Here is a 49,760-nt window from a genome sequence, read left to right on the forward strand (position 1 = left end):
CCGTCGGCGACCAGTCGGGGGTTGTCGGCGTACCTGTGGCAGTTGGAGCAGCCGGCTGCGGCGGTGGCCAACGAGTACTTCGTGGCGGCGATCAATCGGGTCGGGGTGGAGGAGTACGGCGACAACGACTTCTACGGCACCAGTTACTTCGTGGATCCGCGGGGCCAGTTCGTGGGTGAACCGGCTTCGGACAAGGAGGAGGAGCTGCTGGTCCGCGATCTGGACCTGGGTCTGATCGAGGAGGTCCGGCACCAGTGGGCCTTCTACCGCGACCGCCGCCCCGACGCCTACGGACCCCTCGCCGAAGCCTGAGCCACGAGCGGAAGCCCGAGCCCCGAGCCCCGTCCCCCTGGAAGGGTAGGAGAGCCGAATGACCGAGCTGTACCGCCGCCACCGCGCCGTCACGCCCGCCTGGCTTGCCACGTACTACGAGGAGCCGATCGAGCTCACCCACGGCGAGGGCCGCCACGTCTGGGACTCCCAGGGCCGCCGCTACCTGGACTTCTTCGGCGGCATCCTCACCACGATGACCGCGCATGCCCTGCCCGAGGTCACCAAGGCCGTCGCCGAGCAGGCCGGACGCATCCTGCACACCTCCACGCTCTACCTCTCCAGCCCCATGGTCGAACTCGCCGAGCAGATCGCAGAGCTGTCCGGAATCCCCGACGCCAAGGTCTTCTTCACCACCTCCGGCACCGAGGCCAACGACACCGCCCTCCTCCTGGCCACCTCGTACCGCAGCTCCAACCAGGTACTGGCGATGCGCAACAGCTACCACGGGCGCTCGTTCACCACCGTCGGCATCACCGGCAACAGTTCCTGGTCCCCGACCAGCCTCTCCCCGCTGCAGACCCTCTACGTGCACGGCGGCGTCCGTACCCGCGGCCCGTTCGCGCACCTGTCCGACGCCGACTTCATCGCCGCCTGTACCGCCGACCTCGAGGACCTGCTCGGGCAGGCCGGCGGCCGGATCGCGGCGCTGATCGCCGAGCCGGTCCAGGGCGTCGGCGGCTTCACCAGCGGACCTGACGGACTGTTCGCCTCCTTCAAGCGGGTCCTCGACCGGCACGGCATCCTCTGGATCAGCGACGAGGTGCAGACCGGATGGGGCCGCACCGGCGACCACTTCTGGGGCTGGCAGGCCCACGCGGAGGCCGGGCCTCCCGACCTCCTCACCTTCGCCAAGGGCATCGGCAACGGCCTCTCCATGGGCGGCGTCGTCGCCCGCACCGAGGTCATGGATTGCCTGGGCGCCAACTCCATCTCCACCTTCGGCGGCAGCCCGATCACCACCGCGGGCGCCCTCGCCAACCTGCGCCACCTGCTCGACCACGACCTGCAGGGCAACGCCCGCCGGGTCGGCGCGCTACTCACCGAGCGGCTCCGCGCCGCCGACCTGCCCGTCGTCCGCGAGGTCCGCGGCCGCGGACTGATGATCGGCGTCGAACTGGTCGACCGGGCGGGCGAGCCCTCGGCCCCCGCCGCCACGGCCACCCTGGAGCACGCCCGCGCGCTGGGCGTGCTCATCGGCAAGGGTGGCCTGGCCGGGAACGTCCTGCGGATAGCCCCCCCGCTCTCGCTCACCACCGCCGAGGCCACCGAAGGAGCCGACCTGCTGGTCGAGGCGCTGCGCCGGGCCCAGGACGAACTCCCAGCCAGCACCCCAGCACCGTAAGGAACTCCAGCACCGTAAGGAGTAGTGCAGTGACCCTGCCCCGCACCGTCATCCGAGGTGGACTGGTCATCACCGCCGCCGAGGAGGTCCACGCCGACGTCCTCGTCGAGGGCGAGCGCATCGTCGCCCTGGCCGCCACCGGCAGCTCGGCAGCCCAGGCCTGGACCGCCGACACCGAGTACGACGCCACCGGACGCTACGTCATCCCCGGCGGCGTGGACGCCCACACGCACATGGAGCTGCCCTTCGGCGGCACCGCCGCCTCCGACACCTTCGAGACCGGCACCCGCGCCGCCGCCTGGGGCGGCACCACCACTATCGTCGACTTCGCGGTCCAGTCGGTGGGCCACTCGCTGCGGGACGGCCTGGACACCTGGCACGCCAAGGCCGAGGGCAACTGCGCCATCGACTACGGCCTGCACATGATCATGTCGGACGTCACCGAGGACACCCTCAAGGAAATGGACATCCTGGTGGAGGAGGGCGTGACCTCGTTCAAGCTGTTCATGGCCTACCCGGGTGTCTTCTACAGCGACGACGGCCGCATCCTGCGCGCGATGCAGCGCTCGGCGGGCAACGGCGGGCTGATCATGATGCACGCCGAGAACGGCATCGCCATCGACGTCCTCGTCGAGCAGGCTCTCGCGGCCGGCCGCACCGACCCGCGCTACCACGGCGAGGTCCGCCGTGACCTCCTCGAAGCCGAGGCCACCCACCGGGCCATCCAGCTCGCCCGGGTCGCCGGAGCGCCGCTCTACGTCGTCCACGTCTCCGCCGAGCAGGCCGTGGCCGAGCTCGCCCACGCCCGGGACCTCGGCCTCAACGTCTTCGGCGAGACGTGCCCGCAGTACCTCTACCTCTCCACCGACAACCTCGCCGAATACGGCGAGGACGGCTTCGAGGGCGCGAAGTACGTCTGCAGCACTCCGCTGCGACCGCGCGAGCACCAGGCCGCGCTGTGGCGGGCGCTGCGCACCAACGACCTGTCCGTGGTCTCCACCGACCACTGCCCGTTCTGCTTCACCGGGCAGAAGGAACTGGGCCGGGGCGACTTCTCCAAGATCCCCAACGGCCTGCCGGGCGTGGAGAACCGGATGGACCTGCTGCACCAGGCCGTCGTCGACGGTCACATCTCGCGCCGACGCTGGATCGAGCTCGCCTGCGCCACACCGGCCCGGATGTTCGGCCTGTATCCGCGCAAGGGCACCATCAGCCCGGGCGCGGACGCCGACATCGTGATCTTCGACCCGCACGAGCGCTACACCATGTCCGCCGCCACCCACCACATGAACGTCGACTACTCGGCGTACGAGGGCAGGCAGGTCACCGGTCGCGCCCGCACCGTCCTCTCGCGCGGCAGCGCGGTCATCGAGGAGGGCGAGTACCGGGGGCGGGCCGGCCACGGCACCTACCTGCCGCGCGGCACCAGCCAGTATCTGCACTAGCCGGTATCTGCACCAGCCGTCTGCACCTGGGCCGGTCCGGCCGAACCAGCACAACCCGCTCCGACCCTGAACCACCGAAAGGAACGCACGTGGACTTCGGCCTCGTCCTGCAGACCGATCCGCCCGCCCGGCTGCTCATCGACCGGATGAAGCGCGCCGAGGGCGCCGGATTCACTCACGGCTGGACCTTCGACTCCGTCGTCCTGTGGCAGGAGCCCTTCGTCATCCACAGCCGGATCCTGGCCGAGACCCAGCGCCTGACGGTCGGTCCGATGGTCACCAACCCGTCCACCCGCACCTGGGAGGTCACCGCCTCGCTCTTCGCGACCCTCAACGACATGTACGGGAACCGCACCGTCTGCGGCATCGGCCGCGGCGACTCCGCGATGCGCGTGGCCGGACGCAAGCCCGCCACCCTGGCCCGGCTGGGCGAGGCCATGCACGCCATCAAGGAGCTCGCCGAAGGCCGCGAGGTCGAGATCGACGGTACGGCCATGCGCCTGCCGTGGGTGCGCGAAGGGTCGCTGCCGGTCTGGATGGGCGCGTACGGGCCCAAGGCCCTGGAACTGACCGGCCGTCAGGCCGACGGCTTCATCCTGCAACTCGCCGACCCCTTCCTCACCGAGTCGATGGTCAAGGCCGTCCGCACCGCCGCCGAGCAGGCCGGACGCGACCCCGCCTCGATCACCATCTGCGTCGCCGCCCCCGCCTACGTCACCGACGGCAGCGCCGAGCAGCTCGCCCACGCCCGCGAGCAGTGCCGTTGGTTCGGCGGCATGGTCGGCAACCACGTCGCCGACCTCGTCGGCCGCTACGGCGCGCACTCCGACCTGGTGCCGGAGGCGCTGACCGACTACATCAAGGAACGCCAGGGCTACGACTACAGCCACCACGGCCGCGCCGGAAACCCTGACACCGCCTTCGTCCCCGACGAGATCGTCGACCGCTTCTGCCTGCTCGGTCCGGCCTCCGCCCACCGTGAGAAGCTGGAGCAGCTACGCGCCCTGGGCGTCGACCAGTTCGCCGTGTACGCGATGCACGACGCAGTCGAGGGCGTCATCGACGCCTACGGCAGCGACGTCATCCCCGTCCTCGGCTGACCCTAGTGGTGCTCCACTAGCCCGCTGCCGCCCGCCTCGCCGTCGGGGCGGCAGCGTCGCCCGATATTCATTTCCGTAAGCGGACCGTAATGAATTCTGGATACGGCTCCAGTTCCCCGCCCACCCGCAGGTGAGTGGTTTTCCTGGGAAACGCCTATTCAATTGAGGGAACACGGACCGGATCACTCGATACGGTCGCGAGGCCGTATCCCGCACGTAGACTCCTGCCGTCAGCGCCTGGAGTGGCCGCGCCCGTCGCGCTCCGCTCCCATAGCGGCGTCCTTCGACTGAGGACTCCACGTGTCCACATCCCAGAATCAAGGTCACCACCGTTCCCGGCATCCCTACCGGCGTCGTCGGCGTATATCCGTGCTGGGGATTTCAGTCGGCGCCATCGGTGTCCTGGTGGCGACCCTGAGCATCGCCCTCGCCGGCACGGCCGTCACGAAGGCCCCGAACGCCGCGGCAGCGGCTCCAGCGGCAGCCGCGAATCCCAACTGCACCCTGGTCGTCCCCGCGGACCCGCTGACCGCGCAGGGCCTCGCAACCCCCTACCAGTTGGTCGCGACCGATCCGGCGATGGGTGCGTGCAAGGAGGCGAACGCGAACCAGTCGGCCTTCGTCGAAGGAGCGATCCTGACCGCTGACGGCCAGTTGACGCTCTACGACCCGCTGGTCATCGACCAGGGCACGCAGCCGGCCGCACCGACCAAGGCGGCGCAGGTGCCCGCGGGCTCGACCGTCGGCCTGTGGTTCGGCTTCAACGGCACCAACCTGACCCTGCAGTCGGCGGCGGGCACCACCTCCCTGGCTCAGGGCAACTGCGTCAACGGCCTGCAGGGCTCGATCTTCGGCCAGTTCTCCTACTGCAACGCGCCCGCGTTCTTCCAGACCGCGAACACGGAAATCGCGAGCAACCAGTTGCAGATACCCGCGGTGGGTACCGCCACCGACGGGATGCCCTGCCCGACCACCCGTGACTTCTCGGTGGTCGACCAGGACCAGAGCGACAACGTGGTCACCCACTACCTGGCCACGGCGGGCGGACTGCTGGCCCAGAACAACGCGGCGAACAAGGCCGCGCTGACCGGTCTCACGGACCTGGCCAACGGCAGTGACAACCTGCTGCTGACCAAGTTCATCGACCCGGCCCTGGGCTGCACGCCGTTCACCAGGCCGGACCAGTCGAGCGACGGGCAGGCAAGCGCCGCCCTGCCGTTGGACGAGCTGTCGGCCGCGGCCAACCAGCAGGCCCCGATCGCGCTCGTCCCGCTGACCGACCCGATGACGCTCAACAACGCGGCGGCGGACACGGCCAAGACCAACCTGTACCGGGTCGGCGTCGACCAGGCGCAGCTCGGCGCCGACGCGGGTAGCGGGACCACGTACTGCAACAACCTGTTCAACAGCGCCACCGGGATCCAGCGGGTCTTCAAGGACCAGGCCATGTTCGCCAACGCTCCCTCGGTGGACGCGGCGATGGCCACGAACCTGTTCACCTTCCTGGCGATGCGGGCGCAGGCGAGCTTCACCAATCTCGGCTGCCAGGGCCTGCTGAACATGAACAACCCGATCACGCTGACCACCAACAACGGCGTGGTCACCGCGGCCACCTTCACTCCGGGAGGTGCGGCGCCTGCGGCCGCCGCCCCGAGCGCGACCACCGCCGCCGGCGCAGCCACGACGTCCACGGCCATGCCCACCCAGGCGGGCGCGACCGCGACTGCAACCCCCGCAGCCGGCACCGCCGCCTCGACCACTCCGGGCGCCGCCGGGGCGACCGGCACGGCCATGTCCCCGACCGCAGCCGCCAACACCCCGACGGCAGGTGCCCCCGCCCCGCCGGCGGTCGCTCCGACTCCGACGGCCACGGGTCGCCACAAACACCACTGACCACCCCAGAATCCCCGTCGGGAAAAGGTGCCCCGCGGTTAGTGGGGCACCTTTTCCTGCATTCTCACGGAATTTCCCGCCCCCTCTGCAGGTGAGTGACTGGGCTGAGAAATCCTCGCCCTGGAGCAGATATTCCCAGGAGAACGAAGCAGGGCACTGGGAATCGGTCGCGCAGCGAAATCCCGTGCCTAGACTCCTAGCGTCAGCGCCTGGAGCGGCTGTGCTTTTCCCGCCTCTCCGACAGCGGCGTCCTTCGACTGAGGACCCTATGTGTCAACGCCATCACGCCACAGCGATCACCGTTTCCTGAAGTCCGGTCGGCGTCGTCGACGGATATCCGTGCTCGGCATTTCCCTCGGCGGATTCGCCGCTATCGCGGCGGCCCTGAGCGTCGCCCTGGCCGGCACCACCAGTCCTCCGAACCGGTACGCCTCGTCGGACAGCTCCGCCTCGTCCGGTCGCACGGCGGCGGGGTGGAACTCCGACTGCACGCTCGTCGTGCCCGAGAACCCGCTCAGTGCCCAGGGTCTGGCCACGCCCTACCGACTGGTCGCCACCGGCCGTGACCGCGGCCAGTGCCACGAGGCTGACGCCCGCCAGGCGGCCTTCGTCCAGGCGACCGTGATCGACTCCACGACCGGGGCCCTCTCCGTCTACAACCCCCTGGTCGTCGACCAGGGCAGCAGGCCGGCCGTCGCACCCGTGGTTCCCAGGCTGCCGCGCCATGCCGTGGTCGGCATCTGGTTCGGCTTCAACGGGCACCTGCTCACCCTGCGCAGCGAGCGCGACAGCCTGCAGGCCGGACGGTGCGTCAGCGGCTCGTCCGCCAGCGCCTTCGGCGCCTTCGCCTACTGCAACGCTCCCGCCTTCTTCGCCACTGCCAACTGGGCCGAGCGCGCCGGATGGCTGACCGTGCCACGTCTCGGCATCGGCCTCGACGGGGCCCCGTGCCCCACCATCCGCGACTTCGGGTTCGTGGACGACAACCAGAGCAACGGAGTGACGACCAGTTACCTGGTCGACCGCCGGGGGCGCACCGCCCAGTGGACCACGAGCAACTCCTGGCACCTGGACCGGGTCGCCACGCTGGTGAACAGCGGGAACAACCCGTTGCTGGTCTCCTTCGTCGACAAGGCGCTGGGCTGCACTCCCTGGCGTGCCCGGGATCTGGCCGACCCCGGCCAGTGGGCGACCTCGCTGGCCCTCGACGAGCTGCAGGCGGCCCGCCGCCAGGCCGCACCCATCGCGCTCGTCCCGCTCAACGGCACCATGGTGCTGGTACGCAACGCGCCGAACCGCCTGAAGACCGACTTCTTCCGCGTCGGCGTCGACCAGCCGGTACTGACCTGGACCCGGTGGACCAACGGCGATGCGAACACCTACTGCGGGCTGCTGGCGAAGATCGGCGTCTGGCGGCTCAACCTCGACCGGTCGCTCTTCATCCACGCCACCTCTCCGGTCCGAGGAACCAACCTCGCCACCTTCCTCAGCAAGCGACTCGTGGTCTCCCTGGCCGATCTGCACTGCCGGCAGACCGTCCAGCCCGCAGTAAGCAGCTCCCCGACGTGGACGCCGACTCCCACCTCGAGCCCGACCCTCAACAAGAACGGGGACATGGCGCCGCAGCCGAGCACACTGCCCACGGGGATGGCGACGGTGAACAAGAAGGGTGACAGCCCGCCCCAACCCAGCACCGTGACACCCTGACCCCCGATCCCAGACCCCCGACCCCAGACCCCCGACCCGAGGGAGCAGGGCATGGCGGTGAACCTCAACCCGATGGAGGAGGGACAGGAGGCCGCGCGTGAGCTGGACACGGCTCTGCGGATGGTCGGCTTCCTGTTCCCCTCGCTCCGGGGCGACTTCCCGGTACACACCGGCGGGCACGTCCAGTTGGGCGGCCTGTCGGCTGCGGAAGCCCGACGTTTCGCCGCGTGGCTTCGAGGGCAGGCGAGGTGAGTGCGGTGACGGCGAGCCACGCGGTTCAGTCGTCGCTCGGGCCGACCGGGCGGCGGCAGGGCCAACTCTGTCGTGTACATGCTATGGTTGCAGCGTCTGGCCGGCTCGAGTCGCAACCTGCCGTCAGGAACGGTGCCCCGCCTCCTCCCCGGAAGGCGGGGCACCTCAGTCATGTCCGGGCACGTTACGTTCGGTCAGTCCAGGCACGCTCCACCAGGCCGGGGCCGGGGACACTCCGTCAGGCCGTCGCGTACGGGGCGAGCACCAGCCGGATGACCTGCTCCAGGCGCAGGTAGGCGTCGCCGAGAGTGCTGCGGCCGGTGACCCACGCGACCAGCTCGCTCTGCCATGCGGCGTCGATGATGTGCGGCACCACGGTCCTGGCCGCCGGTGGCACCTCGGGCATCACGGCGAGCAGCGAGGCCCGCCCCGCGTTCGCCATCGCGTCGACCGCCTCGCTCGCGAACGGATCCGTGGAGACGGTGACGGAGACCAGCAGGTGCGCCAGATGCGGCTGGCGTTGGAAAGCCCGCATGCCGCGGTGGACGAAGCGGACCACACGGTCCGTCCCACCGAGGGGTGCGGGCGAGCCTCGCAGCTCGGCGGCGAGGTCGTTCATCAGCATTCCGCGCCAGTCCGAGACGGCGGCGGCGAGCAGGTGGTCCTTGGAGGAGAAGTAGCGGTAGGTCGTCCCGAGGGCCACCCCTGAGCGTTCGCTCACCTGCTTCATCTGCACGCGTTCCACGCCGATCTCGGCGACCAGGTCGATCGCTGCGCTGATCAGGTGCTTGCGGCGTTCCAGCTGGCGGGGAGACATGGCCTCGACCGGCCGTGGGGACAGGTCTACCTTGGACACCCCGCCATGGTACCGGGAACCATGTTGCAGGAGTATGGCGCCTGATCAGATCGCGGGACCGGTGTGGACCTGCCGAAATGGTCCACACCGGTGAAACGAAGTTCTCGTTCCTACAGCGGTCGGGGGCGACCCCTCAGGAAAGCGTGATCTGGCCGTTGTTGACCGAAATGCTCTCGGCGGCGAGCGCGGCGGGAGCCGGGCCGCGCGCCACCGTCCCGTCCGCGATGTGGTACTGGCTGCCGTGGCAGGGGCAGTTGATCGTGCCGTTGGAGACGCTGCTCACGGTGCAGCCCGCATGCGTGCACACGGCGGTGAACGCCTTGAACTGGCCGGCGGTCGGCTGGGTCACCACGACCTTCTTGTCGGCGAACACCTTTCCACCGCCGACCGGGATGTCCGAGGCGGCCCCCAGCGCGGCGCCGCCGCCCCCGCCGGCACTCGCCGAGCTGCTGGGCGCGCTGGAGTCGCTGGGGGCGGCCGCGCCGGCGTTCGGCGCCGACTGGGTGGTCGCCGGGTCGGATGCGGCCGCAGTCGTGCTGCTGCCCCCGCCCGAGCTGCACGCGGTGATCACGGTGGCGACTCCGGCGAGCCCGGCGCCCGCGAGGACAGTACGGCGGGCGGGGTTCATCGGGGTTTCGTTGGCCATGGTTACTCCCGGCAGTGCTTGAGGGTGGACGGGCAGCCGTGCGCCGTGGGGCGCCCGTGGCTGCAGTGCCTGCTGTGGCTGCCGTCCGCTGTCGGGTGTGGATACGCACGGCCGCGCCGATCGGTTCAGCGCCGCAGCTCAGACGCCTCGGTTCGGCCATTTCCGCTCACCTGCGTCAGCGCCGCTTCTCGCGGATCAGTGCCTCCTGTACGACAGAAGCGACCAACCGGCCGTCGTGGGTGTAGAACTCACCGTGCGCCAGCCCGCGACCGTCCGAGGAGCTGGGACTGCGCTGCGCGAACAGCAGCCACTCGTCCGCGCGGAACGGCCGGTGGAACCACATCGCGTGGTCCAGCGAGGCCAGGTTGACGGTCGGCGGCCCCTTGCGTTCTGCCCTGGGCCGCTGCAGGTGCAGGGCCGCCGTCGAGGCGAGGGTGAGGTCCGACAGGTAGGCGAGCGCACACACGTGCAGGAGCGGGTCGTCGACGGGCAGCACCGAGGCGGACTTCAGCCACACGAACTGCTCCTCGACGCCCGCTTGCCGCCCCGGTAGCCCCTCCGAGCCGGGCGGGACCATCCGCATGTCCAGCGTCAGCCGGCCGGTGGACGCCCAGTAATTCCCGGCGCCGTCCTCTGCCGAGTCCGCGTAGGGGTCGGGGAGCAGTTCCGGGTCGGTCAGCACCGGCATCGCCCGCTGCCGGTCGGGGCCGTCCTCGGGCTTCTTGAACGAGGCGGACAGCGTGAACACGGCCTCGCCGCGCTGGATCGCGGTGACGCGCCTGGTGGTGTAGGAGTAGCCGTCGCGCAGCCGCTCCACCTCGTAGACCAGCGGGCGGCGCGGATCGCCGGGCCGCATGAAGTAGCTGTGCAGGGAGTGGACCACCCGCCCGGGCTCGACCGTGCGCCCCGCCGCGACCAGGGCCTGCGCCGCGACCTGACCACCGAAGGCACGCAGCGGCGCACCGGCGTGGCACCAGCCGCGGAACAGGTTGAGGTCGATGTCGTCCAGGCGCAGCAGGTCGACGAAGCCGGAGATGACGCGGGGCTGCTCGGCTGCCTGCCGCTCGACTGTCGTCTGCGGGGTCGCCTGCTGCGGGGTTGTCTCGGTCGCGTCCACCATCCCAACATCGTTTCAGATCACACCGGTCGGGCCGCTGTGACCTGCGTTACCTTGCGAAGTCACCGTTCAGCCGACGGAAGTCCCAGCTGGTCAGGCCCTCCGGGGCGAGGCGCAGCCAGGCGTGGCGGCCGTCGTGGAACATGACCTCGCCGAAGCCGTACTTCTCGGCGAAGAGCTTCTCCGCCACGTCGAGCCCCGGATCGAGCGGAGGTCCCGCGTAGGAAAGGCCGGTCCGGGGTGCCTCGCCGACCTGCTGGACCGTCCCGGTGAGCTCGACGCCGCGCAGCTCGCCGTACTCCTCGCCGGCGTCGACGACCACGGCGACGCGGGGGTCGTGGGCCAGCTCCGCCCAGCGGCGGCTGCGGGTGATCGAGTACAGCCAGAGCGCCGAGCCGTCCCAGACGAACCACAGCGGGGTGACGTGGGGGCGGCCGTCCTCCGCGACGCTGGCGACGCGGCAGGTCCGCTGGTCGCGCAGGAACGTGTCCCGTTCGTCGGGGGTCATCATGACGCGCCTGCCGTGGCGTTGCTCCCGCATTCCGACTCTTCCCTCCGCAGCGGCGAACCGGGACGATGGCCCGGGACGGATAAGTAGAACGTGTTCTCAAATAATGCGCCAGGGCTGCGACCGGAGGCACCGACCATGACCCAACCCAAGCGCCCGCACCTCCAGACGCTGCGCTACGAGACCCTGGGCTACGAGGAGCGCGACCACGTCGCCCTGGTCACCCTGGACCGACCGGAGGTCCACAACGCCTTCGACCTGCGGATGATGCGCGAACTCCAGTCACTGTGGCGCGAGTTGCGCGAGAACGACGAGGTCCGCGCGGTCATCCTCACCGGCGCGGGCGACCGCGCGTTCTGCACCGGCGTCGACCGCACCGCACTCGAGGACCCGCAACTGCCCATCGGCACCCGTGGCGGCACCCCGCTGCACTTCGACGATCCCGGCGACTGGATCAGCCCCAAGACTTCGGGCGACCTCTGGAAGCCCGTGATCGCGGCGGTCAACGGCATCGCCTGCGGCGGGGCGTTCTACCTGCTCGGCCAGGTCGAGTTCATCATCGCCGCCGACCACGCCAGCTTCTTCGACCCCCACACCAGCTTCGGCATGCCCTCCGTCTTCGAGTCCATGGCGATGCTCCAGCGGATGCCGCTCGGCGAGGTGATGCGGATGCAGCTCACCGGTGCCCACGAACGCCTCTCCGCACAGCGGGCCTACGAGATCGGGCTCGTTCAGGAGATCGTCCCGGCCGCCGATCTCCTGGAGACAGCCTGGCGGGTCGCCACGGCCATCGCGTCCCAGCCGCCGCTCGCCGTCCAGGCCACCCTGCGCGCCGTCTGGTACGCGCAGGAACTCGGCTACCGCCAGGCCCTCGACGTCGCCAAGACCCTGATCCAGGTCGGCAGCGACCCGGCGGCATTCGCCGATGGCCAGGCCGCCTTCAACTCCGGTGCGCGGACGCCATGGCGGCTGCGCTGACGAGCGGGAACGGCGACGGTCGTCTGCTGCCGGGACCGCACCACCTCGGCGCCGCACTCGAACTGCGCGGCTCCATCGACGCGGTCCCGACCGCCCCTCCCCAGGTCGTCAGCCGAGCGAGGCGAGGTGCGCCTTGAAACCCGCGCCGTAGGCCGTCGCCGTGCCGTCGTAGTTGCTGATCAAGGACGGCCCCGAGCTGCAGTCCCAGGTGTTCCAGGTCCATGCCAGATACGACGCGCCCTGGCCGTCGAGCCACGGCAGCAGCGAGTCCAGGTAGCCGTGGGCGCAGTCGTTCTCGCCCAACTCCCCTGTGACCAGGGGAACCTGGGCGAGCACGGGGGCGATCTGGCTGTTCCAGCAGGAGCTGTTGCTGCAGGTGTTGAAGTTGTAGGAGTGCCAGGAGGCGACCAGGTTGTGGTCCGGGTCGGTGGGCTCGTACGCCAGCCACTGGGTGAGGTCGTTGGAGTAGGCCAGACCGCCCAGCATCAGCACGTTGCTCGCCCCCGTCCCGCGCACCGCGTTGACCAGGGACTGCATTCCCGCCACCTGGTAGCCGATGCCCGGGCAGGTGCCGCCGTCGCGCCAGCAGGTCCATGCCTGAGTGGCGGTGCTGGTGGCGCGGTCCGGGTAGGGCTCGTTGAAGAGGTCGAAAACGGTGGAGTTGTCGCCCTTGAAGGTGTTGGCGACCGAGGTCCAGAACGGCACCGCCCCGGCGGCGTCCGGCATCGGCTTCTGGCAGGTCGCGGTGGCGCTGGAGCAGCCGGCCGAGTTGCCGGTGTAGACGCCGTCCGTCCAGTGCAGGTCGAGGATGACGACCAGTCCGTTCTGGTGCAGCAGGGTCACGTAGTTCTTGATGGCGTTGATGTAGTTCGCCCCGGCGTACGCGGCCTGGACCGTGGACTCGCCGAGCCAGCAGTCCTCGTTCAGCGGCACCCGCACAGCCTTCACATGCCAGTTGACCATCGCGGTCACCGACGTCTGGTCGACCGGGCCGTCGAACAGGCCGGTGCCCTGGACGCAGGCGAACTCCGCGCCGGAGCGGTTCACGCCGTGCAGGGTGACGGTCGCCCCGGCGGCGTTGACGAGCTTGTTGCCCGAGACGTGCAGCGCGGGGGCTGCGGTGGCGGGGCCGGTGGACGTCGCGGTGGGCGTGGGCGTCGGCGTCGGGGTGGGTGTCGGCGTGGGGGTGGGAGTCGGCGTGGGGCTGGGGGAGGGGCTGCCCTGCGGGCCGCAGGCGACACCGTTCACGGCAAAGGCCGTGGGCGCGGCGTTGGCGCCGGAGTAGCCGAAGTTGGCGTCGGTCGTGTACTGGCCGCCCGCGGCGATGCTGCTGCTCCAACTCGGCGCGGTGACGCTGACGTTCTTGCCGGACTGGGCCCAGGTGCCGTTCCAACCGCTCTGCAGCGTCTGGTTGCCTGACTCGGTGTAGGTCAGCGTCCAGCCGTTGATGGCGGAGTTGCCGCTGTCGGTGATGGTCACGGCAGCGGTGAAGCCGGAACCCCAGTCGCTGCTGACGGCGTAGGAGACGTTGCAGGACGTGCTGCTCGTCGCGGCGGCTGCGGTGGAGCCGGCCAGCGGCAGCAGCGCGGCGGTGAAGGCGGCGACGGTGGCCGCGACGCCGATGAACGTAGTGCGGGATCGCATGCGGAGCACCCTTTTCTTCGTGGTGGCGGGTGCTCGCACTGGTTGCCGGGCGACACCGTAGCGGAAGCCGAGGATTCTTGACAGGCCATCAGGCTCTCTTTTCTGCTCACTGACAAAACCCTTGACGCGCCCTCGGAATCGCTCGACCATCGGGAGCGCTCCCACTGGTTGCCGCCGTCGGCAGTGGCGTTGAGGACGCTTCGCGCTGCCCGATAGACGAGAGGGAGGAGGGCCGTTCACGCCCTGAATGGGAGCGCTCCCACTCGGGTTGCAGGGAACAAGTCAGTATTTACCCACCCGAAAGGATCCCTGAAGTGCCGCACCAGCTCAGCAACTCCAGAGCCTCCAGCACCGCCAGAGCCCCCAGGACCCCCGGCGTGCTCACCCGCTTCCGAACGGCCGCGGCTGCGACCGCTCTCGGCGCGGCCATGCTCGTGCCAGTCGCCGCGGCGCAGTCCGCCAGCGCCGCGATCACCCATGTGGCGAACCCCTACGTGGGCGCCACCCCGTTCCTGAACCCGGACTACGTCGCCGAGGTCAATGCCCAGGCATCCGCGGACGGGGGCACCACCGGGGCCACCGAGGCCAAGGTGGCGAGCAACCAGACGGCCATCTGGATGGACCACATCGGTGCGATCGCCGGGGACAGCACCCACCACGGGCTGCAGGCCCAGCTCGACGCTGCGGAGACTCAGGCGGCCGGCAGCTCCACGCCGGTGCTGTTCGAGGTCGTGATCTACGACCTCCCGGGACGCGACTGCGCCGCGCTCGCCTCCAACGGCGAGATCCCGGCCACCGCCGCAGGTCTCACCCAGTACGAGTCGCAGTACATCGACCCGATCGCGGCGCTGCTGGGCAACAGCAAGTACAGCAACCTGCGCATCTCCACCATCGTCGAACCGGACTCGCTCCCCAACGCAGTCACCAACCAGAGCAAGCCTGCCTGCGCCACCGCCACCCCGTACTACGAGACCGGTGTCGAGTACACGCTCAACAAGCTGCACGCAATCGGCAATGTCTACACCTACCTGGACATCGGCCACTCCGGCTGGCTCGGCTGGCCCAGCAACATGACTCCGGCCGCGCAGGAGTTCGCCAAGGTCGCCAAGGCCACCACCGCCGGCGTCGCCAGCGTCGACGGTTTCATCAGCGACACGGCGAACACCACCCCGACCGACGAGCCCTTCCTGCCCAACTCGACGCTCCAGGTCGGCGGCAATCCGCTGGACTCGGTGAACTTCTACCAGTACAACCCGTTCTTCGACGAGCACACCTACGACGAGGCGATGCACGCGGCGCTGGTCACCGCCGGCTTCCCGAGCAGCGTCGGCATGCTCATCGACACCTCCCGCAACGGCTGGGGCGGTTCCTCCCGGCCCACCGCGCTGAACTCCACCCCGACCACGGCTGCCGCCTACGTGGCCGCCAACAAGATCGACCAGCGGCCGTTCCGCGGTGACTGGTGCAACGTCAACGGCGCGGGCATCGGCTACCGTCCGACGGCCCAGCCGTACGGGGCGAGCGACCCGGTGATCGCCTACGTGTGGATCAAGCCCCCGGGCGAGTCGGACGGCGACTACCCGAGCGGCACGCACACCCACGGCGACCCGCACTGCGACCCCAACGGCACGCAGACCGACGGCAACGGCGGCACCTACCCGACCGACGCCATCCCCGGTTACGACATCCCGGCCGGAAACTGGTTCGCCGCCCAGTTCCAGCAGCTCGTCTCCAACGCCTACCCGGCGCTGGGCGCCTCGTCCGGCGACACCACCCCGCCGTCCGTGCCGACCGGTCTGAAGGTCACCGCGACGACGAGCAGCAGTGTGTCGCTGTCGTGGACGGCGTCGACCGACAACGTCGGGGTGACCGGGTACAACGTGTACCGGGGTTCGACCAAGGTCGCGACGGTGACCGGTACCTCCTACGCCGACACGGGGCTGGCGGCCTCGACCGCCTACAGCTACACGGTCACCGCGCAGGACGCGGCGGGCAACGTCTCCGCTGCCTCCACCGCCGTCACCGGGACCACCACCGCCTCGTCCGGCGACACCACCCCGCCGTCCGTGCCGACCGGCCTGACCGTCACCGGAACGACGAGCAGCAGTGTGTCGCTGTCGTGGACCGCGTCGACCGACAACGTCGGGGTGACCGGGTACAACGTGTACCGGGGCTCGACGAAGGTCGCGACGGTGACCGGTACCTCCTACACCGACACCGGGCTGGCGGCCTCGACCGCCTACAGCTACACCGTCACCGCGCAGGACGCGGCAGGCAACGTCTCCGCAGCCTCCACCGCCGTCACCGGGACCACCACCGCGGGCGGCTCCGGCGGTGCCGGCTGCACCGCCGCTTACAGCATCAGCAGCGACTGGGGCGCCGGCTTCAACGCCAACGTCACCGTCACCAACACCGGCAGCACCGCGACCAAGTCCTGGAAGGTCACCTGGACCTGGGCCGGAAACCAGGCCATCACCAACATGTGGAACGCGGTCTACACCCAGACAGGCACCGCCGTCACCGCGAACAACGCCGCCTACAACAACGTCATCGCTCCCGGAGGCAACACCAGCTTCGGCTTCGGGGCGAACTACTCCGGCACCAACACGGCTCCGACGCTGACCTGCACGGCCGGCTGACCAGCCGACCCACCCCCGGGCCGGTGCGGGAGTAGGACTTCCGCACCGGCCCCCTGGCGCACGGTCGAGGACGAGAACCTGACCTCCACCTGGAGCGGCCCCGTGCCCGGGGGCTCTACCGTCAACGGCGTCGGCTGCACCTGACGCCACCGCTGTCACGGCGTGATCACGGGGATGACCGAACGCCCGGGCGCGGATGTAGTGTGGGGCCCGCACAAGCTGCGGGAGGCAGTCACCCGCCTGGTCACTAGGGAATCGGCCCTGATGCAACTCGCGTACATCCCCAGCCCCTCGCAGGGCGTCTGGCACATCGGCCCGGTGCCGATCCGCGCGTACGCGCTGTGCATCATCGCGGGCATCGCCGCCGCCCTCTGGCTGACCCGGCGCCGCTGGGTCAAGCTGGGCGGCAATCCCGACGACGTCGTCGACATCACGCTGTGGGCGGTGCCCTTCGGCATCGTCGGCGGCCGCCTCTACCACGTGATCACCGACCCCGAGCTGTACTTCAAGGCCGGGGAACAGCCGATCCGGGCCCTCTACATCTGGGACGGCGGCCTCGGCATCTGGGGCGCGGTCGCGCTCGGCGGCGTCGGCGCCTGGATCGGCTGCCGGCGCCGGGGCGTGCCGCTCTCCGCCTTCGCCGACGCGCTGGCGCCGGGCCTGATCCTGGCTCAGGCGATCGGCCGCTGGGGCAACTACTTCAACCAGGAGCTGTACGGCGACGCCACCACGCTGCCCTGGGGCCTGAAGATCGACCAGGTGCTCCCGGACGGAACCATCGTCCACGGGATCTTCCAGCCGACCTTCCTGTACGAGTCGCTGTGGGACCTCGCCATCGTCGGCCTGCTCGTCTACGCGGACCGGCGCTGGAACTTCCACTCGGGTCGGCTCTTCGCCCTGTATGTCGCCGGATACACGGTGGGCCGCGCCTGGATCGAGTCGCTGCGCACCGACCACGCCAACCACATCCTGGGCCTGCGGCTGAACGACTGGACCTCGCTGATCTGCTTCCTGGCCGCTGTCGGCTTCCTGATCGCCACCCGCAACCGCCCGGAACCGGAGAACCGCCTCGGCCGCTCCCGGCTCGTCACCGAGCCCGAGATCGAGCCCGAGATCGACGGCGCGGCCGGGGCCGAGGTCGCGGAGGAGCCCGAGGGCGAGTCCCCGTCCGAGCCGGCGGACGACGACTCGCAGAAGCACAGCCCCAGCCTCTGACGACCAGCGGAAGTTCCGCAGGGCGGCTCACCTGCACGCTGTGAGGACCCGAGCGCCGCACCCTGCGGCCCATGGCCGTCGTGCCGCGCGGGCGCGGGCCTGACGCCGGGTGGTCAGGCGCCGCAGGCGCAACCACTCGGGTCACAGCAGGCGTCGCCGGCTGCGGTGGCGCTCTTGCCGAGCTGGTCCGTGTCGGCCTTGACGACATAGCCCTCCCAGGGCTCCCGGCCGGGACCGTGCACCCAGACCTTGTCCTGGAGGGCGTAGCAGCAGGAGGTGTCGTTCTCCTCGAAGGTGGCAAGCCCGGCGGCCCTGAGGCGGTCGGTCGCCGCGGTGACCTGCTCGGTGGACCCGACCTCGACTCCGAGGTGGTCGAGGCGGGTGTCCTCGCCGGCGGCGCCCTCGATGAGGACGAGCTTGAGCGGGGGCTCGGCGACGGCGAAGTTCGCGTAGCCGGGCCGGAGCTTGGTCGGCTCGCTGCCGAGCAGCCCAGCCGACGATCTCGCACCACCTCAAGGTCCTGCGTGAAGCCGGGCTGGTGGGGTCCGAACGCCGGGGGACCTGGGTCTACTACTGGGTCCTGCCGCCGGCCCTCGCCAAGCTCTCCAGCCTGCTCCAGGCACCGGACACCGCTGCGATCACCGGCCCGGCCGTCGCCACTGCCATCGCTGGAGGCAGCAGATGACCGGCATGGCCCCGCTGAGCCGCCGGGCGGCAGCAGAGGCGGTCGGGACGGCCGTGCTGGTCGCGGTCGTGGTCGGCTCCGGTATCCAGGCGACCCGGCCCTGATCAGCGAACTGGTCCCGGAAGGCAGAGCCTGAGGACGTGCGGGCGACGTGAGGACACGTCGTGCCGGGCGATGGCGGACCGGGCCGGGGCCGCGCATGCTCGTGTGTAGGGGACAAAAGCCCAGCCAGGGCTAACGACCCGCGTTGCCGACACGCCCAAGTAGCTCCGCTGCCAGGGCGTCCCGGCGCCTTGCAATCGAAGGCACCGGACGGCGTGCGCCGACCCGAGCCCTATCGCTCCCCAGGTCGTAACGCCGAGCTCACTGGAGGCCGCGAATGCCCTGCCCGCCCGGGGTTGACCGATCGGTCGGCCGACTGCGCCTGCAGGTCCTGGGCGCCCTTCTGATCAGCGCCCTCGTGGGGGCGTGCTCGTCGTCGCCGGCGCGGACCGCCTCTTCGCCGTCCTCCCCGGTTGCTTCGGCGTCGGCCTCGCCCCAACCGAGCGGCGCGACCCGCTCGGCTGTCCCGCCGCACACCACCTCGGCGGCGGCGCCGTCCTCCGCCAGGCCCGTAGTCCCCCCGCCCCCCAGCCCCACGCCCAGCCGCATCGCAGCGCTGACCCAGGCGCAGCTCGCCGGGCAGCGGATCATCTACTCCTACCCGGGCCTGAATCCGCCGGCCGCCCTGCTCCAGCGCATCCGTGCGGGTGAAGCGGCCGGCGTCATCTTCTTTGGGCAGAACGTGTCCAGCGAAGCTCAAATCGGCTCGGTGATCGCAGAACTGCGCCAGGCCCAGGCGGCGAGCCCGGTCCACGTGCCGCTGCTGCTGATGACCGATCAGGAGGGCGGCCTGGTCAGGCGGCTGCCGGGCGCGCCGGTCCTCTCGGAGAAGCTGGTCGGGGCGACCGGCGACCCGGCGGTGGCCGCCTCGGCCGGCGCGGGCGCCGCGCAGAACCTGACCGGCGTCGGCATGAACGTCAACCTCGCACCGGTTCTGGACGTGTTCCACAGCGCGGGCGACTTCGCCGATCAGGCCCAGCGCTCCTTCAGCGACGTCCCCTCCGTGGTCGCCTCCATGGGCCGGGCGTTCATCACGTCCCAGCAGCAGGGCGGCGTCGCCGCCACAGCCAAGCACTTCCCCGGGCTGGGAGCGGCGGCGACCGCCCAGAACACGGACCTGGGCCCGGTCACGCTGGACCAGTCGCTGTCCAGCCTGCGCACCGTGGACGAGGCCCCCTACCCCGCAGCCATCGCCGCCGGAGTGAAGCTGATCATGCTGAGCTGGGCGGTCTATCCGGCCCTGGACCCGGCGCACCCGGCCGGCCTCTCCGCCACTGTCGTCCAGCAGGAGCTGCGCAGCCGCCTCGGCTTCACCGGGGTCACCATCACCGACGCTCTGGAGGCCAAGGCCCTCAGCCCCTTCGGCACGACGCCGCAGCTTGCCGTCGCCGCAGCCCGGGCCGGCATGGACCTGCTGCTGTGCTCCGCCCAGGACGTCGGCCAGGGCGAGACCGCAGCCGGCGCGCTGGAGAGCGCGCTCACCAACGGGCAGCTGGACCCCTCCACCTTCCGCGCCGCCGCCGCCCGCGTCACCGCACTCCGCGCCGGCCTGCGCTAGCACCCTCCTAGGAGGGTGCTCCTAGGGCGTGAGCAGGGCGTTGTCCGGGTTGGCGACGGCGTCGGCGGGCTGGGGGCCGGGGTGCTCCAGGCGAAGGTGTTCGACGTGGTGGATCGCCTGGTCGAGCAGGGCGAGCACGTGGGAGTCGTAGAGGGCGTAGACCACACTGCGGCCGCGGCGTTCGCCGACGACGAGGCCGAGTTCGCGCAGCAGACGCAACTGGTGCGAGCAGGCCGACTGCTCGAGGCCCACCTCGGCCGCCAGCTCGGTCGCGGCGCAGGCCCCCTCGCGCAGCCGGGCCAGGATCATCAGCCGGGACGGGGTCGCCAGCGCCTGGAGCGTGGTGGCCACCCGGGCCGCGCTTGCCGCGTCCAGCCGCCCGTCGTGTCCACCGCGTCCGGGAGGCGCGGATTCGTCGCCGTTCCGGGGCTCACTCTGACCCATGGCCTCATCGTACCCACCGCCTCTGGAGGGCGTTCATGTGTACGAGCGCCAGGCCGAGTTCGAGTCACCTGATCGTTGCGGTGTGCTGCCGGTAGCATCGACAACGAGGGGCCTACTGGGACGGGCACGAAGCGGTCCAAGGGAAAGGGGGAGGCCCGTGACGATGATGGCGACGATGTCCGTTGTCTTCGCGGTACTCGCGGCGGTGAGCAACGCCCTGGGGACCGTGTTGCAGCGGCGCGCCGCGCTGATCGTCCCGCAGTCCGACGGCTTCCGACTGCGCCTGATGTGGGACCTGCTGCGGACGCCGGTGTGGTTCGGCGGCATGCTCGGGGTGCTCTTCGCCGCGGTGTTCCAGGGGCTCGCCCTGGTGACCGGTCCGCTCGCGGTCGTGCAGCCGATCTTCGTACTCGAACTTCCCTTCGCCCTGTTGATCTCCGGCATCGTCTTCCGCAAGCGAATGCAGAGCCTGGGCTGGATCTCGGTCGCCTGCATCGTGGTCGGTCTCGGCACCGCTCTTGCTGCGGCCTCGCCCAGCGGCGGGCAACTGCAGCCGCCGGCCGCGCTGTGGGTGCTCGCGCTGGCCTGCTGCGGGGGAGCGATGGTGCTGCTCGCCGGCGCCGCGATCAAGCGTCCGGTCGGCCCGGCGCGCGCGGCCTGCCTGGGTACCGCCGCCGCCATCGGCTACGCGCTCACCGCGGCGCTGATGAAGTCCGCCACGGACACCCTGGACAAACGGGGGGTCGGTGCGTTCTTCGCCTCCTGGCAGACCTACGCCTTCGCCGCCGTGGGCGTCTGCGCGCTGTTCCTGCTGGAGAACGCGATGCAGGCCGGGCCCCTGGTCGCCTCCCAGCCTGCGCTCACCCTCGGCGACGCGCTGATCAGCCTGTCCCTGGGGGTGACGCTGTACGCCGAGTCGGTGCGGACTGGGTGGTGGCTGATCCCCGAGATCCTCGGCGTCGGGCTGGTCCTCGCCGGAGTGGTGGGGTTGTCCCGACTCGAGGCCCGCCACCCGGTTCCGGTTGCGCAGGCGGCGGACCCTCCAGCGGACCGCCCCGCCTCCGACCGCCCCGCCCCGGACCGCCCTCCCTCGGACCGCAGTTCAGCGGGCCTGGAGCGCCCCCGCTCGGCGGGGGCGGGCGCGGATCTCAGCGGACCGCAGTGACCGCCTGCCGGTAGAGCGCGGCGACGTCGTCGTCGAAGTAGATGCTGTACGAGACGTCCGGGGTGTAGCCGCCCTGTTCGAAGCCGCCGATGACGCCGAGGACCTGGCCCTCGTCATGGGTCGAGCCGCCGTGACCGGCCACGACCCACGGGCTACCGCTCGTACCGTCGGTGTAGTTGGTGCAGGCGATGCGCCACTGCGTGCTGCTGTACCGGGCGATGTCGTTGCTGCAGGTGATCGGCTCGTCCGAGCTCTGCGGGTAGCCGGTGATGGTGACCGGCGTCGTCACGGTCCGGTTCACGGCGAGCGTGTTGGCGCCGACGACCTGCTCGATCTCCTCGCCGTTCAGGGGTTCGAGCACCGCGAACGCGACGTCGTGGTCCGGGTCGGTGTCGGCGGTCCAGCGCGGGTCCTCGATGACGTGGGCGACCTGCCAGGCGCCGTAGGGCTCGGAGCCGTTGCGGTAGCCCGGTACGAAGACCGTCCCGCCGGGCGTCGTGGAGAGGCAGTGCGCGGCACTGATGATCATGTCCCCGACCGGGCTGTCGACGACGCTCGCGGAGCAGTAGTGGGCTGCGGTGCCGGCGCTGGAGAACAGCGCGCCGATCCGGGCGTTCACCCGGGACTGCTCGGCGGTTCGCGAGTTGCCGAGTCCATGGGTGTCCGCCGCGGCGACCGTCGCGCTTCCGGTGGCCATGACCATCAGCCAGGCCAGTGTCGCGACGATCCACCTGGTGGTCTCGGCGACGGACGCGCGCGGCTGCAGAACCCTCACACCGTGACGATGGGTCAGGATCATGGGAGAGATCTGGGGCGGACATGAAGACGGGCTGAGAAAGCTGGGATTCCCGTCGGCCAAGGCGGACCTCCAGCAGACAGCGCGAACGGTGTCCGCACATGGTGCACTGTCATTGCCCCACGTCACAAGAGGTGTCTTGGCAATTCGACGGGAACGGTGGACGACCTCGGTTGCGGCCGGGCATCCGGCAGGCATAATGCGGAACGTCTGCCGGTTGTCCGCAGTCGTACGCGTACGGTCCGGCTCGGCAGTGGCGGTAGCAGTAGTACAGGGAGTCATCATGTTCGAACTGGGGACCGACGGGCCCTCCGTGATCGTGGCAGGGGTGGACGGCTCGGCCTCCTCCATGCGTGCGGCCGCCTACGCGGCCGGTCTGGCGCGTCGCCAGCGGTCGCTGTTGGCCGTGGTCTACATCCAGCCGGTCGGCACCATGGGCGGCGCGGACGTGGGGGTCGCGGTCGCGGAGGCCGGACGGGAGGTCGCCGCCGATCTCGAGCAGCAGTTCCAGGAGGCGGTGCGACGCACCGATCCGGACCAACGGGTTCGCTGGGAGTTCTACACCCGGGCGGGTGACCCGTACGCGGGGATCGTCGAGCACGCGGACCGGCTCAAGGCGGACGCAGTGGTGATCGGGGCCTCGGAGAAGGCGGGCCACCGGATCCTGGGGTCGGTGGCCGTGCGCCTGGTCAAGGCCGGCCGTTGGCCGGTCACCGTCGTCCCCTGAGGCAGCCGTCCGCTGAGGCCGGCGGCCCTACCCGCACCACCCGTGACCGCCGGTCAGGCGAAGAGGCGTTCCAGGACGGCGGCGACGCCGTCCTCGTCGTGACCGCCGATGACCTGGTCGGCGGCGTCGAGCACGTCGCGGTGCGCGTTGGCGACGGCGTAGGAGGTGCCGGCCCAGGCCATCATGGGCAGGTCGTTGGGCATGTCCCCGAACGCCACGGTCCGCGCGGCGGCGATTCCGTGCTGTCGGGCCAGCGCGGCCAGTGCGGACGCCTTGCTGACGCCCGGCGCCACCACCTCGATCAGGCGTGTCCCGTTGGAGTGGTAGACGTTGACGATGCCGTCCAGCACGGGGCGGGCCAGGGCGAGCAGTTCGTCGGCCGACAGCTCCGGGTGCTTGCCCAACAGCTTCGGCGCGGGGCGTCCGAACAGCTCGGCGTCGGGTATCCGGTCGATCTCGACGTCGGCGTCCCAGTCGCCCGACTCGTAGAGCGGGTCGGCGGCGAGTTCGGCTGCGTACTCGACGGCGAGGCCGAGGCCGGGGATCGCCGCGCGCAGCCGCTGTGCGGCCTCGACCAGCTCGGGGACCGGGATCGGGTTCTCCTCCACCACCTTGCCGGTCGCCAGGTCGTGGATCAGTGCGCCGTTGGAGCAGATGGCGGCGCCCCGGTGCCCGAAGGTCTCCGCGATGCCGCCCATCAGGCGCGGCGGCCGCCCGGTGACGAGCACGAATCGCGCCCCGGCCGCCTCGACGCGGGCGAACGCGGCGACGGTCCGCGCGGAGACCGTCCCGTCGCTGCGCACGATCGTTCCGTCGAGGTCGGTGGCGACGAGGAGCGGGCGGGGCCCGGGTCCGGCGGACATCGCGACGGGCGGCATGACAGGCGGCATGAGGGGCGGCGTCCTTCGGGAGCATGCGGCAGGCCGGAGTTGGCAGAGATGGTAAAGATCAATTACCGGATGGCAGCCTTGCGGTCGCGGTCCGGCCCTGTCAAGGCCATTGGCGTCAAGACGATTGGTTGGCCGCCAGGTCGGAGGAGTCGTCCGGCTCGGCGCGGCGGATGTCCGGTTCCAGGTAGATGACCCGGGCCACCGGCACCGCCGCCCGGACCCTGACCTCGGCCTGGTCGATGGCGCGAGCCACCTCAGCCGCGCTGTCGTCGTGCCGCACCGCGATCTTCGCCGCGACCAGCAGTTCCTCGGGGCCGAGGTACAGCGTGCGCATGTGGATCACCCCGGTCACCACGTCGCCGTCGACCAGCGCGGCGCGGATCGCCGCTACGTCGGGGGCGCCTGCCCCTTCGCCGAGCAGCAGGCTCTTGGTCTCGATGCCCAGCACGACCGCGATGGTCACCAGCAGCGTCCCGATGCAGAGCGTGCCCACGCCGTCCCAGACGCCGTCGCCGGTCGCCAGGGTCAGACCCACCCCGAACAGGGCCAGCACCAGGCCGATCAGCGCGCCGAAGTCCTCCAGCAGCACGATCGGCAGCTCGGGGGCCTTCGCCCGGCGGATGAACTGGACCCAGCTCTGCTCGCCGCGCAGCTCGCGGGACTCCCGCACCGCGGTGCGGAACGAGTAGCCCTCGGCACAGACGGCGAACAGCAGTACGCCCACCGGCCAGTACCAGGCGTCGAGTTCGTGCGGGTGCCGGACCTTCTCGTAGCCCTCGTAGAGGGCGAACAGCCCGCCGACCGTGAACAGCACGATCGCGACCAGGAAGCCGTAGACGTAGCGCTCCCGACCGTAGCCGAAGGGGTGCTCGTCCGTCGCTGCGCGCTTCGACCTGCGTCCGCCGAGCAGCAGCAGGGCCTGGTTGCCCGAGTCCGCGACCGAGTGGACGCCCTCGGCGAGCATCGACGACGAGCCGCTGAAGGCGAACGCCACGAACTTCGCCGCCGCGATGGCCATATTGGCGCCCAGCGCCGCCACGATCGCCCTGCTGCCGCCGGTTGCACTCATACGCCCCTGCTGTCCCCTCGGTCGGTAGCTGCTTCGCACCAACCTACGCGAGCCGACCCTCCCGGGCCGACCCGCCCGAGCTCGGCCCGGCTACCGGCCCAGAAGCCCGCTCAGGACCTTTCCCTCGGTGGAGAGGACGGCGTTGCGGTAGTCGAACCTCGGCGTGCGGGAGAACATCAGCCAGAGGTACTTGAGGTTCTCGGAGAACCAGTACGCCGGGGTCAGGTCGCCCAGCCGCATCCCACGGACCGTCACATCGCCGGCGACGGTGTAGCCGCCGGACACCCGCTGGTGCGCGCGCATGCCGTCGAAGTACTGGTACGCGCTCTGCTTGTAGGCGGCGTCGCCGGTGAGCCGCCACAGGTCGAAGGCGGCGTTGGCGTACTCGGGGCGCAGCTGGCTGCCCCTGTCGAGGGCGCGCAGCGAGCCGGCGTCGACGGTCTCCGGCAGCACCGGGTAACGCTGCAGCACGTCCGTCCAGGTCCGGTGGTAGCTCGCGCCCCGTCCCAGGTCGCCGCCCTTGGCCAGCAGTCCTGCGTAGAAGGAGCCCAGTTCGGACTGCGCCGTCCCGCCGGTTGGCCTTCCGCTGCGGAAGTCGACCGCGCGGAACCACAGCCGTCCGCCGAGGGTCATCGCCTGGTGGCGCACTACCGCGTCCGTCAACTGGTGGTACCAGGAGGTCAGCTGACGGTCGCCCAACAGCGCGCCGCCGCCCCACAGGTACTCGTAGAAGGAGTCCACCGGCGGGTTGGGGGCGTTGGAGGTGCCGTCGATCCAGCGGCCGGTCTCCGCGTGGATGGTGGTCCCCACCAGGCCGAGCGAGCTGCGGCGGGCGATGACCGCGCGGTAGGCCCGCATCGACGCGTCGTAGTAGCGGTCGTCGCCGGTGAGCTGCGACAGCAGCCCGAACTCCATCACGCTGGTGCCCGCCTCGGCGAGCGGCACCGCGGTGCCGCGCACCTCGCCGGTGCGCAGGTTGACATGGGTGTAGGGAATGCCGGTGGGGGAGGCGGTGAAGGCCGGGAGCAAGCGGTCGGTGAGCTCGCGGGCGCGGGCCAGCAGGCTGGCGCGGCCCGTCGCCGCGTGCCCCGCGAGCAGCCCGCCGACCAGGCGGATCACCGCCTCGAAGACCTGCACCTCGGCGTCCTGGGCCGGGTCCAGGTGCCGGTCGATCCAGTCGCCGCAGCGCTTGAGTTCGGCGTCCTCGCCCATCAGGTAGAGCGTGTCGAGTGCCTCGACGATCGACAGGCCGAAGCTGTGGCCCGGCGCGAAGAAGTCGTGGTGACGCCTGCTCAGCGGGCAGACCTCGTCGTACCCCCAGGCCGCCGAGGTGTAGCCGTGCCAGCCGTGCAGGTACTCCGCGCGGACCTCGGCCGCGGAGGTGGCGTCCGGGGGCAGGCGGCGGACCTGCCGCGCCTGCGCGGCGGCGGGAGACAGTGCGACCCCGGCCGCACCGGCCACGGCCGTGCCGATCAGGGAGCGCCGCGAGAGCGGCGGGACGGTGACTGGAGTCGAGTACGGGCGCATGGTTACAGGACGCTAGGGGCGCCGCCGGACCGGGACGATCATTCCTCCGGGCGGCGTGGCGGGGCGGGTGGGGGCACTGGGCTGCGAAGATGTCCGTTGACGAGGCAACGGTGGATCACTCGGACGAGTGAGGCCGAAGCGTCCTACTGACGTAGTGTCATATAAATGGAGAGGTGGGGGCGGACATGGTGGCGATGCCCGCAGGGGAACCGGCGCCGGTGTTGCGCCATGCCGAGCCGGTGATGGGCACGGTGGTCTCCTTCGACATCCGCGACGCCGGACCCGCGGCCGGTCCGCACCGGGCCCGGATCGAGACGGGTCTGCGGGAGGCCGTGGCCTGGCTGCACCGGGTGGACGAGGTGTTCTCCACCTACCGCACGGACAGCCAGATCAGCCGCCTGGGGCGGGGAGAGCTGGCCCTCGCCGACTGCGATCCGGACGTGGCCGAGGTGCTCGCGCTGGGAGCCGAGGCCGAGCGCGTCGGCGACGGCTTCTTCAGCGTGCGGCCTGCGGGGACGCTGGATCCGTCCGGCGTGGTCAAGGGCTGGGCGGTGGAGCGGGCCGCGACGATCCTGCGGGCGGCGGGTTCCCTGAACCACAGCGTCAACGGCGGCGGCGACGTGCAGACCTCGGGGGAGCCGGAGCCGGGGCGCGGCTGGAATCTCGCGGTGGCGCACCCGCTGCACCCGGGCGCCTTCGCCACCGTCGTCAACGGCAGGGCCATTGCCCTGGCCACCTCGGGCACGGCGGAGCGCGGCGCGCACATCATGGACCCGCACACGGGACGCCCGGCCGACAGCGGCCTCGCCTCGGTGTCCGTGGTCGGCGAATCGCTGACGGCGGCGGATATCGCGGCCACCACCGCCTTCGCCATGGGGGCGGCGGGAAAGCGCTGGCTGGAGCGGCAGCCCGGGCTGGAGGGCTTCGCGGTGACCGTGGAGGGGAGGGCCTGGTGGACGCCGGGCTTCGCCGCGTACGCGCAGCTGCCCGGCACGGCCTGAGCTTCGGGACCGAGCCGGGCGGAGAGCGGGCCGGCCTGCGTGCCGTGCCGGGCTGCGTGCCGTGCTGGGCTACGGCTTGGTGGTCAGCGCGGCCATGTGGGCCCGTACCTGGTCCTTCGACAGGTAGGCGTCGGTGTACTCGAAGTCCTTCAGCGTGGCCGGCCGGCCACGCTGGAAGCTGGTGCGCACGAAGTCGTCGCCGGCGGTCGCGTTCAGCAGCCAGTTGGTCATCACCCGGACCCTGGCGACGTTGGTGCGCAGCGCCATCAGGTGGTAGCCGCGCGCCACCCCCTGCGCGGCGATGCCGGTGAGCTCCACGCCCATCGGCTTGGACACGGCGTCCGCGCCGCCCAGGTCCACGACCAGGCCGAGGTCCTTGTGGAAGTAGGGCTGCAGCGCCTGCCCGCGAAGCGAGGCGATGATGTTGTCCGCGACGGCCTTGCCCTGGCGCTGGGAGTGCTGCGCGGTGGGCGGGCAGACCGCGCCGTCGCCGGTGGCGAGGTCGGGTACGGCCGCCGCGTCGCCGAGCGCGAACACCCCGTCGAATCCGGGGACGCTCATCTCGGCGGTCACCGCGAGCCGTCCGCGTACGGTCTCGCTGTCGAGGGTGGCGATCAGCGGGCTCGCGGCGACGCCTGCGGTCCAGATCAGGGTGCGGCAGGGCAGTACCCGGCCGTCGGTGAGCTTCACGGTGTCAAGGCTGACCTCGGCGACGGACACCCCGAGCGACACCTCGACGCCGCGCTTGCGCAGCACGTTGAGGGCGGTGGTGCCGAGCTTGTCGCCCAGCTCCGGCATGAGCTTGGGGGCGATGTCGATGAGGTGCCACTTGATCAGGTTGGGATTGATCCGCGGGTAGCGCTTGACCGCGGAGCTGGTGACCCGCTGCAGGCAGGCGGCCGTCTCGGTGCCGGCGTAGCCGCCGCCGACGACGACGAACTGGAGCCGGGAGATCCGTTCGTCGCGGTCCGTCGCGGCGTCGGCCAGATCCAGCTGGGTGATCACGTGGTCGCGGATGTACGCGGCCTCCGCCAGGGTCTTCACGCCGATCGCGTGGTCGACCAGACCGGGGATGTCGAAGGTACGGGTGATGCTCCCCGGCGCGAGCACGATGTAGTCGTAGTGCTCGTTGACGACCTCATCGGTGATCTTGCGGATGATGCAGACCTTCGACTTGGGATCGACGCCGATCGCGCCGCCCGGGATGATCCGGGTGCGCCCCAGCAGCCGGCGCAGCGAGACCGCGACCGACTGGGGGGTGAGCACCCCGGCGGCGACCTGCGGCAGCAGCGGAAGGTAGAGCTCGTAGCTGAACGGGGCGACGAGGGCGATCTCCGCTTCGGCCGGGGCGAGCTTCCGCTCGAGCCTCCGAGCGCATTCGACGCCGGCGAAGCCGCCGCCGACCACCAGGATCCGAGGTCGTTCCATGGCTGTCATCCCTCACAGGTTCGTTCGTCAGAAGTCGTCACAGCGCTAGGTCGTCTTCTTCCCGCCACCCTGGCACGCACACCTGTGCGGTGCCACCGCTGGATGTGGATTCGCGGCATACAGGTGGAGGTCCGCAGCTGGGTAGGGTGGGGCCCATGCTTCGTGAGGTGCGGGCCGGCCGCTATGTGACGCCCCTTCGGGAGGGCGGCTCGCTCCCAGGACTGGTCGAGGGCGACGACGGTTCGCTCTACGTCGCCAAGTTCACCGGCGCCGCGCAGGGCCGGAAAGCGCTGGTGGCCGAGGTCGTCGCGGGAGAACTCGCCCGGCGGCTGGGTCTGCGGGTCCCGGAGCTGGTGAGCGTCGAGGTGGACCCGGTGATCGCGCTCGGCGAACCCGACGAGCGAGTGCAGGAACTGGTCAAGGCGTCCCGCGGCACCAACCTGGGCTTGGCGTTCCTGCCGCGCGCCCTGGGGTTCGACCCGCTGGGGTTCCCGGTGGAGCCGCTGCTCGCCGGTCGGGTGCTCTGGCTGGACGCGCTGATCGGCAACGTCGACCGCTCCTGGCGGAACCCCAACCTGCTGGTGCGTCAGGGCGAGCTGTGGCTGATCGACCACGGTGCGAGCCTGATCTTCCACCACAACTGGCCCCGCGCGGCGGCGTCCGTGCACAAGCCCTACGACGCGTCGGACCACGCGCTGCTGCGGTTCGCGCCGCAGCTGGCGGCGGCGGACGCGGAGCTGGCGGGCCTGGTGACCGGGGACGTGCTGAGCGAGGTGCTGGCGCTGGTACCGGACGCATGGCTGGACGGTGAGCCGGGCTTCGACTCGTCCGACGCGGTACGGGAGGCGTACGTGGCCCAGCTCGCCGAGCGGGTCTCCGGCTCGCGCGACTGGCTGCCGGAGGTGGCGGCATGAGCGGCGGGTCGCAGGCGCCGCCGGCGGCGAAGGTGGTGTACGAGTACGCCCTGGTCCGGGTCGTGCCCCGGGTGGAGCGCGGGGAGCAGATGAACGCCGGGGTGCTGGTCTACAGCCGCCAGGCGGGAGTGGTCCGCGCGGCGATCCACCTCGACGAGGCGCGGCTGCTCGCGCTGGACGCGGAGGCGGACGTGGCCGGAGTGCGCTGCGCGCTCGCGGCGGTCGCCGCCGTCTGCGCGGGCGGGGTGGAGGCGGGGCAGGCCGGCGCGGACGATCCGGGACGACGCTTCCGCTGGCTGACGGCGCCACGGAGCACGATCGTGCAGCCCGGTCCGGTGCACTGCGGGCTGACCGCCGATCCGGAGAGCGAGGCGGACCGGCTGCTGGAGCTGCTGGTGCGCTGACACCGGCGTTCCGTGGCCCCGGCCGGGTTCTTGCGGGCGCTGATAGTTGTGCACGCGCGCTATCCTGGAGGGATGACAGTACTGTCCGAGGGTGCGACCGAGGCCCGGGCCCAGGGCTGGCGGGCACTCGCCTCGCTGCACGCCAGGATCGAGGGCGAGATCGAGCGCGCACTGCAGGCGGCGCACGGTCTGAGCGTGAGCGAGTACTCCGTGCTCGACGTGCTCTCCCGTCAGGACAAGTGGCACATGCGGATGCAGCAGCTCGCCGAGGCCGTCGTGCTGAGCCAGAGCGCCACCACCCGCCTGGTCACCCGGCTGGAGGCGGACGGCCTGCTGAGCCGCCACCTCTGCGCCACCGACCGGCGCGGCATCTACACCGAGGTCACCCCGGCCGGGCTGGCCCGCCTCGCGGAGGCCGGGCCCACCCACGACGCCGCGCTGCGCCGCGCACTGATCGCCGCCGCCGACATCCCGGGGCTCGCCCCGCTGGTCCGCGCACTCGTCGCCCCGGTCGTCCCGGCCGCACACTGACACAGCCGTGCCGCGTCACCGCCGCACCCGCGGCGGTGACCTCGGACGGTGGGTCAGCTCAGCCGGACCGGGAGGCTGGACCAGCCGCCCGAGATGAACGACGCGATCGGCGTGACCTGGTCGGGCTTCGCGGCCAACTCCAGGCCGGGGAAGCGCTCGAACAGGGCCCGCAGCGCGATCTCGGCCTCCAGCCTGGCCAGGGGCGCGCCGATGCACCGGTGGACGCCGTAACCGAAGGCCAGGTGCTCGCTGATCTGCCGGCTCGGGTCGAACTCCTCCGCCCGCTCGCCGTGCTGCTCCGGGTCGCGTCCCGCGCCGGCGAAGCCCGCGAGGATCGCGTCGCCCTGACGGATCGTGGTGCCGTCGGGGAGCTCGATGTCCTCGATGGCGAACCGAAGCGGCAGGTTGGCGATCGAGGGGGCCCAGCGCAACGTCTCCTCGACCACCTGCGACCAGCTGACCTCTCCGGCGCGGACGGCCGCCAGCTGGTCCGGGTGGGTCAGCAGGGCGTGGATCGCGTTGCCGATCAGGTGGACCGTGGTCTCGAAGCCGGCGCCGATCGTCAGCAGCAGCGTGTCGCGGAGCTCCACCTCGGACAGGGTGCTGCCGTCCTCGTCACGGCTGGCGACCAGGACGCTGGTCATGTCCTCGCCCGGGGCCGCCCGCTTCGCGGCGATCAGGTCCCCCAGCACCTGGTAGATCTGTCCGAACAACTGGGCGACCTGCTCCGGTCCGGCCGAGGTGTCCATGAACATGGCGATCAGGCGCGCCACGTCGGGTCGGGCGTCCTCGCTGACCCCGAACAGCTCGCAGATCACCTGCATTGGCACCGGGTGCGCATAGGCGCTCTGCAGATCGACGACCGCGCCCGGGGTGGCGGACTGCAGAACCTCCAGCGCGTCGAGCAGCGCGCCGGAGATCTGCTCGACCTTGGGTCGCAGCGCCTCGGTCCGCCGGGCGGTGAAGGCGGGAGCGACGAGCTTGCGGAGTCTGGCGTGGTCGGTGCCGTAGGTCGACAGCATATTGGTGACGCCGACCCACATCGCCACCCAGCTGTCCTGGTACTCGCCATCGATCCAGGCCGGCCAGTGCCTGCGCGGGTCCTTGGAGACCCGGTCGTCGACCAGCAGCGTCTTGAGCAGCTGGTGGCTGGTGACCGCCCAGGCGGGGATGCCGGCCGGCAGCTCGACGAGGACCGCCGGGCCTATCGAGCGAAGGCCCTGCGCCTCGCCGTGGAGGTCGGCGCCGAGGGGGTCGAGGTGGTGGACGGGCTGCGTGACCACGGGGACGCTCCTGTTGGGTCGGGGGACAGCGGGGTGAAGCGGGCCGGGAGGCTGTGCAGGGCGCGGTGGAACGGACCGGGGCGCCACGGCAACTGCTCGCGCGGCACGGCCAGTTCAAGGTCGCCCAGATAGCTGGTCAGACGTTCGATCGCGGTGGTCGCGATCAGCAGCGCGGGCTGCTTGGCGGGGCAGGCGTGCGGGCCCGCCGCCCAGGCCAGGTGCGCGCCGCCGTCCGAGCGCGGTCCGTCGCCCAGGCCGTCGGGGGCGGTGTTCGCCGCCGCGTAGGAGACCATCACCAGCTGGTGGGCGCGGATGTAGGCGCCGTGGAAGGTGACGTCGTTGCGAGGGTAGTGCGCCGAGTAGTTGGCCATCGGCGGCTCGGTGCGCAGCACCTCGTCGATCGCGTCCCGGGCGGTGAGCGCGCCGCTGGACAGCGAGCTGTAGTAGCGCTCGTCGCACAGCATCCGGGACAGCGCGTTGGAGATCAGGTTCGTCGTCGGCTCGTTGCCCGCCCCCAGGGTCAGCACGACCTGGTGCAACACCTCCTCGACGCTCAGGTTCTCCGGGTGGTCCAGGTACCAGGAGGTGAGGTCCGCACCGCGGCGCTCCGCCTTCATGCCGATGAGCTCGGTGACATAGCTCTCGAACGCGGCTCCGGCGGCGGTGGCCTCCTCGGGACCGTTCGCCTCCAGCATCCCCGCCAGGGCGGCGACCAGCCGGGGACCGTAGGAGTCGGGCATCCCGAACAGCGTGTTGAACAGCATCAGCGGCAGCGGCCTGGCGTACTGGGTGACCAGGTCCACCGAGCCGGTCCGCCCGAACTGCTGGATCAGCGTGTCGGCCAGGCGGGCGACCTCGGCCCGCAGCAGATGCGGCTCGATCATCGAGAAGCTGTCGCTGACGACCCTGCGGTAGCGCCGGTGCAGCTCGTCGTCGTTGAACAGCACGTTGGGCCGGTACTGCAGCATCGGCAGGACCGGCGAGTCCGGGGGCACGGTCTGCTGCCACGCCCTGGGGTCCTTCGACCAGGTGACGGTGTCCCGCAGCAGCTCCAGCGCGACGTGGTAGTCCGTCACCAGCCAGGCGGCGACGCCGGGGGCGATCTCGACCGGGGCGACCGGGCCGTACTGGCGCAGCCGCGCGTACACGGCGTGCGGATTGTCGGCGAAACCTGGCCCGTACAGGGCGATCGGCTCCGCGCGGTAGCTGGACGTCATGCGGGGTCCTCGGCGTAGTGGGCGATCAGGTGGGTGACCAGGGCGATCAGCGCGTCGACGCAGGACGTCGTGTCGCGCGCGTCGCAGGCCACCAGCGGAGTGTCGGGGTGCAGGTCCAGGGCCTGGCGCAGCCGAACGACCGGGTAACTCGGGGCTCCGGGGAAGCAGTTGACCGCGACCACATAGGGCAGCCCGCGTTCCTCGATCAGTTCCATCGCCTCGAAGGAGTCCTCCAGCCGGCGCGTGTCCACCAGTACCACCGCGCCGAGCGCGCCCACCGCGATGTCGTCCCACAGCGCGCGGAAGCGCCGCTGGCCAGGCGTGCCGAACAGGTACAGCACCAGGTCGTGCGGCAGGGTGTGGCGGCCGAAGTCGAGAGCGACCGTGGTCGTCGACTTGGCCGCCGCCCCGACCAGGTCGTCGACCAGTGCCCCGGCGGAGGTCATGACCTCCTCGGTGTGCAGCGGCCTGATCTCCGACACGGACCGGACCAGGGTGGTCTTGCCGACCGCGAACGGGCCCGCGACCACGATCTTGACCGCGGTGTGGTCGGCCGGCAGGTACACCGCGTCGGTGCCGGCCGGGACCACCGAGCCGGTCATGTCAGCCGCGGACGGCGCGAAGCCCACTGAGGACCCTTTCCAGGAGCTGCCTGTCGTAACGCCCGGCAGGGGGGACGGGGGCGCGGGCCAGCAGGTGGCCGCTGTCCACGAGTTCGGAGACGAGTACCTTCACCACGCTGACCGGGAGCCGCAGGTAGGCCGCGACCTCCACCACGGTGAGCGATCCGGACTGGAGCAGCTGCGCGATCCGGTGCTGCGCCGGTCCGAGCCCTTCGGGGACGTCCCTGCTCGCGCCCGCGACGATGGTGATCCGGTCCACGGTGTTGCGGCTGGGCCGCGCCGATCCGGCGGTGGCCAGGTACGCGGGCACCAGTCGCCGCCCGGGGGAGTGTGGACCGCTCATGCTCCCGCCTCGCCACGCTCGGCAGTCGCTTCGCGATCCAGGCACCTCCCGAGGACGACCCGGCTCCGCCCGCTCATGCGGAGAGGTCTCCGGGGCGCCCGGGCAGGTCCCGGGCCGGGCTGTGCAACACCTTCTCGGCCAGCAGTGCGACCTGACGCTGCATCTCGTAGGTGACGTTGCCCATGTCCACGTCGCGGTTGGCGTAGATCGCCAGCACCGAGTGGGTACCGGCCGGGACGGCGAACACGAAGCCGTCATGGGTCTCCACGGCCACCTGGCGGATCCGCGTGGCGGAGTCCCCGCTCATTTCCACGGCGACGGCCCGCGCCGCGCTCTGCAGTGCCGAGAGCATCGCTGACGCCCCCTCACCCTCCTCCCGGGACAGGCCGGTGGAGGCACCGCGGACCATTCCGTCGGAGGTCGCCACCAGACCGTGCACGACGCCGCGCAGCTCCAGCAGCGGCGACAGCGCCCACGAGACGTCCGCGTCCGCCCGGACGCCCCCCTCGATCCTCATCACCTGCTCCTCTCGTGCTCGGAGTCCGCGGCGGCGGCGCGTCCGGACTCGGTGCCCCGCTGGAAGGCGCCCCAGATCGTGCCGCTCTCCTCGGGCGTGGTCCCGCCCGGACGGCCGGGGTCGTGCCCCGCGCTCTGGTCCTGCCCCGCCTGGTCCTGCGCCGCCTGGTCCTGCGCGGCACCCTCGACGCGCGAGAGGTCCTGGACGTGTGCGGTGTCCTGGGCGTACGCGGCCTCCTGGGCATACGCCGTGGCCGCGGGCGACGGCTCGCGGCGGCGGCGCTGCGGCAGCACCGGCTGCTGGGCCGTCCCCTCGTCCAGCCACGCCGGGGCCTGCTCGGCCGGCGGGGCGGCGCGGGGCGGCAGCGGCGCCATCGCCGACATCGGCTGGGTGGACTCGTCCATCAGCACCAGCAGACGCTCTGGCAGGAAGACCACGGCGCGCACGCCGCCGTAGGGGGCGGTCTTGTCGACGGAGACGGCGAAGCCGAACTGGCGGGCCAGGCGGCCGATCGTGGCGAAGCCGCCGCGCGGGGGATCGCCGAGCTGGGTCAGCATCACCTGTTCCCGGCTCATCATGAGCTCCGCGAAGGCGATCTCGTCGGCGTGCATCCCCACCCCGGCGTCGTCGACGACCACGCACACGCCGGAGTCGGCCTGATGCATGCTCACATCGACCAGCAGGGTTCCGTGGGAGTGGTGCACGGCGTTGGCCATCAGCTCGGCCACCACCATCGCCACCGGCTCCACCGCCCGGGAGACCACCCCGACCAGCTGGTGCAGCTGGTTGGTCACCCGGATCCTGGTGAAGTCCCGCATCCGGCCCTGCGCCCCGAGCACGATGTCGCCGAGGTGGGAGTCCGCGCGGGTCAGCCCCGGCCAGGCTCCGCAGAGGACGCCGGTGGCCTGGATGCGGCGCAGGTTGCGCTCGTTGAGCTGGTCGAGGGCGAACAGCTCCTGGGCCAGCTCGGGATCGTCCACGCGTTCCTGGAGTGCGCCGACGGCGGTCTGCATCTGGTAGCAGTGCGCCTGGATGCTGCTGGTCGCGCCGCGCATCACCGCCTGGGCGGCCTCGTCCACCCGCTGCCGCTCCTGGGTGACCGCGAGGGCGGTCTGGTCGAGGATGCTGGCGTGGTCGCCCTCGACCGCGCTGCCAGCGAACGAGGTGTGCAGCAGGCCGGGGACCGGCACATGGGCGTGCGAGAGCTGCCTGACCAGCGCGGGGAGGCGGGCGGTCACCAGGTGGCGGGTCTCACCCGCGATGGCCTGGTTCTGCGCGGCGAGTTGCTCGCTTCGGGCCAGCGCGGCGTCGCGGTCCGCGAGCGCGGAGGCGGTCTGCGCCGACAGGACGGCCACGCGGCGGCGGGCCCGGATCCACAGCGGGACGGCCAGGCATGCGGCCAGGGTGCCTGCGGCGAGTGCCCAGGTGGCCAGGTCGGAAATCGGCGTCACGGGTCGGTCCCAAGAGTCTCGACAGGGGAGGGTCAGCAGGTCGAGATACAAGGACTGAAACGGGCATGACAAATGCGAGTGCCGGGCTCGACGCCGCTGTCTCCCCCGTGCCCGGTCAGCGCCTTGCGGCAGGACCTGTATGAACCCAACCAGAGAACGCGGCCTCCGCAACAGCGCGCACAAGGGGGCGCACTTCGCGCAGATCCGCACACAGCACGCGCATGTGCACACATGGGATCGACCAAAAGCTTCATGCTCACGATCAGATCCCCCTACATTCCGTACATGAGCCGTCACTCGGACCGCCGGTCCGCCCCACCCAAGCGCCCCAACGTGCAGCTCAGCGCGCTCATCGCCGAAGCCGGGCTGTCCAACATCGCACTCGCCCGTGAGGTCGGCGCCACCGCGCTGCGGCACGGCCTGCAGGTCTCCTGCGACCACAACCACGTCCGGCGCTGGCGCTTAGGCCACGCCAGCCGCGCGGTGCCGCCGCAGTTCATCGCCGAGGCGCTGGCCGACCAGCTCGGCCGCTGCCTCTCGCTGGCCGACATCGGCATGGGAGCCTCCGGCCCGCACGTCTCGGCCCAGGGCCTCCTCGACCTCGGCACCACCCCGGACGCGATCCGCGCCGGACTCGTCGACCTGTGCCGCGACGACCTCGACCCCCGGGGCGGCGCGCAGCCGCCGAGCCCGCCGTCCGCGTTCGCCGCGGCGGTCCTCACCTGGCGGGTCCCCGGGGCGCCGCGGGCCCCGGCGAGCCCGCTCCCCGGCCACCGGGTGACCCCCGGCGACGTCGACCGGATCAGGGCCGCCGCCGCCGCGTTCGACACCGTGGAGCGCGGCAGCGGCGGCCCGAGCGCCCGCCTTCCCGCCGTGCAGTACCTGCAGGCCACGGTCGCTCCCCTGCTGGGCGCCGGCTACGACGGCGCCATCGGCAGGGGGCTGTTCGCGGCGGCGGCCCTGTGCACCCACGGTGCGGCCCGCTACAGCTTCGACGCCGGGCTGCCCGGATCGGCCGGCCGCTACGCGATCCTCGCTCTGGGGATGGCCCATCAGGGCGACGACCGCCTGCTGGGCGCCCACGTGGTGGCCACCCTGGCCGAGCAGACGCTGCTCGCCGGATCGCCGGATCTCGCCCTGACCTACATCCGCACCGCCCTCGACGCCACCGCCGTGTGCGGCGACGGCCCGCGAGCCGCCCTGCGCGCCGTCGAGGCCCGGCTGCACGAACGCCTGCCCGACGGGCACCACGAACGACGGCCCGTCGGGCACCCTGAACGCCTGCCCGACGGGCAACACGCACGACAGCGCGCGCGGGCGGGCGGCGTGGCGGCGAGCAGGTGAGACCGGTCGTGTCTCCCTCGGGGGCGCCGTCCGCCCGCTCCCACCTGGACTGTTAGGCTTGCGAAGCGTGACCGCGAAGCCGATGATCCCTGATGTCCTTGCCGCCCGATACGCCTCCACCGAGCTGACCCGACTGTGGTCTCCCGAGCACAAGGTCGTTCTCGAGCGGCAGCTCTGGCTGGCCGTCCTCAAGGCGCAGGCCGACCTGGGGATCGATGTGCCCGAGGGCGCCGTCGCCGACTACGAGCGGGTGGTCGACCAGGTCGACCTGGCCTCGATCGCCGAGCGCGAGCGGGTCACCCGCCATGACGTGAAGGCGCGGATCGAGGAGTTCAGCGCCCTCGCCGGGCACGAGCAGATCCACAAGGGCATGACCTCTCGGGACCTCACCGAGAACGTGGAGCAACTGCAGATCCGGCAGTCCCTGGAGCACGTCCGCGACCGCACCGTCGCGCTGCTGGTCCGCCTCGCCGCGCTGGCCGCCGAGCACAGCGAACTGGTCATGACCGGCCGCTCCCACAACGTGGCAGCCCAGGCCACCACCCTCGGCAAGCGCTTCGCCTCGGCCGCCGACGAGATCCTCGTCGCCTACCAGCGGCTGGAGGAGCTGATCGCCCGTTACCCGCTGCGCGGGATCAAGGGCCCGGTCGGCACTGCCCAGGACATGCTCGACCTGCTCAGCGGGGACCAGGACAAGCTGGCCGAGCTGGAGCGCCGGGTCGCCGGGCACCTCGGCTTCCAGCAGGTCTTCACCAGCGTCGGCCAGGTCTACCCGCGCTCCCTCGACTACGACGTGCTGTCCGCCCTGGTCCAGCTCGCCGCCGGGCCCAGCAGCCTCGCCAAGACGATCCGGCTGATGGCCGGGATCGAACTGGTCACCGAGGGCTTCAAGGAGGGCCAGGTCGGCTCCTCCGCGATGCCGCACAAGATGAACACGCGCTCCTGCGAGCGGGTCAACGGTCTCGCGGTGATCCTGCGCGGCTACGCGTCCATGGTGTCCGAGCTCGGCGGCGACCAGTGGAACGAGGGCGACGTGTCCTGCTCCGTGGTCCGCCGGGTCGCGCTCCCCGACGCCTTCTTCGCCTTCGACGGCCTGCTGGAGACCTTCCTCACCGTCCTCGACGAGTTCGGCGCCTTCCCCGCCGTCATCGCCGCCGAGCTCGACCGCTACCTGCCGTTCCTCGGCAGCACCAAGGTGCTGATGGCCGCGATCCGCGCCGGTGTCGGCCGGGAGACCGCGCACGAGGCCATCAAGGAGCACGCGGTCGCCTCCGCTCTTGCCATGCGGGCCGGGGTGCGGGAGAACCAGCTGATCCAGCGCCTCGCCGACGACGAGCGCATCCCGCTGACCCGCGCTGAGCTGGACGCGCTGCTCGCGGACAAGCTGTCCTTCACCGGCGCGGCGGCGAGCCAGGTCGCCGAGGTCGTCCGCCGGGTCGAGGCCGTCGCGGCCCAGCACCCAGAGGCGGCCAAGTACACGCCGGGCGCCATTCTCTGACGCTTTGGTCCTATGAGACCGTGACGGCGCGTCGGGGGAGGACCTCGACGCGCCGTCCGCGCATCCCCGCTCGTCGTCGGTCAGCGTGCCGCGATGCGCGGGAACACCGCGTCGTCGAGGAACAGACCCACCGCGACAGCCACCGGGATCGCGATCAGTGCCCCGATCACTCCCATCAGCGCGCCGCCCGCCACCACGGCGAGGATCGTGACCAGCGGGTGCACCTCGACGGCGAACTTCATCGCGCGCGGCACGATGAGGTAGTCCTCGGCGAGGCGGAACACGACGTAGAAGACCGCGGTGGCGATGGCCACCGGCAGCGACACCACAAGCGCGACCAGGGCGACGACGACACCGCCGATGGTGGAACCGACCAACGGGATGAGGTCCATCACGCCGACGAAGACACCGAGCGCGGCCGGGTAGGGAACACCCCAGATCTGACACCAGATCAGGGTCGCCAGGCCCGCGATCACCGAGGTGGCGACGTTGGCGAGCATGTAGCGGCCGGTCCGCAGCAGCACCTCGTCGGTCATGGCCTCGGCCCGGTCCCGGCGGCTCCCGGCGACGAACCGCAGGCAGAAGCGCTTGAGCGTGGGCAGCCCCGCCAGGAAGTACATGGTCAGCGTGCTCACCAGGACCAGCCCGGTCACCGTGCTGACCAGCAGCTGCCCCGCGCCGAGGAGCCCGTTCACGACGGTTCCGGCGCCGCTGCCGCCCAACTGCTGCTTGGCCTTGGCGATCAGGTGGTAGCGGTCCTCCAGCCTGCCCAGGGCGGAGTGGTGGTCGTGGAGTTGCTGCAGCCAGGTGGGGATGCTCTTCACCAGCGCGTTGACCTCGCTGGTCACCGGCGGGATGAACAGGGAGAACAGCGCCGCCAGGGCGACGACCAGGCCGATGATCACGCCGGTGACCGCCCAGCGCCGCGCCACGCCGCGCGCCGTCAGCCACGCGACGACCGGCTCCACGCTGACCGCGATGACCAGTGAGAGCAGCATGAGCATCAGCACGCTCTCGATCTGCAGCACGGCCTGCACCAGCAGATACGCGACCACCGCGCCGAGGCCGAGCCGGAAACCGATGATGACCCAGGACCGTCCGCCCTGGATCGGACCCGGCTCCGCCTCCGGTCGCGGGCCGGGAATCTGCGGCGGCGCGGCCTCTCGGCTCTCCGTTGTCACCGGGGCTTCCTCCAAATGGTGTGTCTGCGCAGCGCACGGGCGGGTACCCCGTGGGAGCCTAGCCCGCATCCGGCCTCCGTCCGATCCGAACGGCGCATGCACACGTCGACACTTCCGCCGTACGCTCGCAGGGCCGGCTCCGGCGGGTGCCGCTGTCGCGACCGTCAGTCGATCAAGACCGCATCCCGGGGCGCTCGGCGTCGTTGGTCCTGGTGGCGCACATGGCGGCCGTCCGGACCGAGGGAGCACGCGATGCCGACCACGACCATGAGGACCCTCCTTCCGGAGGAAGGGCTCACGCTCGATCTGCACCTGCCGTCAGGGCGGCTGCCCGCCCCGGGCGATCACCCTGACCGGGCCGCGCTGCGGCGGGATCACGACGCCTGGTTCCGGGCGCGAACGGCGCAGGTCGGCCTGGACGCGGAGCGGCGGCTGTTCGAGGAGTGCGAGGGCGTCAGCCTGATGTGCCGGGTGCTGCCGACCGCGGACACGCAGCGCCTCCTCGGCATCTGCCTCGCCTCGTCCGTCCTCTTCCTGCTCGACGACGTCACCGACGGCGACTCCACTGAGACCTCGCACGCCGACCGCTACCTCGCCGTGCTCGGCGGGGCCTCCGCCGACGGCGGTTCGGCGCACCTGCGGCTGCTCGGCGAGACCCTGGCCCGGGTGAGGGAGGGTGTGTCGCCGCGCCTGTGGGCCCGCTTCGTCTCGGGCTTCTCCGAAGTGATCACCACCGCTGCCGCCAAGTCCCGGTCCGCAGTCCCCGACTACGCCGGGTACTTCGCGGTGCGCCGCGCCGACTCTGCCTTCGACCTCGTCGGCATCGCGATCGAACACGGGCTGGGCCTGGAGCTCGATCTCGACCCGGTGCATCTCGGCGCCTTCCTCGACGCCTGCGTCGAGCACGCCATCCTCGTCAACGACCTGCTCTCCTATCGCAAGGAGTACGTGGCCGACGAGCCGATGAACGCGCTGAGCGTGCTCTGCCGTACCGAGGGCCGCGACCTCCAGGACGCGGTGGACGCGCTGTGCCGCCGACTCGCGGCCGCAGAGGACGCGTTCTTCGCGGAGTCGACGGCGCTGATCGGCGCGCACGGCCGGCGGCATCCGGCGCTGCGCCCGTACCTCGACGCCTGGGCCCTGATGCTGAGCGGCAACCTCGCCTGGTCCCTGGCCTGCCCCCGCTACCACGGCCGGGACGGCGGCTGGGAACGGGACGTGCTGCCCGGCCGGATGGTGCTCCATCCGGACCGCACGGTCTTCCACGCCACGTCGCGCTGATCACCACCGCTCACTCGCCGCTCCCTCGCCACGCCGCTCAGTCGAGTCCGGTGGTCCGCAGGGTGATGTTCAGCCGACCCCGGGGGAGCCCGATCGCGGGGTCACCCGTGCCGGGACGCACCCGGGGCACCCCGTGGTAGGCCAGCCGCGAAGCACCGCCGAAGACGAACAGGTCTCCGGACGCCAGTTCCACGTCGGTGTAGGGCCTGCCCCGGTTCTCCGTGTTCCCGAACCGGAAGACGCAGCTGTCGCCCAGGCTCAGCGACACCACGGGCGCGAGCGAGCGCTCGTCCTTGTCCTGGTGCAGCCCCATGTGGGCGGCGTCGTCGTAGAAGTTGACCAGCGCCGCGTCCGGCGCGTAGGCATCACCCGCCGCACGGTCCTGGTATGCGTCGGTGACGGCTCGCCGCCCCAGCTCCGCCAGCCAGGCGGGCAACTCCGCGACCTGCCCGCCGCCGGCGTCGACCGCGGTGCGGGTGTACCGGTACGGGCTCCAGTGCCAGCCGAGGCAGACGGTACGTACCGACATGTGCTTTCCGTCCGGCATCCTCGTCGCCCGCATCGGCACGGGCGCGACGGCCCAACCCCGGCAGGCGGCAACCAGCTCCCGCTGCTGGTCGAGGTCCAGCCAGCCGGGGACATGGACCGCCCCTGGGGCGACCTGCCGTAGAGGCAACGGGAAGAGCGCGGACATGCTGTCCATTGTCGCGCCCGGCGGGTCGGGCTCAGCGCCCTTGGAGCCGCTCCAGGTCGCGCCGCTCGCGCTTGGTTGGCCGGCCCGCGCCCCGGTCGCGGTGGGCGACCAGCGCGGCCTCCTCGCGCGGTGGGCGCGGCGGGCTGTTGTCGACGAAGCACTCGGCGGCGACGGGCGCGCCGACCCGCTTGCGCACGATCCGGGAGACGACGACGATCCGCTCGTACCCGGCCTCGCGCAGCCGCACCTCGTCCCCGAGCCGCACGGCCTGCGCCGGTTTCACCCGCTCTCCGTTGACCCGCACATGACCAGCCCGGCAGGCAGCGGCGGCCAGCGAACGCGTCTTGGTCAGCCGCACCGACCAGATCCAGCTGTCGACCCGCACGGTCCCCTCGTCTGAAGCCATACCAAGACCCTAGAGGAAGACCGTGCGAGCACCCCGAGTCAGCTCGGGTGGCCGGTGGGGATCAGTCCAGGTAGTCGCGCAGCACCTGGGAGCGGGAGGGGTGGCGCAGCTTGGACATGGTCTTGGACTCGATCTGGCGGATCCGCTCGCGGGTCACCCCGTAGACCTTGCCGATCTCGTCCAGGGTCTTCGGCTGACCGTCCGTCAGGCCGAAGCGCATCGAGACCACGCCCGCCTCGCGCGGGGCGAGGGTGTCCAGCACCGAGTGCAGTTGCTCCTGGAGCAGGGTGAAGCTGACCGCGTCGGCCGGCACGACGGCCTCGGAGTCCTCGATGAGGTCACCGAACTCGCTGTCGCCCTCCTCGCCGAGGGGGGTGTGCAGGGAGATGGGCTCGCGGCCGTACTTCTGGACCTCGACGACCTTGGCCGGGGTCATGTCGAGCTCCTTGGCGAGCTCCTCCGGGGTGGCCTCGCGCCCGAGCTGCTGCAGCAGCTGGCGCTGCACCCGGGCGAGCTTGTTGATGACCTCCACCATGTGCACCGGGATGCGGATGGTGCGGGCCTGGTCCGCCATGGCGCGGGTGATCGCCTGGCGGATCCACCAGGTGGCGTACGTGGAGAACTTGAATCCCTTGGTGTAGTCGAACTTCTCGACCGCACGGATAAGTCCGACATTCCCCTCCTGGATCAGGTCCAGGAACAGCATTCCGCGCCCGGTGTAGCGCTTGGCGATCGAGACCACCAGGCGGAGGTTGGCCTCCAGCAGGTGGTTCTTGGCGCGGCGGCCGTCCTCGATGAGGATCTCCAGCTCGCGCCGGAAGGCCGGCGCCAGGTCGCCCGCGTTCTCACCCTCGACCATGTCCAGGGCCAGCAGGCCGGCCTCGACGCGCTTGGCGAGCACCACCTCCTGCTCGGCGTTGAGCAGCGGAACCTTGCCGATCAGCTTCAGGTAGTCCTTGACCGGGTCGGAGGTCGCACCGGCGACCGTGACCAGTTGCGCCGGGGCGTCGTCCTCGTCCTCGTCGGAGAGCGTGAAGGACTCCGGCTCGGGCTTGTCCGGTTCGTCGAGCTTTTCGTCGATCGCCGGGGTCTCGTTTGACGGAGAGTCGGCTTCGGACCCATTCCGAACGGCCTTCTCTGCAGCGTCGGTTGCTTTCTTGACAGTGTCCCCCCGCCTCACTACTGTTTTTTTGACAGAATGGACGTCGGCGTCTCTCGCAACGCTTTCTCGGGCCTGCTTGGATGCTTTGGCGGTAGTCACCATCAGCGTTCACGCCTCCCTCTTCAAGGACCTGGTTGAGGCTGCGCACGACACGCATCCGGCGGGCTGTCGAGAGGGCGAATGACCCGTTCGGGTCGAATCGGCTGCGCGACAACACCTGTGGGTTTATCGTGAGCCCCCGCAATTCGTTACGCCTGCAATTGAGTGACCTGGGACACAGTCGCGTGAGGCATTGCTCCGCCGGGCGCAGGCCCTTTGGTGCGCACGCGACCTGTCCCTTTTTGACAGGATATGTCACCGAGGCTCCGGATGTCGGCGGGCGGCGGAGGAGTGACCTACGCCCCAGTAGGGCGATTTGTCCGCCTTGCAAACTTAGGTAAGGCTTCCCTAAGTTAGATCTTATGACGACCTCACCTTCCTCGTCCCCTGTCACCATGCCCACTGCCCGGCCGTCGACGGATCACACCCCCGCTCCGCCGCACCGGGGCCGCACGCTCCTGCTGCTGCTCGCGGTCACGGCCCTCTGGTGCCTGGCCGTCCTCGGCTCGACCGCCATCGACCCGGACCGGATGGTCCGTCACTTCTTTAAGTTCGTCCACATCATGGCCCTGGTCCTGGGCTTCGGCGCGGTCCTCGCCGTCGACACCTGCGGGATCGCGGCGCTCTTTGGCCGGCGCAGTCCGGCATTCGCCACCAGGGTCGCCGCGACCGTGGACCCGGCGATCTGGGCGGGGTACGTCGTCATCACGCTCTCGGGGTTGATGCTCAGCCCCCACCTCACGTCCGTCCCCATGTGGATCAAGCTCGTCGCGGCGCTTCTGGCCGGCTGGAACGGCGTGCTCGCACGCGGCACGATGCGGGCCCTGCTGGCCACCCCTCGCGACACGACCCTCGCCGCCGTTCCACGGTCCCTCACGGTCCGGGTCCTCGGCCACGCGGTGCTCTCCCAGGCGGCCTGGTGGACCGCGGCGATCATCGGCTACTTCTGGGGCTGAGGCGGGTGAGGCCGGTCTCCATCCGGGGGTGGAGCCGTATCCCGCGGCGCAGCCGCGGCTCCACCGGGATCCCCACCCGGTGACCGATCCGCCCCGGCTGGAGGATCGGCAGTCTGGGGCCCATGAGCGTAACCGAGTACCTCCTCAACGCAGTCCTCGTCCTTCTCGTCGTCCGGCAGATCCGCGGGTCGCGGCTGGACCTGGTGAATCTGGTGCTGCCGCTGGCGATCACCGGCTTCGTGGGATTCCAGTACCTGCGCGACATCCCGACCGCCGGCAACGACCTGGTTCTCATCGGTCTGCTCACCTCGGTGGGCGTGCTCCTCGGTGCGGCGGCCGCCGCGACCACGCGGCTGACCTTCGACAAGGACGGCGTGCCGTTCGCCAGGGCGGGAGTGGTGGCCGCCGCACTGTGGGTGCTGGGCATCGGCTTCCGGATGGCCTTCGCCTACGCGTCGACGCACGGCGCCGGGCCGTCCATCGGGCGGTTCAGCGCCCGGCACGCCATCACCGGCGGCCAGGCCTGGGTCGCCGCACTCGTCCTGATGGCGCTCGGCGAGGTGGTCACCCGTCTGGTCGTCCTCCGGGTCCGCGGCCACCGCCTCGCGTCGGGCTCTCGGCGCACCGGCCTCAGCGCGGCCTGAGCGCGGTCTGAGCCGCCGGGGCCGATCAATATAACAGCGCTGTTGCATTAGGGTGGAGGCTCAGCGCTTCGACATTCGCCAGGGGCATGGAGATGGCTGAGCTCTACCCGCAGATCGAACCGTACGACCACGGCGTGCTCGACGTCGGCGAGGGCAACCTCGTGTACTGGGACTCGTGTACTGGGAGGTGTGCGGCAACCCGGACAGCAAGCCCGCCGTGGTTCTGCACGGCGACCCGGGCTCGGGCTGCACACCGGGAACCCGGCGGTACTTTGACCTCGACGCCTACCAGATCGTCCTGTTCGACCAGCGCAACTGCGGCCGCTGGCCGGGGTCCACCGCGTCGCGGGACTGTCAGTGGCGGCTGCGAGGATGCCGATCGTGGACAACACTTCTGCTGCCATCGCCGCATATTGGGACGCCGCCGCGTCGTCCTTCGACGACGCACCCGATCACGGGCTGAAGGCGGAGCACACCCGCCTGGCGTGGGCCCGGCTGCTGGGCTCCTGGCTGCCGCCCGAGCCGGTCGACCTGCTCGACGTCGGTTGCGGCACCGGGTCGCTGTCGCTGCTGCTGGCTGAGTCCGGCCACCGCGTGACGGGCGTCGACCTGTCCCCGCGCATGATCGGGCAGGCCCGCGAGAAGCTGGCGGGCGCGGACCTTCCGGCTCGCTTCCTGGTCGGTGACGCGGCGTCACCGCCGACCGGCTCGGAGCGCTTCGACGTCGTGCTGTCGCGGCATCTGGTCTGGACGCTGCCCGACCCGGAGGCTGCGCTGCGCGAATGGGTCGGCCTCCTCCGCCCGGGCGGTCGGCTGGTGCTGGTCGAAGGACGGTGGCGTGAGTCGGGCCAGAGCGGTGAGCCGTATGTCGCCGGCGCCGAGCGATTGCCGTGGAACGGCGGAATCGGCGCCGCAGCCCTGTCGGCGGCGATACGGTCGCTGGTGGCCGACGTTCGGGTCGAGCCGCTCAGCGGCGATCCGGCGCTGTGGGGCGGCCCGGTCAGCGACGAGCGGTATGCCCTCATCGGGCGGATCTGAGTCGCCCCGGGGGCCCCTCCGACATGCGACCCGGAGACTACCCTCGCTCCGTGACCGCTGTCTGGGAGCCCACGATGCCGGGTGTGCTGCGTCTGCCCTCGGGCCGACTCGTGCGCGGCCGCGGACTGAGCCGACCTCTCCCCGCAGCGCCGGTGCCCGCCTTCGCGTTGTACCTGCTGGGTCACGAACCGCCACCCGTCCCCTGGGAGGCTCGCTGGCTTCGCTGGCCGGACTTCTGGCTGCCGTCCGACCGCACGGAAGCGGGGGCCGCCCTGCGCGAGGCCTGGCTGCGCGCCGAGACCGAACGGGTCGAGATCGCCTGCGCCGGAGGATCCGGACGAACCGGCACGGCACTGGCCTGCCTCGCCGTACTGGACGGCGTGCCCAACCGCGACGCGGTCGCCTACGTCCGAAAGCACTACGCGCCACGCGCCGTGGAGACCCCCTGGCAACGCCGCTTCGTCGCCCGCTTCGACGAGCCGTCCCCTACTTCCCCGCGCAGTCCGCGCGGTCCGTGCCGGTCCGGGTCAGCGGTAGGCGGCGGTGGCGGCCAGGAGCGGCGCGACGCGGAGGGTGACTCCGGTGCCGGTGGTGACGGCGGTGCCGGCGGCGGGTAGTTGGCCGCAGACTCGGTGGGCCGGGACTCCGGGCGAGGTGCAACCGCCGACCACGACGGTCTGGATGTGGAGTCCGGCGGCGCGGGCGTCGAGACGGGCCTGGGCGAGGGTCTTTCCGGTGAGGTCGGGGCTGGGGACGGTGTGCGCCGCGGCGGGTGAGCCGGCGACCGCGTAGGCGCCGGCGGCGGTGACCACGACCGCGCAGGCGGCCAGCGCCAGGACCGCCCGCTTGGCGGGCGACCCGCGGCGGGCGGGTGCTGGGCGCGCCGCAGCGGCGGGCTGGGCGGGCGGTCGGGCGGCGGGTCCGGTCGCCACGAGTGTCGGTGTCGGTGTCCGAGTCGCTGCGGGGGTTGCGCGTGCCGCCGGTACGGCGGCGACGAGCGAGGTGAGGGTTCGGTCGAGGGCGGTCCGCATCTCGGCGGCGCTGCGGAAGCGCTGGTCGCGGTCCTTCGCCAGCGCGCGCAGCACCAGGTCGTCGCAGGCGCGCGAGAGGGCGGGGGCGTGGGTGGACGGCGGTTCCGGCGGCGTCTGCAGTTGGTGCCAGGCGACCTCCAGCGGGGTGTCGCCCTGGAACGGCGGCCGACCGGTCAGCAGTTCGTAGAGCAGGCAGCCGACCGAGTAGAGGTCGGCACGCGCGTCGACGGTCTCGCCGCGTGCCTGCTCGGGGGAGAGGTATTCCGCGGTGCCGATGACCATGGAGCCGTGGGTCAGGGTCATTCCGGACATGCCCAGTGGACGGGCGATGCCGAGGTCCATGACCTTCACCTGGCCGTCGGCGGTCAGCATCACGTTGGCCGGTTTGATGTCGCGGTGCACGATGCCGTGCGCGTGGGCGTAGGACAGGGCGTCCAGCACACCGTCCGTCAGTTCCAGCGCCCGTTGCGGGGTCGGGCGCTGTCCCTCCCGCAGCAGGTCGGCGAGCGTGGAACCGGGGACGTACTCCATCACCAGGTACGGCAGCAGTGCCCCGCTCGCCACGTCCTCGCCGCTGTCGTAGACGGTGACGATCGACGTGTGGTTGAGGGAGGCCGCGGACAGGGCCTCGCGACGGAACCGTGCCAGGTAGGTGGGGTCGACGGCCAGGTCGGGGCGGAGGACCTTGACCGCCACCAGGCGGTCGAGGCGCAGGTCCCGGGCGAGGTGCACCTCGGCCATGCCCCCGCGCCCCAGCAGCCCGGTCACGACGTAACGCCCGCCCAGCTCTCGATCCGCGTTCATCGCCACCCTTGCCTGTTCCATGCCGGAGACCCGACGACCGGAGAGACCCGACGACCGGAAACCCGACGAGCCGGGCACACCGTATGAAGCCTTCATGTGGGAATCATGTGGGGCTTCCCACCAAAGACGCTCGTCCTCCTCCGGGTCTCCCAGGACACCTGAGCGGGCCAACGTCTGGCGAAGGCTTGCCCGCGACAAGCAAACTTGACGTGAACATTACTTACTGTCTCTGTTCGTGGACAGCCTAGGCGCCAACCATGGATGCGTACTGAACCACCCATCCCTACAAGGGAGATGCTGTGCGCATCAAGAGGTTCCTCTCCACCGCCGCGGTACTTGGCTGCCTGGCCGGACTCGGCACAGCGGTGGCGCCCGTCGCGAGCGCGGCCACCACAGTGCCCCGCCCCGACCACACGCTCGTCGTGATCATGGAGAACCACTCCTACTCCAGCATCATCGGCGACACCACGGACGCCCCCTACATCAACTCCCTGGCCCAGCAGGGCGCGAACTTCACGAACTCCTTCGCCGTCACCCATCCGAGCGAGCCCAACTACCTGGCTCTGTTCTCCGGCTCCACCCAGGGTCTGAGCAGCGACAGTTGCCCGCACACCTTCACCGGCGGCAGCCTCGGCGCCGAGGCCCTCTCCGCGGGCCTCGGGTTCACCGGCTACTCCGAGTCGATGCCCTCGCAGGGCTACACCGGCTGCACCAGCGGCGAGTACGCCCGGAAGCACAACCCGTGGGTGAACTTCAGCGCCATACCCTCAGCGGACAACAAGACCTACGCCCAGTTCCCCACCGACTACAGCACTCTGCCGACGCTGTCCTTCGTCGTCCCCAACCTGATCAACGACATGCACGACGGCACCATCGCCCAGGGCGACACCTGGCTCCAGAGCAACATCGACGGCTACGCCCAGTGGGCCAAGGCTCACAACAGCCTGCTCGTGGTCACCTGGGACGAGGACGACAGCAGCGGCAGCAACCAGGTCCCCACGATCTTCGTCGGCGCCGGGGTCAAGGCCGGGAACTACAGCGAGCAGATCAACCACTACTCGGTGCTGCGCACGGTCGAGGACGCCTACGGCCTCGGCCGTCTCGGCGCCAGCGCCTCGGCGACCCCGATCACCGACATCTGGTCCACCAGCGGGACCGGCGGCGTCGCGCTGTCGACCCCGGCCAACCAGAGCGGCACGGTGGGTACGGCCGCTTCGTTGCAGCTGAGTGCGACCGACACGGCGGGTGGGACGCTCAGTTACGGCGCGTCGG

45 protein-coding genes and 5 pseudogenes are annotated in these 49,760 nt (G+C 71.1%); 27 read left to right on the plus strand and 23 right to left on the minus strand.

Features of this window, described 5'->3' with window-relative positions:
• From ABIA33_RS35365 to ABIA33_RS35395, 7 genes are all read left to right on the plus strand, one after another.
• The coding region (locus ABIA33_RS35365; RefSeq protein WP_370087787.1) for a nitrilase-related carbon-nitrogen hydrolase at nt 1–312 on the plus strand (312 nt) is incomplete at its 5' end.
• Nucleotides 313–370: 58 nt separating this feature from the next.
• On the plus strand, nt 371–1,675 hold the full coding sequence (locus ABIA33_RS35370) for an aspartate aminotransferase family protein (RefSeq protein ID WP_370087789.1): 1,305 nt from the start codon (nt 371–373) through the stop codon (nt 1,673–1,675).
• Between the two features lie 35 nt (nt 1,676–1,710).
• On the plus strand, nt 1,711–3,120 hold the full coding sequence (gene hydA, locus ABIA33_RS35375) for a dihydropyrimidinase (protein ID WP_370087873.1): 1,410 nt from the start codon (nt 1,711–1,713) through the stop codon (nt 3,118–3,120).
• Nucleotides 3,121–3,209: 89 nt separating this feature from the next.
• Nucleotides 3,210–4,220: a TIGR03842 family LLM class F420-dependent oxidoreductase gene (locus ABIA33_RS35380; RefSeq protein ID WP_370087791.1), complete on the plus strand. Its 1,011-nt coding sequence runs from the start codon at nt 3,210–3,212 to the stop codon at nt 4,218–4,220.
• Between the two features lie 369 nt (nt 4,221–4,589).
• The gene (locus ABIA33_RS35385) at nt 4,590–6,113 is read left to right on the plus strand and encodes a hypothetical protein (protein WP_370087793.1); all 1,524 of its coding nucleotides are present in this window, start codon (nt 4,590–4,592) and stop codon (nt 6,111–6,113) included.
• Nucleotides 6,114–6,452: 339 nt separating this feature from the next.
• The gene (locus ABIA33_RS35390; protein ID WP_370087795.1) at nt 6,453–7,820 is read left to right on the plus strand and encodes a hypothetical protein; all 1,368 of its coding nucleotides are present in this window, start codon (nt 6,453–6,455) and stop codon (nt 7,818–7,820) included.
• A gap of 51 nt (nt 7,821–7,871) precedes the next feature.
• Nucleotides 7,872–8,072, plus strand: a complete 201-nt coding sequence (locus ABIA33_RS35395; RefSeq protein WP_370087797.1) for a hypothetical protein — start codon at nt 7,872–7,874, stop codon at nt 8,070–8,072.
• A gap of 238 nt (nt 8,073–8,310) precedes the next feature.
• Here ABIA33_RS35395 and ABIA33_RS35400 read toward each other — a convergent pair whose 3' ends face one another.
• From ABIA33_RS35400 to ABIA33_RS35415, 4 genes are all read right to left on the minus strand, one after another.
• On the minus strand, nt 8,311–8,928 hold the full coding sequence (locus ABIA33_RS35400) for a TetR/AcrR family transcriptional regulator (protein WP_370087799.1): 618 nt from the start codon (nt 8,926–8,928) through the stop codon (nt 8,311–8,313).
• 133 nt (nt 8,929–9,061) lie between these two features.
• Complete coding sequence (locus tag ABIA33_RS35405) at nt 9,062–9,574, minus strand: Rieske 2Fe-2S domain-containing protein (RefSeq protein ID WP_370087801.1); 513 nt, start codon at nt 9,572–9,574, stop codon at nt 9,062–9,064.
• A gap of 175 nt (nt 9,575–9,749) precedes the next feature.
• A complete protein-coding gene (locus ABIA33_RS35410) occupies nt 9,750–10,694 on the minus strand; it encodes an acyl-CoA thioesterase (protein WP_370087803.1) in 945 nt (314 codons plus the stop codon).
• 46 nt (nt 10,695–10,740) lie between these two features.
• On the minus strand, nt 10,741–11,232 hold the full coding sequence (locus ABIA33_RS35415; RefSeq protein ID WP_370087806.1) for a pyridoxamine 5'-phosphate oxidase family protein: 492 nt from the start codon (nt 11,230–11,232) through the stop codon (nt 10,741–10,743).
• A 105-nt stretch (nt 11,233–11,337) separates the two neighbouring features.
• Here ABIA33_RS35415 and ABIA33_RS35420 point away from each other — a divergent pair, with 105 nt between their 5' ends.
• Entirely contained in the window at nt 11,338–12,177 is an 840-nt protein-coding gene (locus tag ABIA33_RS35420; RefSeq protein WP_370087808.1) for an enoyl-CoA hydratase/isomerase family protein, read from the plus strand.
• 108 nt (nt 12,178–12,285) lie between these two features.
• On the opposite strand, the gene ABIA33_RS35425 is transcribed toward ABIA33_RS35420, so the two are convergent.
• Entirely contained in the window at nt 12,286–13,821 is a 1,536-nt protein-coding gene (locus ABIA33_RS35425) for a cellulase family glycosylhydrolase (RefSeq protein ID WP_370087810.1), read from the minus strand.
• A 314-nt stretch (nt 13,822–14,135) separates the two neighbouring features.
• Between ABIA33_RS35425 and ABIA33_RS35430 the strand changes: the two genes are divergently transcribed.
• Nucleotides 14,136–16,460: a glycoside hydrolase family 6 protein gene (locus ABIA33_RS35430; RefSeq protein ID WP_370087812.1), complete on the plus strand. Its 2,325-nt coding sequence runs from the start codon at nt 14,136–14,138 to the stop codon at nt 16,458–16,460.
• Nucleotides 16,461–16,724: 264 nt separating this feature from the next.
• Nucleotides 16,725–17,675 carry a prolipoprotein diacylglyceryl transferase gene (gene lgt / locus ABIA33_RS35435; RefSeq protein ID WP_370087875.1) on the plus strand — a complete coding sequence of 317 codons (951 nt, stop codon included), beginning with the start codon at nt 16,725–16,727 and terminating at the stop codon, nt 17,673–17,675.
• A 113-nt stretch (nt 17,676–17,788) separates the two neighbouring features.
• Here lgt and ABIA33_RS35440 read toward each other — a convergent pair.
• Nucleotides 17,789–18,163, minus strand: a pseudogene (locus tag ABIA33_RS35440) (ArsI/CadI family heavy metal resistance metalloenzyme); the annotation flags it as partial.
• On the opposite strand from ABIA33_RS35440, the pseudogene ABIA33_RS35445 reads away from it, so the two are divergent.
• Nucleotides 18,163–18,360: pseudogene (locus ABIA33_RS35445) on the plus strand (ArsR/SmtB family transcription factor); the annotation flags it as partial. The pseudogenes ABIA33_RS35440 and ABIA33_RS35445 overlap by 1 nt on opposite strands.
• A gap of 379 nt (nt 18,361–18,739) precedes the next feature.
• Entirely contained in the window at nt 18,740–20,020 is a 1,281-nt protein-coding gene (locus tag ABIA33_RS35450) for a glycoside hydrolase family 3 N-terminal domain-containing protein (protein ID WP_370087814.1), read from the plus strand.
• A gap of 21 nt (nt 20,021–20,041) precedes the next feature.
• Here the strand turns inward: ABIA33_RS35450 and ABIA33_RS35455 are convergent, their stop codons facing one another.
• Entirely contained in the window at nt 20,042–20,464 is a 423-nt protein-coding gene (locus tag ABIA33_RS35455; protein WP_370087816.1) for an ArsR/SmtB family transcription factor, read from the minus strand.
• 166 nt (nt 20,465–20,630) lie between these two features.
• Between ABIA33_RS35455 and ABIA33_RS35460 the strand changes: the two genes are divergently transcribed.
• On the plus strand, nt 20,631–21,629 hold the full coding sequence (locus ABIA33_RS35460; protein ID WP_370087877.1) for a DMT family transporter: 999 nt from the start codon (nt 20,631–20,633) through the stop codon (nt 21,627–21,629).
• On the opposite strand, the gene ABIA33_RS35465 is transcribed toward ABIA33_RS35460, so the two are convergent.
• Complete coding sequence (locus ABIA33_RS35465) at nt 21,613–22,404, minus strand: serine protease (RefSeq protein ID WP_370087818.1); 792 nt, start codon at nt 22,402–22,404, stop codon at nt 21,613–21,615. The genes ABIA33_RS35460 and ABIA33_RS35465 overlap by 17 nt on opposite strands.
• Nucleotides 22,405–22,708: 304 nt before the next feature.
• Here ABIA33_RS35465 and ABIA33_RS35470 point away from each other — a divergent pair, with 304 nt between their 5' ends.
• On the plus strand, nt 22,709–23,152 hold the full coding sequence (locus ABIA33_RS35470) for a universal stress protein (protein WP_370087820.1): 444 nt from the start codon (nt 22,709–22,711) through the stop codon (nt 23,150–23,152).
• 53 nt (nt 23,153–23,205) lie between these two features.
• On the opposite strand, the gene ABIA33_RS35475 is transcribed toward ABIA33_RS35470, so the two are convergent.
• From ABIA33_RS35475 to ABIA33_RS35485, 3 genes are all read right to left on the minus strand, one after another.
• Nucleotides 23,206–24,042: an HAD family hydrolase gene (locus ABIA33_RS35475; protein WP_370087822.1), complete on the minus strand. Its 837-nt coding sequence runs from the start codon at nt 24,040–24,042 to the stop codon at nt 23,206–23,208.
• A gap of 115 nt (nt 24,043–24,157) precedes the next feature.
• Nucleotides 24,158–25,111 (minus strand): cation diffusion facilitator family transporter, encoded by a 954-nt coding sequence (locus tag ABIA33_RS35480; protein ID WP_370087824.1) that lies wholly within the window; start codon nt 25,109–25,111, stop codon nt 24,158–24,160.
• A gap of 90 nt (nt 25,112–25,201) precedes the next feature.
• Complete coding sequence (locus ABIA33_RS35485) at nt 25,202–26,638, minus strand: glycoside hydrolase family 47 protein (protein ID WP_370087826.1); 1,437 nt, start codon at nt 26,636–26,638, stop codon at nt 25,202–25,204.
• A gap of 185 nt (nt 26,639–26,823) precedes the next feature.
• Between ABIA33_RS35485 and ABIA33_RS35490 the strand changes: the two genes are divergently transcribed.
• Nucleotides 26,824–27,639 (plus strand): FAD:protein FMN transferase, encoded by an 816-nt coding sequence (locus tag ABIA33_RS35490; protein WP_370087828.1) that lies wholly within the window; start codon nt 26,824–26,826, stop codon nt 27,637–27,639.
• A gap of 69 nt (nt 27,640–27,708) precedes the next feature.
• Here ABIA33_RS35490 and ABIA33_RS35495 read toward each other — a convergent pair whose 3' ends face one another.
• A complete protein-coding gene (locus ABIA33_RS35495) occupies nt 27,709–29,067 on the minus strand; it encodes an NAD(P)/FAD-dependent oxidoreductase (RefSeq protein WP_370087830.1) in 1,359 nt (452 codons plus the stop codon).
• Nucleotides 29,068–29,222: 155 nt separating this feature from the next.
• On the opposite strand from ABIA33_RS35495, the gene ABIA33_RS35500 reads away from it, so the two are divergent.
• The 3 genes from ABIA33_RS35500 (at nt 29,223) to ABIA33_RS35510 (ending at nt 30,916) form a co-directional block, all read left to right on the plus strand.
• Entirely contained in the window at nt 29,223–29,981 is a 759-nt protein-coding gene (locus tag ABIA33_RS35500; protein WP_370087832.1) for a HipA family kinase, read from the plus strand.
• Entirely contained in the window at nt 29,978–30,385 is a 408-nt protein-coding gene (locus ABIA33_RS35505; RefSeq protein ID WP_370087834.1) for a DUF3037 domain-containing protein, read from the plus strand. Before ABIA33_RS35500 ends, ABIA33_RS35505 begins: the two co-directional genes overlap by 4 nt.
• A gap of 72 nt (nt 30,386–30,457) precedes the next feature.
• On the plus strand, nt 30,458–30,916 hold the full coding sequence (locus ABIA33_RS35510) for a MarR family winged helix-turn-helix transcriptional regulator (protein WP_370087836.1): 459 nt from the start codon (nt 30,458–30,460) through the stop codon (nt 30,914–30,916).
• Between the two features lie 53 nt (nt 30,917–30,969).
• Here the strand turns inward: ABIA33_RS35510 and ABIA33_RS35515 are convergent, their stop codons facing one another.
• From ABIA33_RS35515 to ABIA33_RS35540, 6 genes are all read right to left on the minus strand, one after another.
• Entirely contained in the window at nt 30,970–32,199 is a 1,230-nt protein-coding gene (locus ABIA33_RS35515) for a cytochrome P450 (protein ID WP_370087838.1), read from the minus strand.
• The gene (locus ABIA33_RS35520; protein WP_370087840.1) at nt 32,121–33,416 is read right to left on the minus strand and encodes a cytochrome P450; all 1,296 of its coding nucleotides are present in this window, start codon (nt 33,414–33,416) and stop codon (nt 32,121–32,123) included. The genes ABIA33_RS35515 and ABIA33_RS35520 overlap by 79 nt, the downstream gene beginning before the upstream one ends.
• Nucleotides 33,413–34,018, minus strand: coding sequence for an ATP/GTP-binding protein (locus tag ABIA33_RS35525; RefSeq protein ID WP_370087842.1), 606 nt, complete (start codon nt 34,016–34,018; stop codon nt 33,413–33,415). The genes ABIA33_RS35520 and ABIA33_RS35525 overlap by 4 nt, the downstream gene beginning before the upstream one ends.
• A 1-nt stretch (nt 34,019) precedes the next feature.
• Nucleotides 34,020–34,382, minus strand: coding sequence for a DUF742 domain-containing protein (locus ABIA33_RS35530; protein WP_370087844.1), 363 nt, complete (start codon nt 34,380–34,382; stop codon nt 34,020–34,022).
• Between the two features lie 73 nt (nt 34,383–34,455).
• Nucleotides 34,456–34,899, minus strand: coding sequence for a roadblock/LC7 domain-containing protein (locus ABIA33_RS35535; protein ID WP_370087846.1), 444 nt, complete (start codon nt 34,897–34,899; stop codon nt 34,456–34,458).
• A complete protein-coding gene (locus ABIA33_RS35540; RefSeq protein ID WP_370087848.1) occupies nt 34,899–36,350 on the minus strand; it encodes an ATP-binding protein in 1,452 nt (483 codons plus the stop codon). The genes ABIA33_RS35535 and ABIA33_RS35540 overlap by 1 nt, the downstream gene beginning before the upstream one ends.
• Before the next feature lie 285 nt (nt 36,351–36,635).
• Here ABIA33_RS35540 and ABIA33_RS35545 point away from each other — a divergent pair, with 285 nt between their 5' ends.
• Together ABIA33_RS35545 and purB are read left to right on the plus strand one after the other, a co-directional pair.
• Nucleotides 36,636–37,694 (plus strand): hypothetical protein, encoded by a 1,059-nt coding sequence (locus ABIA33_RS35545; RefSeq protein ID WP_370087850.1) that lies wholly within the window; start codon nt 36,636–36,638, stop codon nt 37,692–37,694.
• 67 nt (nt 37,695–37,761) lie between these two features.
• On the plus strand, nt 37,762–39,192 hold the full coding sequence (gene purB / locus ABIA33_RS35550; protein ID WP_370087852.1) for an adenylosuccinate lyase: 1,431 nt from the start codon (nt 37,762–37,764) through the stop codon (nt 39,190–39,192).
• Nucleotides 39,193–39,272: 80 nt separating this feature from the next.
• Here the strand turns inward: purB and ABIA33_RS35555 are convergent, their stop codons facing one another.
• The gene (locus ABIA33_RS35555; protein ID WP_370087854.1) at nt 39,273–40,373 is read right to left on the minus strand and encodes an AI-2E family transporter; all 1,101 of its coding nucleotides are present in this window, start codon (nt 40,371–40,373) and stop codon (nt 39,273–39,275) included.
• A gap of 252 nt (nt 40,374–40,625) precedes the next feature.
• Between ABIA33_RS35555 and ABIA33_RS35560 the strand changes: the two genes are divergently transcribed.
• Complete coding sequence (locus ABIA33_RS35560) at nt 40,626–41,654, plus strand: hypothetical protein (RefSeq protein ID WP_370087856.1); 1,029 nt, start codon at nt 40,626–40,628, stop codon at nt 41,652–41,654.
• Nucleotides 41,655–41,691: 37 nt separating this feature from the next.
• Here the strand turns inward: ABIA33_RS35560 and ABIA33_RS35565 are convergent, their stop codons facing one another.
• The 3 genes and pseudogenes from ABIA33_RS35565 to ABIA33_RS35575 all read right to left on the minus strand — a co-directional run.
• Complete coding sequence (locus ABIA33_RS35565; RefSeq protein ID WP_370087858.1) at nt 41,692–42,348, minus strand: alpha-ketoglutarate-dependent dioxygenase AlkB; 657 nt, start codon at nt 42,346–42,348, stop codon at nt 41,692–41,694.
• A gap of 31 nt (nt 42,349–42,379) precedes the next feature.
• Nucleotides 42,380–42,754 carry an RNA-binding S4 domain-containing protein gene (locus ABIA33_RS35570; RefSeq protein ID WP_370087860.1) on the minus strand — a complete coding sequence of 125 codons (375 nt, stop codon included), beginning with the start codon at nt 42,752–42,754 and terminating at the stop codon, nt 42,380–42,382.
• A gap of 61 nt (nt 42,755–42,815) precedes the next feature.
• A pseudogene (locus ABIA33_RS35575) lies at nt 42,816–44,067 on the minus strand (RNA polymerase sigma factor); the annotation flags it as partial.
• A gap of 343 nt (nt 44,068–44,410) precedes the next feature.
• Here ABIA33_RS35575 and ABIA33_RS35580 point away from each other — a divergent pair.
• The 5 genes and pseudogenes from ABIA33_RS35580 to ABIA33_RS35600 all read left to right on the plus strand — a co-directional run.
• The gene (locus ABIA33_RS35580) at nt 44,411–44,971 is read left to right on the plus strand and encodes a hypothetical protein (protein WP_370087862.1); all 561 of its coding nucleotides are present in this window, start codon (nt 44,411–44,413) and stop codon (nt 44,969–44,971) included.
• A 122-nt stretch (nt 44,972–45,093) separates the two neighbouring features.
• A complete protein-coding gene (locus ABIA33_RS35585) occupies nt 45,094–45,615 on the plus strand; it encodes a hypothetical protein (RefSeq protein WP_370087864.1) in 522 nt (173 codons plus the stop codon).
• A gap of 92 nt (nt 45,616–45,707) precedes the next feature.
• Nucleotides 45,708–45,940, plus strand: a pseudogene (locus tag ABIA33_RS35590) (prolyl aminopeptidase); the annotation flags it as partial.
• 47 nt (nt 45,941–45,987) lie between these two features.
• Complete coding sequence (locus tag ABIA33_RS35595; protein ID WP_370087867.1) at nt 45,988–46,653, plus strand: class I SAM-dependent methyltransferase; 666 nt, start codon at nt 45,988–45,990, stop codon at nt 46,651–46,653.
• Nucleotides 46,654–46,676: 23 nt separating this feature from the next.
• Nucleotides 46,677–47,126: pseudogene (locus ABIA33_RS35600) on the plus strand (protein phosphatase); the annotation flags it as partial.
• 54 nt (nt 47,127–47,180) lie between these two features.
• Here ABIA33_RS35600 and ABIA33_RS35605 read toward each other — a convergent pair.
• Nucleotides 47,181–48,584 carry a protein kinase gene (locus ABIA33_RS35605; protein WP_370087869.1) on the minus strand — a complete coding sequence of 468 codons (1,404 nt, stop codon included), beginning with the start codon at nt 48,582–48,584 and terminating at the stop codon, nt 47,181–47,183.
• A gap of 203 nt (nt 48,585–48,787) precedes the next feature.
• Here ABIA33_RS35605 and ABIA33_RS35610 point away from each other — a divergent pair.
• On the plus strand, nt 48,788–49,760 hold a 973-nt coding region (locus ABIA33_RS35610; protein ID WP_370087871.1), incomplete at its 3' end, for an alkaline phosphatase family protein.

Origin of the sequence: Streptacidiphilus sp. MAP12-16, assembly GCF_041262165.1 — a bacterium.
GTDB lineage: Bacteria > Actinomycetota > Actinomycetes > Streptomycetales > Streptomycetaceae > Streptacidiphilus.

Excerpts from the sequence above, each read along its gene's own strand:
- ABIA33_RS35525 (WP_370087842.1), bottom strand. The coding sequence starts at position 34,018 with ATGACCGGCTCGGTGGTCCCGGCCGGCACCGACGCGGTGTACCTGCCG.
- ABIA33_RS35405 (WP_370087801.1), bottom strand. The coding sequence starts at position 9,574 with ATGGCCAACGAAACCCCGATGAACCCCGCCCGCCGTACTGTCCTCGCG.
- ABIA33_RS35580 (WP_370087862.1), top strand. The coding sequence starts at position 44,411 with ATGCCCACTGCCCGGCCGTCGACGGATCACACCCCCGCTCCGCCGCAC.
- ABIA33_RS35495 (WP_370087830.1), bottom strand. The coding sequence starts at position 29,067 with ATGGAACGACCTCGGATCCTGGTGGTCGGCGGCGGCTTCGCCGGCGTC.
- ABIA33_RS35450 (WP_370087814.1), top strand. The coding sequence starts at position 18,740 with ATGCCCTGCCCGCCCGGGGTTGACCGATCGGTCGGCCGACTGCGCCTG.
- ABIA33_RS35510 (WP_370087836.1), top strand. The coding sequence starts at position 30,458 with ATGACAGTACTGTCCGAGGGTGCGACCGAGGCCCGGGCCCAGGGCTGG.
- ABIA33_RS35415 (WP_370087806.1), bottom strand. The coding sequence starts at position 11,232 with ATGCGGGAGCAACGCCACGGCAGGCGCGTCATGATGACCCCCGACGAA.
- ABIA33_RS35605 (WP_370087869.1), bottom strand. The coding sequence starts at position 48,584 with ATGAAGGCTTCATACGGTGTGCCCGGCTCGTCGGGTTTCCGGTCGTCG.
- ABIA33_RS35565 (WP_370087858.1), bottom strand. The coding sequence starts at position 42,348 with ATGTCCGCGCTCTTCCCGTTGCCTCTACGGCAGGTCGCCCCAGGGGCG.
- ABIA33_RS35560 (WP_370087856.1), top strand. The coding sequence starts at position 40,626 with ATGCCGACCACGACCATGAGGACCCTCCTTCCGGAGGAAGGGCTCACG.
- ABIA33_RS35520 (WP_370087840.1), bottom strand. The coding sequence starts at position 33,416 with ATGACGTCCAGCTACCGCGCGGAGCCGATCGCCCTGTACGGGCCAGGT.
- ABIA33_RS35455 (WP_370087816.1), bottom strand. The coding sequence starts at position 20,464 with ATGGGTCAGAGTGAGCCCCGGAACGGCGACGAATCCGCGCCTCCCGGA.
- ABIA33_RS35535 (WP_370087846.1), bottom strand. The coding sequence starts at position 34,899 with ATGAGGATCGAGGGGGGCGTCCGGGCGGACGCGGACGTCTCGTGGGCG.
- ABIA33_RS35500 (WP_370087832.1), top strand. The coding sequence starts at position 29,223 with ATGCTTCGTGAGGTGCGGGCCGGCCGCTATGTGACGCCCCTTCGGGAG.
- ABIA33_RS35425 (WP_370087810.1), bottom strand. The coding sequence starts at position 13,821 with ATGCGATCCCGCACTACGTTCATCGGCGTCGCGGCCACCGTCGCCGCC.
- ABIA33_RS35545 (WP_370087850.1), top strand. The coding sequence starts at position 36,636 with ATGAGCCGTCACTCGGACCGCCGGTCCGCCCCACCCAAGCGCCCCAAC.
- ABIA33_RS35420 (WP_370087808.1), top strand. The coding sequence starts at position 11,338 with ATGACCCAACCCAAGCGCCCGCACCTCCAGACGCTGCGCTACGAGACC.
- ABIA33_RS35395 (WP_370087797.1), top strand. The coding sequence starts at position 7,872 with ATGGCGGTGAACCTCAACCCGATGGAGGAGGGACAGGAGGCCGCGCGT.
- ABIA33_RS35570 (WP_370087860.1), bottom strand. The coding sequence starts at position 42,754 with ATGGCTTCAGACGAGGGGACCGTGCGGGTCGACAGCTGGATCTGGTCG.
- ABIA33_RS35410 (WP_370087803.1), bottom strand. The coding sequence starts at position 10,694 with ATGGTGGACGCGACCGAGACAACCCCGCAGCAGGCGACCCCGCAGACG.
- lgt (WP_370087875.1), top strand. The coding sequence starts at position 16,725 with ATGCAACTCGCGTACATCCCCAGCCCCTCGCAGGGCGTCTGGCACATC.
- ABIA33_RS35485 (WP_370087826.1), bottom strand. The coding sequence starts at position 26,638 with ATGCGCCCGTACTCGACTCCAGTCACCGTCCCGCCGCTCTCGCGGCGC.
- ABIA33_RS35370 (WP_370087789.1), top strand. The coding sequence starts at position 371 with ATGACCGAGCTGTACCGCCGCCACCGCGCCGTCACGCCCGCCTGGCTT.
- ABIA33_RS35490 (WP_370087828.1), top strand. The coding sequence starts at position 26,824 with ATGGTGGCGATGCCCGCAGGGGAACCGGCGCCGGTGTTGCGCCATGCC.
- ABIA33_RS35475 (WP_370087822.1), bottom strand. The coding sequence starts at position 24,042 with ATGCCGCCTGTCATGCCGCCCGTCGCGATGTCCGCCGGACCCGGGCCC.
- ABIA33_RS35505 (WP_370087834.1), top strand. The coding sequence starts at position 29,978 with ATGAGCGGCGGGTCGCAGGCGCCGCCGGCGGCGAAGGTGGTGTACGAG.
- ABIA33_RS35470 (WP_370087820.1), top strand. The coding sequence starts at position 22,709 with ATGTTCGAACTGGGGACCGACGGGCCCTCCGTGATCGTGGCAGGGGTG.
- ABIA33_RS35595 (WP_370087867.1), top strand. The coding sequence starts at position 45,988 with ATGCCGATCGTGGACAACACTTCTGCTGCCATCGCCGCATATTGGGAC.
- ABIA33_RS35460 (WP_370087877.1), top strand. The coding sequence starts at position 20,631 with ATGGCGACGATGTCCGTTGTCTTCGCGGTACTCGCGGCGGTGAGCAAC.
- ABIA33_RS35530 (WP_370087844.1), bottom strand. The coding sequence starts at position 34,382 with ATGAGCGGTCCACACTCCCCCGGGCGGCGACTGGTGCCCGCGTACCTG.
- ABIA33_RS35480 (WP_370087824.1), bottom strand. The coding sequence starts at position 25,111 with ATGAGTGCAACCGGCGGCAGCAGGGCGATCGTGGCGGCGCTGGGCGCC.
- ABIA33_RS35585 (WP_370087864.1), top strand. The coding sequence starts at position 45,094 with ATGAGCGTAACCGAGTACCTCCTCAACGCAGTCCTCGTCCTTCTCGTC.